We start from the raw sequence: 47,818 nt of genomic DNA, 5'->3' as shown, positions 1-47,818 counted from the left end.
CGGCAACCGCGGGTACCGAGCACTCCACGACCCGAACGGCAGACTTCGGCTCGTCGCCTAGGATGTTCTCAGTATTTCCAGCTTAGCGTTGTCTGGCGAACAAATCTTGAGGTGAGGCCTACATGGTTGTGAAAAGCGTCATAATGTCCGGTGGCGAAGCCATCTACTCTACCTCTATTGACTGGTAATTCGGCCGGGTCTCACTTTCTCTTCGACATATTTCCAAAGAAGTCGGAATCCTTCTTACCCGCCTCCATCTGGGTAACTGTCATACTGGCATCCTGCGTAGTAGAGCACAGGTTCGCCTTTTTGGCGGCCGCCAACTGACTGTACTCACCCGTGTTGCATTTGGATTGCCACTCGGCGAGAAGCTGCGGATTACCGACAAGCTCCTGCGAGGTCGGAACCTTGACGGCCGGTTGACATCCACACACGAACAAGAACGCTGCCGGCACAAGCAACCTGCGCATACTTATTTCCTTATTGTGTTAGCCTGGAAGAACGCTGAGTCATTTCGCCCGGCTGCGAGCAGAGCCGAGCTAATAGCGAGATCACCTTCGCCAGCTTGGGCCATCTGAATCGCCTGCATCTTGAGAAGGTCGTTCTGAAGCTGCGCCTGCTCGACCGCGATGCGGGCCTGCAGGTCCATCACGTCTTTTGGATCCTTGGCGCTGGCGAGCTGCTGCCGCAGCTGATCCAATGCCTGCGTTCGGGTCTGCGCGATGTTCAGGGTATTCTCACCGAGCGCGGCCGTCGTCGCAGCCGATCCGGTAGAATCCTTCAGCGCCTGGGCATAGGCCGCATCCGCATCCGAGGATCCCGTGGACGAGGGGCGGTAGCGCGACTGGATGTTCGATGCGAGCGTCCCCAACGAGCCGAGCTTCGTGAGATCGCCCCCGAACAGCGTCGACACGTCGGTCGTCGTCGCCGGCAGGAGGTTGCGGACCGAGGGCAGGTTCAGGGTCGACGCGATCTCGCTCATATTGGTGAGCTTCTGGAGTGACTGGAGCTGGTTCGCGGCAGTCTCGATCTGCTGCTTGCCCTGCTCCACCATCGTCAGCGTCTGCCTCGCGGTTTGCAGCGCCTGAAGGTAGGTCGTGGTATCGAACACGGGGATGCCCTGCGCCGCAGCCGGCGGGGCAAAGACAGCGACCGCGGCGGGTGCCGCAATTCCCATCAAGGTACGCTTGATCCACATCTCAGCTTCTCCTTTGGTTGGCATAGAAAGCCGGCAGCCAGGCCGCCGGATCGTCCCCCGCAGCGGCGATGGCCTCTTCCATGGCGACGAGGGTCTCCTCGCGCCCCGAAAGCACCTTGAGCTCGTTGGGCATCCCGGCCAGGTCGAGCTTGGCGACGATCGACGTGTGGCCCTGCTTGACAAGGAAGCAGCGGCTTTCCGGGGTCAGGTCCTCCCGGATCAGCCGGTACTCGGCATCCGTCAGGCCCAGCCCGTCGCAATAATCGGATCGCTTCGCATCGGAATTGGGCAGGAGGATCTTGGTCGCGGTCTGCTCGATGATCGAGTGCGCGATCGGCGAGCGCAGCGCGTCCGCCGGCGACTGCGTGCCGAAAACCATGAAGGCGTTGCGCTTGCGGAAGGTCTTCAGGCCATCCTGTGCAAAGGCGCGGAACGCATCGTCCTGGAGCGCCTTCCAGAACTCGTCGATATCGACCACCACCCGCTGTCCGTCGAGCAGCTCGTCCACGCGGTGGAAGAGGTAGAGCATGGTCGGTGTGCGGATTTCCGGGTTCTCGAGAAAGTCGGTCATGTCGAACCCGACGAGGCGGGCTGCCATCGAAACTTCGTCAACCGGTCCGTCGAATGCCCAGCCGAGCGAACCACCCTGGCACCAGCGTTCGAGCCGCGCCCCGATCCCCTCAGCGTCAGCGTAGCCCAGCATCTCGCGTAGCGCGCCGAGGGAGCGGGCATGCGACGGCAGTCGCATCACGGCATCGAGGCCCTCGTCGATCAGCCGATCCTCGCCGACCGTCAACGGCCGATTCTCGCGCCTGACAAGCACCCGCACGAACTGGCGCAAGAAGGCAATGTTATCGTGGGTGGGTTCCAGTCCCTTGAGGGGCGCGAAACCAGTCGGCTCGCCATTGCGAAGCGCGAGATAGGTGCCCCCGCAGGCGCGCACGAAAATCTCGGCGCCGCGGTCCTTGTCGAAGAACACTTGCCGGGCGCCGGTCTTTTCGAGCTGGGCCTGGAGGAAGTTCTGGAGAACCGTCTTGCCGCCTCCCGTCGGGCCGATGATGAGCGTGTGGCCGATATCGGCGCGGTGAAAGTTGAACCAGAAGGACGAGCCCGCGCGCGTCTTGAGCAGCGTCACCGCTTCGCCCCAGTGGTTTCCGGACTTCCGCCCGGCCGGGAAGGTGTAGAACGGGCTCAGTGCCGCGAAATTGCGGCTGTTGATGACCGCAGGGCGCGCGCGCATCCGGAAATTGCCGGGGAGCTGCGCCCAGAAGGCGGCTTCAAGCGCCACGTCCTCGCGCGCCATCACCATGCCGGTGTCCGCCGCGGCCGAGCGCGCGATCGAGAGGCGGTCGAGGAGGCGACGCGGATCGTCGTCGATGACCGAGATCGAAAGGTGATGCTCACCCATGACGAAGCGGTTCGCCATGAGGTCGTCGACCCCGTCGAGGAGTTCAACGGCCTGACTGACGCCGGCATCGTCCGAGGACGTCATCTGCTTATATTTCTTGGTGAAGCGCTCGCTCGCGTCCTGCTTCACCAGAGGCGCGAAACTCTGGGTCAGCACATAAGGGAAGTCGAGCTTCAGCAGGCTGTTGAACTGGCCCGTCCGGGTGCTGGCGACATATTCGCGCACACCGAACATGCCGAGGTAATGTGACTTGTGGGCGAGGCGGATCTCGGCCGCCTCGCGCCCGAAGACCACGCGAGATTGGTAGAGCGCTTGCCCCAACCGGCCGTCGAGCAGCGGAATGCGGATGCGGTCGCCCGTTAGGATGAAGTGCAGGACCTCCATGGGCTTCGAGAACAGGATGCCGTCACGCTCGTAAATCGACAGGCGCTCCGGTGTCGCGTCGGCAAGCAGGGACTCGAAATCGCGGCTCTTGTCCGCCATGATCGTGAGCGCGCGGTCATCGAACTCACCCGGCGTCTTTTGCTTGCCGAAAAAGCGCGAGACCTGGTCGCTGGCCATGCTGGAAGGCCGCACGACGAGCGTCACGTAGAACTCGTTATGGTAGAGGACCTTCTCCTTGAGTGTCTCGGAGTAACGGTCCTGGAGCTGGCGCGCGAAGTCGGAGTGGAAGTCGCCACTCAGGACCGGGTCCGTCGCGGTGCGCACGAGATGGGTCCACAGCGCGATGCGGTCGTCGCCGATCGCGCGCCAGGTAATGTTGAGCTTGTTGTGCCAGCTATTCAGATCGGCAATGTCGCTGGTTTCGAACGGCCGCCCATCGACGCGGTACATGCGCATGAGCGAGCCGTCGTCGAGGGCGACAACCGTGTCGTCGACGTGCCGCGTATAGGGGATGAACTTGACGTCATCCGTCTCGCGGACCGCCACCTTCTTATGCTTCAACCTGGTTTCAGTCATTGCCGAACTGCTTCCGCTTGACGCTCTTGCCAAGGCGAACGGGCGAGTAACTCCCACCGCCCCAAAACTTGCGGTTCTTCGAAAGGAACACCGTCTGAAACCACAGGCCCCAGAGCCGGAAGGCATTGTAGTCGTAGTGAACGACCATCCGCGCCGGGAAGTAGAGTGCCCCGAAAGCGGCTAGCGGGTACAAGGGATTGTGCATGATCGACCAGATGATCATGCTGACCATGATGATCGGCAGGATCGCTTCGAGCGGCAATCCCATGAACACGGCCGGTCTGGTCATGGCGAGGAAGACCTTGTCCTCGGCGAGCTTCTCGACCTCAGCCACTTGCGGTACTCATCCAGCCGACGATCGTCGTCGCCGAGAAGATGATGCCGATGCCGATCAGCACGGTGACAGCGCGGCCCCACTCCATCCGGCCGGTCAGCTTCGCGTATCCCACACCCATCACGGCGATGGCGCCGACCACCGAAGAAATGCCGATCAGCCAGGTCCTTACTGTCGTCAGACCGCTCTCGATGGATGTGCCGTCGGCCCATGCTGGCTGCGCGATCGACATAAGAGCCAATGCGCCGGCAAAGCCGACGAGCTGGCGGGCACGGCGATCGGACATCAGCCGACCCAGCCTGGGTGTGAACTTCATACGATCCTCCATGTCGAACTACCTCTCCAATTCGGGGTGGGTGTGCATCGCCTCGATCTGTCGAACCGGCGTGGGCTCGCGGACCGAGACATCCAGGCCGCGCCGCAGCACGTCCGAGATCATTTTCCGACTCTCGAGGTTCGCCGAGACCATGTGGTGCGCGTCACCGTCGAAGACCTCGCCGATATGCTGTTCCATCGCCGCCTGCGCCTGCAGCGCGTTGGCTAGTCGGGGCTCCGCCGATACTCTCTCCATCCCGCCGTGAAGGAAGAGTTCGGCGAGCTCGTCGCTCTCCTGCCGGCGCCCGGCGGCCGCGTCCCGCTCCTGCTCATCCCGCGTCCGGGGCTGTTCAGAGTCTGATCTTCGGCTTTGCGGGGCGGTCGGCTCCGCGACGGACCGGTCTTCCCGATCGGCATCAAGCTCGTCGGCCAGTGTGGCAGCAGCGCCAGCCTCCTTCGTCATCGTATCCCGATGGAGGCCCGATCGGACAAGATAGATCGCGTCAGCGACCTCCGTGTCCCAAGCGCCACCCTTGCCCATCTGACGCAGAGCGCCGGACTCGTAGCCGGAGCTGTCGAACGCCCTCACCAGCGTCGGGCTCTCCAGCGCCCGCTCAAGCGCACTTTCGAGCGCTTCCCGATTCACATCGATCCGCTCGAGATGGACTTCCCGTTGGAAAGCGTCCCTGTTGTCGCCGAGCTCCCCATAAAGCACCTTGCGGTCTTCGGTGTGCCGGCTGAGCGTCAGCAAGAGCCGCCGGTCGGCCTCCGACAGCGAACCATCGTTTCGAGCCGCAGACTGACCCGGAGCCGAATGCGTGAGGGTTGTAGCGGCGCCGGCATCGGTCTGCGGAACCGGGCGCGCTTGCTCGACCACCGTAGCGTCGCGATTGGCGGGTACGCCCCGTCTCAAATCCGCCATGCGCTCCTGTTCGGCGAAGGTAGGCTCGTAGCCGTTGACCGTCAGCCCCTCCCGCGTCGCAGCGGACCACACAGCTTTTCGAAACTCGGGGGAGCCATCGACTTCGATCCGATCCCAGCTGTTGTGCTGAGCGATCTTCACCAGGCTCGCGATCGTCTCTGCGTCCTCGCGCCGCGCCACAATGCGGCTGTCGGTGATCTCGATCGCCGGGATCACGCGGTCCCCGGGGCGGAACAGGCCGAGCCGCTGCTCACCGCCGCCCGCCCCCTCGACGACGCGCACCTCGTACCGGGTCGCCAGCTCGGGCGGAATTTCGAAGGCGATCCGTTCGGTCTGGGGATCGGCCTCGCGCCCGCTACGCGCGACGCTGTTCTCCGCGCTCACTTGAAAACCTCGATCACGTTGGACGCGACTTGCCCGACGATCCAAGGGTCGCGCTCACTCGCAGGCTTCACTACCGCGGCTGCCGCCCCGTTCGATGCGGCACCAGTGGCCGGCAGCGGGGGAACGGCCTGTACCGAGCCCATCGTGCTGGCAGCCATCCAGACCCGCCCGACATAGCCGTTGCGGAAGCCGCGGGTCAGCGTGCCGGTGTTGTAGAGCGAATAGGTCGCCGAGATGGCGTCGAGGCCGCTATAATACCGGTTTGCGAGCCCGTAGCCCTGCTGCAGAAGCAGGGAGGCGAGCCGCAGGTTGGTGCAAGGGTCGAACGCCTGCTCGACCGTGACACCGAGCCGCGCGAAGTTGGCGGAGTTGATCTGCGCCAATCCGACGTCGGCGGTATACCCCGCCGCCACGTAGCGGCGGACGATCGCCGCGGCTTCGACCACGGATCCGGCGCGTACGCGCGGCCCCTTGTTGACGTTGATCTGCAGGCTATCTCCGCCGCTCTCCGTCACGACGAGCGGCACGACCGCTTCCGTCGCGATCTCGGGGGCGCATTGGTGCGCCAGCACGGTGATGGCGGGGACGTCGTAGATCACTGCTGGGTCACCGTCTGCGTGCGGGTGTCGAGTGCGTAGCTCGACGAGGAGCCATCCGACTGCGTGACTGTCAGATCATAGCCGTGCTTGACCTTCTTCGTGCGGATGCCGACCCCCGTGCAGCTCGGGAAGGAGCCGCCCAAGGCGAGTACGTTCCAGAGTTTCGTGATCGGCGGAACGCACGCCGCATAGGTCGTGGGCGAGCCTGGGGTGGCGAGGCAAAGTATGACCTGACAGCCCCAATCGGAGGCGAAGGCAGGCTGCGGCGCCGTGAGCGCGACCAAGCCTGCGATGGGGTATGCCAGCCCGCCGGCCACGCCGGCGAGCCTGTTGAGCAAACGTGCGATCATGAGCCACCTCCACGCGCTGCACGCCATTCGGCCGCTGCAAACACGTCCCATTGCGGCGGGGCCTTCTCAGCGGCCTGAGCACTCGATGCGGGCGCGCTTCTCGAATCGGTCTCGTTGATGGGGCGGAAATCATCCGTGCTGGCGACGTTGACGATCCAATCCTCGTCCCCCTCGACCGGCCGGGGCTGTTCGATCACCTGTCCCGGTCGGGCGAAGGCGAGATGCCAATGGGTCGAGTGTCCGCGGTCGCCCGGACCGAGGAGCTCGATAATCCGAATGTTGCTCGCGGCCATGAGGGCGCGGATCTGCTCCCGGGTGATCGTATCCACGCCACCTGCGGGGACGAAGTCGATCGCCTGGCCGAACTTGTGCCAGCTGTAGCGTGCGCCATAGCTGGCGTTCATTGGCCGGATCGTATCGGTTATCCGCGCGCCGAACGCCGTGCGCAGCAGCGCGGTGACGCTCGATACCGTGGCAGGTCCGGACGTCGAGACTGGCTTGGCGCCGTCCTCGACATGCGCGAGCGCACAGACATCGAACACCGAGGCGGGCGTCACCCCAAAAGTTGCAAAATCCCGACCATTGATGGCGAGCGGCCCGGCCTCGAAGTCAGCGCCGAGCGCGATCAGGTCTTGGACTGTCGCTTCCGCATCGCCCCGGGTTTCAGGCTGGCGGGTGAGGATCGCACCGGCGCGGACGGTGAGCGCGTACGGAGCCGGGGCCGGAGATCCGCCCGCCCCTAGCCCTGCTGCGCAGAGCTGAATAGCCTTCGCCGTAAGCCCTGCCGGAAGCATGTTGCTCCTCCGCCGTTACAGTCCACCTAAACCAGTGGACGATATTGACGGAGCAGGCAAGTCTCATTTGCCAACCACTTTCGAGCTAAAACAGTTCGTTGCGCAGCCGAGATGCCGGCCGCCGCTGGCGTTCACCAGGTTGCCGCTGCGTGGCGATTCGCATAGGAAACCCTGCCTTTGGGATATCCTAGCGTCCGCGCACGCATGGTCTCCGACCTTGAGGCGATCATGGAGCGAAGGGCAGCAGATTGAGCACCACCGTCGCTTTTCTTGCGGAATGTCAGGGGTCCGCGACCATCGACGACCAGAAGGCGTGCCTCGAAGCTGACGATTATGTGGTCGTGGCGGGCAGGCAGAGCTTCAACAAACTCGGCGATCTTCTCGCACGCCATGGGATCAGGCTCGGTCCAGGCGATCGGATCAAGCTCTACGATCTATCCTGCATTACCCTCTCGACCACCACGTTGGTCAGCGTGATGAGCAAGTTCCTGCGCAGTGGCGTCGGTTTCGAAATCATCTCAGCAGGGATCGTCATCGAGCCGCGCGCCGACGACAAATTGCACGCGCTGCTAGAGGCCCTCGATAATCACTATCGCTACCTGCACGGCATCAAGACGCATCCGGTAGACACCGCTTCCCGGGGTAGGAGGCGCCTGCTCGATCCCAGCCAGCTGCCGGAGATCCGGGCGAAGCTGGACAAACCGGGTGCGACGGCAACCGATGTTGCCCAGGAGCTAGGCGTGGCGCGGTCCACGCTCTTCAACTTCCTCGAGCGCTTTGATCGCGGCCAGGGCAAGGATGCCGCCGAACCCCATCCCAAGAGTTCCCGCGATGGCAGCCATGTCGCTCGGCCTGATACCGACGGGACATCCGCGTAGCGCCGACCTACCCGCGCCACGGGCGTCTCGTTTAGCGCCGCATTGTCGTCGCTCGCAGCCCCGCATTGTCAGCTCTACTAGCTGGCGGAACTGTTCGCTTCGTCGTCCGGCCTGATCATGTTCCAGGCCTCCAGCCCGACCGCATCAGCGAGCTTGACCATCATGTCGAGCGTCGGATTAGCGCGCCCCCGCTCGATAAAGGAGATGTAGGCCGCGGTGATGCCGGTCTGCTCGAACAATTGCGCCTGAGTCAGCCCCATCTTCTGTCGACGGCTCTTCAATCGCTCGCCGAACAGTCGTGCGGCAGGCTGTACTATTTCCTCCGCATCGAGATACTTCGGCATCCGGTGATTCAACCATGCGTGATCGCGGACGGCTCCTCCCCCCACGAGTTCGCTGACCTTATATCCGCCGGGCGTCGCCATGCAGCATAAACCAATTTACAGCATCTGGTGCGCGGCGAATTGACACGGCAGATGACGTGGCGTTAATCGAACGGCATGGCGAGACTCAGCCCCGCGACTCCGCGCATGTCGATGAAGCAGCTGGTCCAGCAGCAACGGGATGAGCTTTACGCATCCGGTCACCGCAATCTCAACATGGCGCTCTCGGAAGGCACGATCCAGCAGATCGACCTGATGAAGAAGCGCTACCGGCTTCGCTCGCGAGATCAGGTGGTCGCCCGGGTTATCAGGAAATGCTCGGCAACGGTCGATCCCGACTCCTTCGTTCAGCACGCGACCAGTCCAGCAACCCAATATCGACGGATCTCGCCGATCATCGCCGGCGAGCTCGCGGACTATGTGAAGCAGGTGCAGCGTCGTTTTCGCAACATTGGCTACGGCCCGGTGTTCGAAATGATCTTCGCCGAGGTCGGCACCGATCTGTCCAACACGGCCGTGCAGCTCGAATTGATCCGGAGTGCTGATCCGTGACCGTAGGATCACCAAGGTCAAGCGCTAACCTTCTGTTGTGCCAACAGAAGTCTATGGCAGCTCAAGGCGCTATCCACAATCGGTCCCAAACTTTGCGCGGGCAGCAGTAAGCCAAATTGACATAGCCTGGGACATGATCTTCGCCCGGCGAACTCCTGATTCTGGTCCGCGCAACCCAATTAGCGCGCTATGACCGGCATCGTTGGCGCAAAGGAGCCCTCATGGACCTGCATGGCTCGATCACCGAGAACCTACGCGCTGCGATCGCAAGCGCGACCCGGCTACAAGGTCATCCCGTCTATGGGGAGACGCTGACCTACTGGCGGGAGCTGATCCACGAGGTTCGACGCCGGCGCGGCGCCCTGCCGGACAGTGACCGGCCGGCTCTCGATGCGCTGTTCGCCCGGCTCGAGGCGGAGCTCGCCGGCCGTGCCTCCTGAGTCGGCTTAAAGCCGATGCGCGGACTTTTAGATCGGGTCGGACCACAACCATTCCGTGGCCGCCTTGCCACCCTCCGCGCTTTGATCGGGTGCGCCGGATGAAGGCGAGCGAGCTTCAAGACCTTCTGATCAGTACGCTTGCTCGAAAGAGTGGCGGGAGCCAGCGCCGCTGGCGGATAGCACTTGGTCCGATCCAGCTTCGCGACATCTCCACCCACCCCCACTGCAACTGGTCGGTGACGCCGCCGGGCGGCTCGCGCGAGATCGCCGACATCGAGCGTCTGCTCGACGACGTCCGCATCGCCCATCCGATCGTCGTGAAAGGGTAGGGCCGAGACAGAGTCTACAAGCGGGTGCAGTGCCGGCTACGGAGCGCTACTCCATCGACGCACATAGAAACTTCTTACCGAGGGCGATCGCATTTCCCGTAATCACCAGCCTGGCAGGCGTCCACCTGCCGTCTCCAAGCCGCCATGGCTTCGGCGTACTGCGCTCGCGCACCTTCGTACTGCTCGCGCGCAAAGGCGTTGGCGCTCTCGGGCCGAGCGAGGGTCGCAGCAACGTCGCTGTTCAGCCGCTAGGTGCGCAGACGGTCGGCGCCGAGCGAGGCCGCCTCCGACATCGCGTCGAGAACGTTATCGGCGAGCGTATCGACGAGGCTGACGAGGAAGTGCCCCGAGCCCATCGCCGGGTCGCATACTCGCAACGAGAGTATGGCGTTCGCCGGGGTCCGCGTCGCGCAACTCGCGCCGCCAATAGTCTTCGGCGTCCTTCGGGTTGAGCTTTTCGAGCGCGGCACGGAAGGCGTCTAGGCGCTCCGTTATGAGCGGCTCCAGCGTCTCGTCGAGGATCAGCCCGACCAGATCGTCAGGAGTGTAATAGCTTCCCAAGCTGCCAGCTGCCTCGGAAATTTCCCGTTTTTCGTAAATTGGCCCAGACGATTTTCTATGGTGTAAAACGGGCTTCCGTTGCACCGAGCATTTGAGCTTCCCGATTACCGCTTTCCGGCGGTAAATTGATTATACAGACAGATACGTTATTTCCGTTTGTATGAGCGATCTAAAAACTGCAGCCCCTTATCCGGACGATGTTCGCCGACCTCGTGCAGCAGGTCGATACCGCTCCGCTGCCCGGCTCCGTCTATACGCGTGCGCGTGACAGTATCGAATAAATCTATGCGAAGTTGCCCGTCGGCCGTGACCGCGTCGACCGCTTCGTCGGCCAGGTTGGCGATCCGGCGGCAGAGGAACAGGCCGCAACTTTGCGCAAAGGCGGAGAGCTGGCGAAGAGCCGCCGCCAGATCGTGTCGATGCCTCGGCGGCATGGGCTGGCCGGTCCGGATCGGACCCACGGCGCCGCGCTCGATGCCCTCGCCTTCGCCGGCCTGTTCAAGCGAGGTGCGGTTCTCGTCGGCACCGGTGCCTACATGAAGTTCGAACCGCTCATCGGCAGCCGCCTTCCCGCCCCCACGCTGATGACCGGTGACCTCGATCTCGCGACGGCACGGATCGCTATCGCCGCCGACCCGCCGAAGCGGATGGAGGACATCCTGCGCCGAGCCGATCCGACCTTCGCGGGAATCCCTCAACTCGATCCGCGCGAGCCTTCGTCGCGCTATCGCAACGCGGAAGGCTATCTCGTCGACCTGCTAACGCCCACCCGCAGCAGGACCGACACCAATCCCGTAGCCCTCAAGGCCCTAAGTGCCAGTGCCGTGCCGTTGCAATACCTCGACTGGCTGATCCGCGATCCCGTGCCCACGGTCGTCCTCTGGGGCGCCGGGATAGTTGTCTCAGTTCCCCAGCCCGCAAAGTTCGCCGTCCATAAGCTCATCCTCGCCCAGCGCCGCGATCCCGCCAATCGCTCCAAGCGCGCGAAGGATCTTGACGAGGCTAGAGCGCTTATCGACGCGCTGCTGATCCACGACCGCTTTGCAATTGTGGGCGTGCTTACCGATTCGCGCAGACGCGGACGGACAGGTTGGGCGGAGCCCATAGCGCGATCACTAAAAGAGATTGGTTCTGAAGACCCGGGTGATCATTACGCTGCGCGGGTGCGGCCATGAATTCCCGCGTCACGGGCATCATACCTTGCGGTGCGCCAATCCGCTGGGCCGGACTGCCAGCACGGCGGCACGCCACTCGTGGCATAGTTTCACCCTGACGCTAACCAAGGCGCTGCCCACTGACACGATCGAGCGCGCCGGAGGTAGAGGAGACCGATGTTGGCGGCGCCGAGCACATGGCGGCGCGCGTGCGCGAATGTCATGCTCAAGAGCGGCGACACCGCGTTGGTCAAGGTTATCCAGCTTCAACCCGAGGAAAGCTGCTCGCGGCTGTGCACGATTTTGGAGACCGCGGAGTAGCGCGGGTTCGGCTTCGATTCTCATCGGAGTCATTCCCGCAAAATCAGGCATCTCGCGTGCGTCGTCACTGCAGTCTGGTTATCACCTTGTCGAGGGGCAGGAATTAAGGGGCCAATGGAGTCGCATGTTAACCCGGTATACAGGCTTGTCGTTCTTATCTTCGGCAACCCGCTGACCGCCCTCTGGATCTCGTTGGCTCTACTGCTGTGGTGCGCGCTCATTATTGCGCGCAATTACATCCGATATCATCGCCCGTTATCGAGGACACTCTGGCAGCGTGTGCGCGCCTTCGGGCCGGTGCTCGATGCCGCTGGCACCGATGACTCCCAGCGGGTGTTTTCCGATCAATTCTATGATCTTGATGCGGCTATCACTTTGCCAGGCATCCTCCATCGATAACTATTGTTGCCCCAGTCATGAAATCGGAAGCGGCAGATGCGAGATAAATGGCCGTACCCTTTATCTCGCTCACGTCGGCGATGCGGCCCATTGGAGTAAAATCGGTGATCCTCTTGAGGAAACCGGGATCCTCATAAGGCCCAAGAGCCGTGCGGAAGAAGCCAGGACAGATCGCGTTTACGCAGATTCCCATTGCCGCATACTGCAACGCCAATTCCCTAGTAAGATTAACTATGGCCCCCTTGGTCGCCGCATAGGCCGGTAACGGCGCGACGCTGGACGGTCCCGCGAGCCCCCACATCGAGGCGACGTTGATGATTTTGCCTCGCCCTGCCGCCACCATCGGCTTCAGTGCCTCACGGGCGCAGAAGAACTGCCCGGTGAGGTTGATGGAAACCACCTTGTTCCAGTGCGCCGTGGGAAATTCGTGGACGGGCATGGGCTCGGGATCGCTTATCCCAGCGTTGTTTATCAGAATATCGATCTGACCGAAGCGCTCTAGTACGTTCGCAATTGAATCGATAACGTCGCTTTCGCAGGCGATGTCGCATCGTTCCGCTATCGCTGGTTTGCCCAGCTTCTCCACGTCGGCCACCGTGGCGGCGAGACCTTCGGTGTCGAGATCAAGCAGTGCGACGCTGGCACCGGCCTGCGCCATTGCTGCGGCGAAGGCGGCTCCCAGTCCGCCGGCCGCGCCGGTGACGACCGCAACCTTTCCGCTGAGGTCGAACGGCTCAGGATAGGCCATCACGCGACGTCCGGCACGACATTCGCGACGGGTTGCCGCAGGCCGATTATGTCGCGCGCCTCGGCGGGCGTGGCGATCTCGAGGCCGAGCTCGACGGCGATCCGCCGGGTGCGCGCGACAAGCTGCTCGTTGGTGGCGAGCTCTCCGCGGCTGTAGTAATTATTGTCTTCCAGGCCGACGCGCACGTGGCCGCCGAGCAGCATGGCCTGGGTCGTAGCCGGAAGCTGCGCCGGGCCTATCGCCGAAACGCAGAAGATCGATTGGGGAGGCAGCGCCGCGATCATCGCAGTCAGGACGTCATGGCTGTAGGGCATCGCGCCCTGGAAGCCCTTGTCGGCGCCCAGCACCATGTTGATATAGTAGGGCGGCTTGTCATAGCCCTTCTGGATCAGGCGGGTCACGTCCTGCAGGATGTGGTTGGGGGCGAACACTTCCCACTCAGGCTTGATGCCGCGATCAATGATGCGCTTGACCAACGTCTCGCAGCGGCTGGGAGGCGTGATGACGACGATCTCCTTGCCGCCATGCACGTCGACGAAGGTCATGCCGTCGAACGTGGCCATCTCGGCGCCCGCCTCGCATCCCTTCAGCCGCTCCTCGAAATTGGACTCGTACAGGCCGTCAGGGCGGGATTTGAGCATGTCGCCGCTCGATCCGCCGCCGGTGGAATTGTTGATGACGATGTCGCAGCGCGCCCGGATGCTTTCGTTGATGTCCCGGTAGATGTCGGCGTTGCAGGTCGCTTCGTCGTCCGGCCGGCGGGCGTGGAGCGCCGCGATGCAGGCGCCCTCCCGGAAGGCGCGGTGAACCGACTCGGCGATCTCCGCCGGCTGGGTGGGCAAATTGGGATTCTGAGCCTTGGAGGCCATGCCCCCTGTGGGGGCAACGGTGATCATCACCTTTGACATTTCAGCTCTCCTGCAACGGGGGTGCGAAGGTCGACAGCGCGTCGATCACTTCGTGCGGAATAGGTCGGCCTTTGAGCCGCGCGGGATCGCCGGCGTCGTGGCCGGCCCAGACGCGCTTCTCGTGCGCCTCGATGGCGATCGCGGCACCGCGCAGGAGGCGATGCGCCACCTCGAAGCTGCTGCGGCCGAAACGGGTGACATTGCTCTCGATCGTCACCAGATCGCCGAACCGGCTGGGCGCAAGAAAGCACGCGCCCGTATCGATCATCGGGAAGCCGACGATCCCGAACCTGCCGATCATCTCGAGCTTGCCATAACCGAGCGCGGCGGCGAACAGCGCCGCGGTAGCGGCGTCAAACATCGCGAAGTAACGCGGATAATGGACGATTCCGGCGGGGTCGCAATCGCCCCACTCGATCTGCACTGCTCTGCGGTTCACGAACATCGAGACAATAGCTCCAGCAAGGGCGGTAACCCGGGCAGCACGACGTGCGCGGCATCGGCCGGCGTCAAAGCAGTGAAAGTGCCCGCATCGTTGAGGCCGCTGGTGACACCGATGGATAGCGCGCCGGCGGCGTTCGCCATCCGCATCTCCAGCGCGGGATCGTCGCCGATCACGACAAGCGCCTTCTCCGCCGCCATCGGCAGCCCCATCAGCGTCAGGGCGCAGCGCAACGCGGCTCGCGAAGGCTTGCCGAGGACCTTCGCCCGTTTGCCCGTCAGCGATCGAATCATCGCGTTGATTGCAAAGCTCGCGCCGATTGCGCGGCCACCCTGGGCCGCGAAGAAGGGAACGTTCGACGCGGTCGTCGCCAGCGCTCCGGCCCATATATCACGGCATGCCGCCTCGAGATCTGGAAAGGTAAACTCGCGATACCAGCCGGTGAATACCGCTTCGACGCCTTCGGCCTTCGCGCCGGGCTGCACGACGTCGAGTCCGGCTTCGCGCAGCGGCTGCTGGACGCCTTCGCGCCCGAGGACGCGCACGCGCCTGATGCCGCGCGCGAGGAACCAGGCGGCGGCCGAGGACGCGGGGGTCATCAGCTCGGCGTCGGTCACGTCGAGCCCGGCCGCTCGCAGGCTCGCCGCATAAGCCGCCGGTGGCTTGGCGGTTCCGTTGGTGAAGACGCGGAATGGAATGCCGCGCCGCTTGAGCGCGACCAGCAGCGCCGCGGCGCCCGGCAGGGCCATGTGGCCGCCGCTCGCCGCGTCGCCCAGCACCAGCGTACCGTCCATGTCGATTACCATCCCGCGCACCTCGCGGATGCGCTGCGCGATCGCCGCATCGATGTTAGCCAACGGCGCCTCCCGCGTGGAGCGCCAGCCGGAGACCGGGCCTTTCGACCACGAGGTCGCGCGCCGCCGGCCGCGCCGCGAGCTGGCGTAGCAACGCCACGATGGGCGCCGCATCCGGCGAGTAGCGCGCCTTTGCCGGACCGGCGGCGAGCATCGCGTCGACCTGGTCGCTGGGCATAACTGCGCGGAGTAGGAATTCCTCCTCGGGCATTGCGCCCGGGAAGCGGGCTCGCATTTCCGCGAGCGCCAACACCGCCGGCTCGCGTTCGATCTCTCTCGCGCGCGGACGATCGAGAATCGCGGCTTCGACCGCGGCGTCCACCGGTCGAGTTGGGCGGCCGAATCTACCCATCACATAGCGGATGACCTGATCGGAAACCTGGGCATAGCGCCGGCCTGCGACGACGTTGAACAGCGCCTGGCTGCACACCATCTGCGGGAAGGGCGTGACCATGATCGGCTGGCCGAACTCGGCGCGCACCTGCTCGGTCTCGGCGATCACGTCGGCCAGCCTGTGCTCGAGCTTCACTTCCGTCAGCTGGCGCAGCATCGTCGTCATCACCCCGCCGGCGATCTGGTGCCGCAGGAAGCTTGCGTCGAACTCCTGAGGTCTGCCCGAGGGCAGCCCCTCGGCGGTGGCGAGCCGCCGCCAGTAATGCGCCACCGATGCCAGCGCAGCGGCGTCAACCTTGGGCAAATGCCCGGCCTCGCGCAGGTTGGCGATCATGCGCTCCGCCTCCGGCAGAGAGGTGCCGTTGCCGAGCGGGCCGATGCCGACGTGGACGGCCTCCGCGCCTGCCTCCACCGCGGCGAGGCTCGCGCGTGGACCCAGTCCGATGGTGCAGTGCAGGTGCACCTCGAGCCGCTTGCGCCCGATCGCCGCACGGATCGCGGGGATCAGGGTGCCCGCGCGCTCCGGCGAGAGCAGCCCCGACGGGTCCTTGACGTAAAACAGGTCGATGTCCGGGTTGCCCGCGAGCTTCGCGGCAAAGCCGGCATAGAAGGCGTCGTCGTGCACGTCGGAGAGGGTAAAGGTGAGCGCGGCCATCGTCTCGGCCCCACCCTCCTGCTTCACGATCCGCGCCGCTTCGATCACCGCCGCGGCGTCGTGCGTCGGCTCGAGTAGAATGAAGCGGCGGATGCCGCAGGCTTGCAGCCGCCGGTAGACAATCCGCATGAAATCGGGATCGGCCTGCTCCCAGGCGATGAAGCGGAGGCCGGTGGTGATGAACTGGAGCGGCGTACGCGGCATTGCGGCGCGCATGCGGCGAATTCGCTCCCACGGATTGTCGCGGAAATAGCGCACCGCGACGGCCATATGGCTCGAGGAGGTGAAATCGATCGCGCGGAAGCCCACCCGATCGAGCTTGCCCGCGATCTCGAGCATCTGGCGCGTGGCGAGACCGGTCGCGCCCCACAGGCTCTGGTTTCCGTCGCGGATCGACACGTCGACGAGATCGATCTCAGCCACGCGCGAGCTCCTCGAAGAAGCGGGTGTCGACCGCGCCGGCGGCAAAGCGCGGGTCGGCCATGATCGCGCGGTGCATCGGTGCTGTGGACGCCACGCCGTCGATCTCAAGCGTGTCGAGCGCTGCGGCCATACGCGCGATCGCTTCGCGCCGCCCGGCCCCCTGGACGATCAGCTTGCCCATTAGCGAATCGTAATAGGGCGGCACCGCGCCGCCGCTCTCGATATGCGTATCGACGCGGATGCCGGGGCCGGCGGGCCAGGCGGCGCGCGCCACCTTGCCAGGCGACGGCCGGAAATCCGCAGTCCAGTCCTCGGCATTGATGCGTACCTCGATCGCATGGCCGGTGACCTTTACGTCGTCCTGGGCTATCCCCAGTGGCTGGCGGTCGGCGATCAGGAGCTGCTGCTCGACCAGATCGATTCCGGTCACCGCCTCCGTCACCGGGTGCTCGACCTGGATGCGCGCGTTCATCTCGAGAAAGTAGAAGTCGAAGCTTTCGGCATCGACGAGATATTCGACCGTGCCCGCGCCGCTATAGCCAAGATACTCCGCCAGGCGGACGGCGGCGGCGCGCAGCGCCTCGTGCCGCTCCTCGGGGATGTCCGGTGCCGGCGCTTCCTCGACCAGTTTCTGGAAGCGGCGCTGGATCGAGCAGTCGCGCGTGCCGAGGTGGATAGCGCGTCTGCCGTCGCCGAGAACCTGCACCTCCACGTGGCGCCCGCGTGCGATGTAGCGCTCGATATATATCCGGGGATCGCCGAATGCAGCCTGCGCTTCGGCCATTGCCAGCGCGATCTGGCTGTCCAGCTCGTCATCGCGGTTGACGCGCTTCATGCCGCGGCCGCCGCCGCCGGAGACCGCCTTGATCAGCAGAGGATAGCCGGTTTCGTTCGCCCGCCGACGCGCGGCTTCCCTGTCTTCGGCCTCGCCGCCCGGCACCACCGCCATGCCTGCGGCGAGGCCGACAGCGCGAGCCTTCAGCTTGTCGCCCATCGCATCGAGGCTTTCAGGAGACGGGCCGATAAAAATCATCCCCGCCGCGGCGACGGCCCGGGCGAAGCGGGAGTTTTCCGAGAGGAAGCCGTAGCCGGGATGAACGGCGTCCGCCTTTGCCCCGGCGGCGGCGGCGACGACCCGGTCCACGTCGAGATAGCTCTGCGACGACGGCGCCGGGCCTAGGAGGACGACGTGGTCCGCCATCCGCGCGGGGAGCGACGTGCGATCAGCCTCCGACACGCCCAATATCGTCTCGATGCCCATGCGGCGCGCGGTGTGGGTAATGCGCAGCGCGATCTCGCCGCGGTTAGCGATGAACAGGCGCCGGATCATGGCAGTGTCATCCGCCCGCCCTGATCCGGATCAGCACGTCTTCCGCATCCACCATCGCGCCGTCCGCCGCGACGATCTCGACGACCTCGCCCGCCACGCCCGCGGCGACGCTGTTCATCACCTTCATCGTCTCGATGATACCGACCACCATGTCCGGGTTCACCGCGTCGCCAATCGCGATGAAGGGCGGCGCACCCGGTTTCGGCGCATGGTAGAAGGTGCCGGGAAGCGGCGGGCGGACCGCGACAATGCCCTCGGCCTCGGCCGCTCGGTCGCTGCCGTCCGGCGCCGTCACGGGCGGTACGCCGCCGCCCTCCAGCGGCTCATCGGCCGCCAGGTGCTCCCACACCTGGGACCAGCTCGTGCCGGCGCGTGCGAGGCGGAGCGAGAAGCGCGCGGTGCGTACGTCGAGCCGTTCATAGCCGCTGCCGTCGAGCAGTGCGACGATCTCGGCGATGTCTTCCGGAAGAAGGAGGAAATCCTCGCTCATGCGATCGATTTGCCCCGCGTGAGATCGCGCACTGCGGCGACCACCGCAGCGCCGAATGCGGGATCGTTGATGTGCGTATCGAGCGTCCGCAGCTCGACGTTGGCCGGCATCACTTTCCGGCAATAGCCCGCGAACTTCGGCGGCAGCTCGGGCGCATGGATATGTCCGGCGGGGCTATCGTGGCTCGAGAAGCCGTCCAGCGGGATCAAGAAGCGCACCGGCCCGCGGGCCTCACGCAGTATTCCCGCGAGATGGTCCGCCAGGCGTTTTAGATCGTCCTCGGTCGTCCTGACCGCGGTGAGCGCGGCGTTATGGATATGGAAGCGGCGGCCCTCGAAAGGACGTTCGCCGACGGCCATCGGCGAGGGCATGATGTAGAAATCGACGTTGCCCGGCGCCATGACCGTCGGAATGCCGCGCTTCAACCCCGCCGTAGCGCGCTCCGGTCCCGCGCTACAGATCCCGCCGTTGAGAAAGTCGTTGACCTCGACGAGCGAGATGTCAACCACCGCCGCCACGTCGCGCTCCGCCGCGAGCGCATCCATCGTCATCCCGCCATTGCCGGTGGTGTGGAACACCATAACTTCGTAGCCAATGGCCTCGAGACCCTCGCGTACCCCCCGCGCGGCGCCTTCGGTAGTGCCGAGCGCGCTGACGAGAACGAGCGGCCGGGTGTCGGCCGCGGCGGGAGCATAGGCTCGCGCCATCCCGGCCAGGCCGAAGGCTCCGTTGCGGTATACTTCACGAGTGATGCTGTTGATACCGGAAACATCGCACACCGCATTCAGCATCGCGATGTCCTTGAGCCCGACGAAGGGCGCAGTAAATCCGGAGGCGAGCGTGGAGATCATCAGCTTGGGCACGCCATAGGGAAAGGCGCGCATGATCGCTGTGCCGAACGTGGTCCCCATCGAGCCGCCGATCGACAGAACGCCCGACAAGCCGACGCGGGCGTGTAGATCGAGCGCGAGCTTCGTCGCGCCGGCGATCATCACTTCCTGGATCTTGCCTTCATGGCCGATCGCACGGACATCCGCCATCGTCGTTCCGGCCGCGCCGGCGATCTCATCGGGTCCGATCTCGGCGCCGCCGAGGTTCGCGCGTACACTGGGATCGAGATGGATGACCTCGCATCCGCCGTTCTCGAGGCATTCGCGCAGGAACCGGCTTTCCAACTGTTTGGTGTCCTGCGTGACGACCAGCAATACCTTCGGCGCCTCGGTCATCTCGATCTCTCCGCTACCAGGCTCAACGGCAGGCTTTCGATGCTGCGGATGACGTTGTTCAAGTGGCGATGCGGCGTTCCGACGTCGAACCGCGCGACCTTGCCCGCCAGCGCGGCGATCAGCGCGTGGGCCTCCAGCCGGGCCAAGCCCTGGCCGGCGCAGTTGTGGATACCGAAGCCCAGCGCGAGATGATCGCCGGCGCGGCGGCGCACGTCGAAGCGATCGGGCTCGTCCCAATGGCGCTCGTCGCGGTTCGCGGAGCCATAAAGGAGCAGGACCGCGTCGCCCTCGCGCATCAGGACATCGCCGAGACGAACATCTCTGGCGAGGGTCCGCCGAAAGGCCTGGACAGGCGATTCGATCCGCAGAATCTCGTTGTAGGCATGGGGTATGCGAGCGGGATCGGCTCGCACCACATCCCACTGATCGGGAAATGTCCCGAAGAGATGGACGGCATTGGTGATCGAGGAGATCGTCGTGTCGAGACCGGCCATGAGGTACGCCGCCATCAGCCGTCCGCACTGATCGAAACGTATCTCACCGCGCTCCGCGGCCTCATAGATCTCGCGGCCCATGCTGCCCGGCCGCAGCTTTCCGGGATCGGCATCCAGGGTTGCGATATATTCGAACATCTCCCCGAACTTGACCATCGATCTGACGGTGCGCTCGTTGCCGGGGCCGAAGGTGTTGAAACCGCAATCGGCCCATTCGAGCAGCTGCCCCTGGTCACCGTCCGGCAGGCCGATGAGCTTGGCCACGACGGTCAGCGGAAACTTCTGCGCCAGCGCCGGCACGGCATCGAAGGTTCTCTCCTCGATCAGGCTGTCGACGAGTGACGCGGCAGACGCCTCGACATCGTCCTGCAACGCCCTCAGCCCGCGCGGGGACATCCGCTCCGCCAGCACCCGCCGAAGACGCGTATGATACGGCGGATCGCTCGCCAGCACAGTCCCCTCGAGGGCGCTGTTCGCCGCGGGATAGAGACCGACGCCTTTGCCCGAACGATAAGTCTCGTGATCGAGCAGCGCCTCCTTCACCTCGTCGAACCGCGCGAGGATCCATAGCTGGTGGCGGGTCGACCAGACGGCGGGGCCGGCGTCACGCCAGCTGCGATAGACGTCGTATGGCTCGAGTAGAACGGAATCTTCGAACGGATCGATGTCCGTGGCCGCGACGCCGGCGGACGGTAAGGGCGACATGCCGGACCTCTCAGAAGCGCGCAGGGCTCGGGTGGAGCTTCGCTGGATCATCAATACTTCCAGCCGAGGGTCATGCCGTAGGTGCGGGGCGGCGCGTAGACGCCCGCGGCATAGCTGAGCGATGAGACGTCGAGCCCGTAGATGCGGTAGCGGGCATTGTTCGCATTGCGGACGAAGCCGGCAGCCGACCAGTGAGCATCGGGACTAGTATATTCCAGCCGGAGGTCGACAGTCACATACCCGTTCTCGTGGTTGGTGGGCTCATTGAGGACGGTCATGTAATGCGCGCCAAAATATTGTGCATTGGCCTGTGCGGCGAGCTTGCCGCCGAGCGCGTCGAAAGAATAGCGCAGCAAACCATTGAGCGAGATTTTCGGCGCGTTTGGTAGCTTACGATCCGCGAACGTGCCGTCTGGCAATGGCGTATCGTAGACCGTGTTGTGGATGAACGCGGTCGACAGCCCCAGATCCAAGCCTAGGAGCGGATTTGCACGGAGCTCTACCTCGCCGCCGTAGGCGCGCGCATTGACGTTAAAGATCGTCTGTACAAGATTCTGCATCGCAAAAGCTTGGTAATTCTTGTAATAGTAATAATAGACCGAGCTATTCAGAGTTAAGGCACCATTGAGCATTCGAAGCTTTTCACCACCTTCGATGGAGGTGAGGACCTCCTGCTTGTGAGGGAGTGCCGAGGTAACGACCGGAGGAAAAATCGGAGCACTCCAGTTGCCACCTTTATTGGCACGGGAATAACCCAGATAAACTAGGAGATTGCTGCTCGGCGTCCAGTTTACCTGAGCTTTAGCAGAAATGTTCTTGAAGCTTCGGTCAGCGCTTGGATCGGTAGCAGGATTATAGTCGACGGTCGGGGAGCCACCCGTCAGGACCGCCTGAAATCCCAACGAATCATGGAAGCGGTAATCGAATGTCTTCTGGTCGTCGGTGTAGCGAAGTCCGCCCGTGACATAGAAATCGGGCGTCAGATAATAGTCTCCCTGAGCGAAGCCGGACCAACTCTTCACGTTCAGTTCGTAGCTGGCGCGCAACGAGTCGGTTACGGGCGAGCCGCCATAACAGGCGGGTGCGGTGCAGGTCAGGCCGATATATGGGCCGAGATCGAACAGACCATCGACGCCGTAACGGCCCTTCATATTGAGATAGAAGAATCCGGCGACCCACTTCAGCTTGTCGGAAGTGCCCGATACGCGAGCTTCCTCCGAGAACTGCCGATACTTCATCTGCGTACCATAATCGAACAGGACCGAAGGGCCGCCGTCGGTGTCGATGGAAAAACTCTTCGATATATGCTGGTAGTTGGAAACGGACACGAAGTTTATTCGCCCGAAGTCGTGCGTTAGCTTGGCCGTTCCTGAATAGATGGTACGCCGGAAGCTTCCGGGATCGTCCTCTTGCAGCTTGAATGGATTGGATCCCTGGCGATACCCGGTCAGGTCGCATCCCTCGCAGGGCGATTGAATGGGCGCGAAGGTAGGCGAGGCGAAATTGACGTATGTACCGTATTCGTCAGGAGCGAGCGCGGTACCGAGCCCGTGGGCGTCGGGCTGCACCGCGCGCGTAGTATAGGCAGCGCCGCGCATGTTGCGGTTGAGCGAGATCGAACCGTTCAAATCCAGCCTTGTGGCGGGATCGATTTCCCACCGCAGCTGTAGGCGGGCGTCGTATTCATTGTTGTTGCCAGGGGCTGGCCCGACGGAATTGTGCCAAGGCCCCTGGTCGTTGGTCGTCGCGAAGGAGAGCCGGGCCGTGACGTTATCCGAGAGCGGGCCGCCTACGGCCCCTTCGGTCTCGATGAAGCCGTGGCCATATTCGTAACCGCCGGCCGTGACTTCCTCATAAGCATCGAACTTGTCCGTTGGACCCTTGGAGACGAAATGGATCAGGCCGCCAGTTGCGTTGCGTCCGAACAGTGTGCCTTGCGGGCCGCGAAGCACCTCGACGCGGTCGACGTCGTAGGTCCGCACGCCGACCGAACTGGTCGAGCCGAGATAGGCATCGTCCTGATAGACCGCGATCGGCGCCTCCAGATGGTCGGCGAAGTAGTTCTGCGAGACGCCCCGGATGTTGATGCTCGTAACCGACGGGTGAATTTGATAAATGCTGACGGCCGGAGTGACCTTGGCGATGTCGATCGCGTTACGGAGGCCCAGCTGGCGCATCTGGCTGCCGCTGAAGGCGGTAATAGAGATGCCTACCTTCTGGATATTTTCGCTGCGCTTCTGCGCGGTCACGATTATGTCCCGGAAAACCGACCCTTCGTCGGTAACGGATCCTTTTTTCTTCACGGGCGCCGCTGGCGCGGCGCTCTGGTCTGCCGGGGGCGCACTCTCGGGCTGCGCGGTGGTCTGTGCGGCGGCTTCGGAGGTGGTGAGCGCGCCGCCCGCGACGGCGAGCAGCAATGTCAGATGCCGGGCCTTCGCCATGCCCGACACGAACGTCCCTATCGCTGCCGAGTAATCCATACCCCTATCCTCCCCGTTATTCGGCGATCGTCGTCGCCGCTTTGTGTCCGCAGTGAGCGATCAGTCATCGTCTGATCCATTCTCCTTATCCTGTTGCCCGCTCCATAATCTGACGTCACCTAACGAAGGTTGGTGGCATTCATGCGGCCGCTGGTGGGCTTGGCGATCACACGGCGCGTGCGGTATATCTTCAGTGGGCGGTCTGACCGCCGTCGATTACGAAGAGCGCTCCGTTGATGAAGTTCGCCGCGTCCGAGCAGAGGTGAAGCACGGTTCCGGCTACCTCTTCCGCCGTTCCGGCGCGGCCGATGACGTTCTGGGCGAAGAAGGCGTTCCGGAATACTTGCGAATCCGCCCATGGCTGGGTCATCGGGGTGACGATGAAGCCGGGAGCGATCGCATTAACGCGAATCCCTCGCTGGGCATATTCGACCGCGGCTGCCTTGGTCAGGCCCGCAACGCCATGCTTGGCCGCAACGTAGGAAGCCATGTTCGGATCGGCGACGATGCCGGCGACCGACGACGTGTTTACGATCGCGCCGCCGCCATGCTCGAGCATGTGCCTGATCTCTGCCTGCATGCAGAGGAAGACCCCCTTCAGGTCGGTCGCGATAATTCGATCGAAGTCTGTTTCGACGATCTCGTGGAAGGGCACCGCCGGCGGGAGAACCCCGGCATTGTTGAAGGCGATATGCAATCGGCCGAAGCGCGTGATGCACGCTTCGACCAGCGCTGTCGTCTGCATCGCGTCGCCGACGTCGCAGTGTTCGAACGCCGCCGTTCCACCGGCCCGGCTGATGAGCGCCACGGTTTCCGCGGCACGATCATCGATGTCGCCGATCATCACGCACGCCCCTTGCGCCGCGAAGGCCAGCGCGGTCGCGCGCCCGATCCCGGTCGCCGCACCAGTTACCAGCACGGTCTTTGCTGCGAACCCGGACATGACAAGCTCTCCTCGGATGCACGGTTGACGAGATTGGTGCGAGAACTCAGCCGGCGGACGCGGAGGGCCGGAAATGCGCTAGCAGTGCCGCGACGGCGCTTGCCATCGCCGCCTCCGCATCGCGGATCATCGCTCCCATGTTGATGATGCCGTGAAAATGCTGCGAATAATGCAGGTGCGTCACCGCAACTCCCGCTTTCATCAAGCGGCTAACATAAGCGGCGCTCTCCTCCGCCAGAGGATCATGCTGCACCGTCATGACGAACGCCGGAGCAACGCCCGCCAAGTCGTCCGCGCGCAACGGCGATGCGCGCCAATCCTCCCCGTCCTGCCGTGAGCCGAGATAGGCATCGCGAAACCAACGCATGGTCGGCGCGGCAACGGGCACGCCGCTCGTAACGCGCGCATAGCCTTCGCTCTCCCGCCCCAGATCGGTCACCGGATAGAACAGGATCTGGTAGGCTAAGGCGGGTAGCATACCCCGCGCTGCCGCGATCGCCGCCACGGCCGCCAAGTTGCCACCGGCGCTGTCCCCGCCGATCGCGACTTTCTCACGGTCGATGTCGAAGCGTTCCACATTGTCGGACAACCAGCGCACGGCGGTGAAGACGTCTTCGACGGCCGCAGGAAAGCGGTGCTCGGGCGCCAACCGATAATCGACGGCGAGGACGGGCATGGCCAGCGACACGCAGAACTTGCGGCAGATGTCGTCGTGACTCTCGAGGTCCCCGAGCATCCAGCCGCCGCCGTGAAGGAAAATGAGCGCGGGCGTGAGGCCGCTGGGCTTTGCCGGCGGCGTGTACAGGCGCAGCTTAAGGATGCCGTCCGCGCCGGAAATAGAGAGGTCCTCGACGCTGCCGACCGCCATCCTGGGGAATGCGATCGCCGCGAACTGCGCCATAGCCGAGCGAGCCTGCTTGGGGGTCATTGATTCGTATGGCGGAATTCCGTTGGCCGCCATTAAGGAGAGGATAACCTTGTCGTCGTCCGCCAATGTAACGTCATGGGCCATTCTACGCTCTCCTGACCGAGTCCGTCCCCAGCGGACCGCTGTACCGTTCCAGGCTCAGCTAAGCGCAAAGCCCTCGTATTCGTTCTCGTCGACCTCTCGGCATTTTTGCAGATAGAGGGGAAGGCCCCCCGGATAGGCGAGGAGCTGGCGCTTCTTGCCGGGGATGTTGGCCCCCATGTACCAAGAGTCGGCGCGCGGGAATAAGGTGGTTTCGGCGATCTCGTTCAGATGATCGTTCCAGACCTGCTCGGCCTGCGGGGTAGCCTCAATCTGAGAAAGCTGCCCGTTACGCATATATTCGAGGCATTTGACGATCCAGGCGCCTTGGACCTCGGCGCTGACCGGCCCGACCGACAACGCGTTTGGGCTCAATGGCCCGTATACGAAGAACAGGTTTGGAAAATCGGATGTCGCCAGGCCGAGGTAGGCGCTTGCCCCATCGGCCCACTTCTCCCTGAGCGTCTCGCCTTTCGTCCCGTGAATGTCGATGCTGGTCAGACCGCCAGTCACCGAATCGAAGCCCGTGGCGAGGACGAAGACGTCAAGGTCGTGTTGCACACCGTCGGCGGTGACGACGCCCTGCGCATTGACATGGTCGATAGGATTTTCGCGGAGGTCGACCAGCGTCACATTGTCCTGGTTGAAGGCCTCGTAATAGTCCTGTTCCAGGCTCGGCCGTTTGACGCCGAAAGGATGCAGCGGGACCATCGGCGCCAGTTTCTCGGCCACCGCCGGGTCGTTGATCCTTTGGCGAGTCTTGTCGCGCCAGAAAGCATAGACCGACTCATTCGCCTCCATGTCGGATAGTACGTCGTGATAGGTTGCGACCCACGGCTTGAATCCACCTTGATTCCAGAGATCCTCATAGACCGCGAGCCGTTCTTCGGGCGAAACCTCAAGGGCGGATTGAGGAAGGAAGTCGAAGTCGTTGCCCCCGAACGTCTTCGGCCGGTTTTCGAACATGGCGGGGAAACCCAGCTTCATCTTCTGCGAAATGTGCTGATCGTATTTTGCCTGGCGCATCGGCAAGGCATGGTTGGGTGTGCGCTGAAAGACGGTCAGCGCCCTTGCGACCTTACTGAACTCTTGAATGACCTGGACACCGCTCGCGCCGGTTCCCATGACGCCTATCCGCCTTCCGGCGGCCCGAAGGCCGTTCTGTGGCCACAGCCCGGTATGGTGGCATTCCCCCGCAAACGTCTCGAGGCCCCTGATCGTCGGGATAAAGGGCTTGGCCGCAAAGCCGGTGCAGAGGACGAGATAGTGCGCGCGCACGATGGAGCCATCGTCGTGCTCGACGATCCACTGATGGCGCTGCTCGTCGAAACGGGCCTTTTCGACGCGACGATTGAACCGGATGTCACGGCTCAGATCGAGGACATTGTCGACATGCTCAAAATAGCGGCGGATTTCCGGACCCCCGGGGAATCGCTCGCTGAAGCTCCAGTCCTTCCATAGGCCCGGATCGGAGAACTGATAGAGGTAGCTGTCCGAATCCACTCGCGCGCCCGGATAGCAATTCCAGTACCATACGCCACCCAGCCCCGGACCGGCCTCGTGGACCTTAACGGTGAATCCCTTCTTTCGCAGCATGTGAAGCTGATACAGGCCCGCGAAACCGGCTCCGACGACGAGTACGTCGAGTTCCTCAACGGTGGCGGGCGCCGTCGTAGCGTTGGCAGCTTTCATGTAAAACTCCTGATGGCCTTCAGCGAATTGCCTCGTCTACTTGCCGATACCGAGTGCATCGCCCGATCCTCTCCAGCCCGGACGATCGTTGCCGTCCACTTTACGTACACGCGAACGGAGTGGTCCGATCGCAGTTCAGTGATCGACATCTTCTTGTGTGCAGGCAGATTAGCTGTCACCTAACGAAGGTTGGCATGCCGAAAGTCGTGAGAAAACAGGGTCGGTGGAGAGGCGAATGATTCGGGCGAAGCTGATTCCGCCGGTCGGTTCCGGCACGCTGGTGCGCCGAGAACGGCTGCTGCGCGCGATCGAGAACGTCCGGACCGCCCGGCTGACACTGGTCCAGGCGGCGGCGGGCTACGGAAAGACCAGCCTGCTCGCCGAATGGTCGCGATTGCTGTCTGCGGAAGGTGGAGTGACGGCCTGGCTTGGGCTGGACGCGGGTGATCAGGGTCCGCTCGATCTCTTTTCCAGCATCCTGCGATCGCTGGAACTTTCGGGGGTGAGGATCGAGTCCGTCGCCGAGCTTCTGACGGCGGAGGGCTTTGCGACAACGAGGGCGCTAGCGGCCGCGACGAGCGATCTTCTGACCTCGGTCGATGCGCCAATCTATCTCTTTCTCGACGACGCTCATTTTCTGACGACAAGCGTGAGCCACGCAGCCTTGAACGAGCTACTGCACGTCCTTCCGGCACACGCGCACCTTATCGTCGGCTCGAGACGCGCCCTCCCCATTCAACTCGGCAGGATGCGGGTGCGCGAGGAATTGTTCGAGGTCTATGCAGATGACCTAAAGTTTTCCCGGCCCGAAATCGAAGAATTCTTCACCGTCACCGGTCAAACGGAACTCAGCGCCGAGCAGATCGAAGATATCGGCTCCCGGACCGAGGGCTGGGCAGCCGGGCTGCGGCTGGTAAGCCTCGCGCTTCGCGACGGTACGCATCAGTATCGGCTCGGCGCCGATATCGGCGAGCGCCGACGCTCGATCGGCTCCTATTTCGCCGAAGAAGTCCTCGTCCAGCAGACCCCGGAGTTACAGGACTTCCTGATGCGAACCGCGCCGCTAGAACGCATCACACCGGCGCTCGTCGATGCCGTTACCGGGACGGAAAACGGTAAGCGCATGATCCGCAAGGTGGAGAGCTTGGGACTGTTCATATACTCGCTGGACAACAACGACGAATGGTACCGCTATCACCACCTTTTTAGCGATTTCTTGCTGCAGCGCCTAATCGATCGCGACCCTGCGGCGCCCGCAGAAATAGCTATTCGCGCGAGTGATTGGTTCGCCGAACGAGGACATCCGATAGAAGCTTTTGCTTATGCGGTACGCGCTTGCGACCACGAACGCGCGGCTGCAATCCTGGATCGTCGTTGTCAGTCGATGTTTTACAATGGTGAGCTCGGCTCGATCGAAACCCTTGCAACGCAAGTGCCAATGAAAGCCCTGGGGCGCTTTCCCCGCGTCCTGCTGACCAAGGCCTGGCTTTCAATCATAGGATGGCACTTCACCGACGCCGACGAACTGCTGCATTCCGCGAGGCAGAGGTTGTTACAGCTCGGAGCCTCGCCCGAAGCAGAGATTGCGCCCGATCTCGATGAGCTGAATTTCCTGCTGGTCCACCGCGAAATGATGTTAGGGCTATTCACGGATCGCTTGAGCGAAACAGAAGCGCTTTGGCGCAAACTTTCTGAAATGCCCAAGCCGAGCGATCACTATATATTGGGTACGTTGTTTACCTCCCGTATTTATATCGATACTCACCGGCTTCTGAAGTCCGACGTCGCGTCCGGCGCGGCTCGTGGACGCGAGCATTACGCGCGCACGGGTAGCATCTTCGTTCTCATCTGGCATGCGTCGGTGATCGGGATTTCATTGTTTCGGCAGGGGAGTACCGATCACGCCGAAGCGGCTTTTGACGAAGCCCTGAAATGCGCGATCCGATTGAACGGCGCCGATTCGGCACAAGCCGCCATCCCGTCGCTGCTGTTGAGCGAACTGCTGTACGAGACGGGTGAGGTTCAGCGCGCCGCCTCGATCGTCGCCCAATACCGGGAGGTCGGGCGTGAGATGGGCTACGTCGATCAGCTGGTGGCGGAGTTCTCTGTGTCGACCCGCCTTCGGCTCCTGCGCGGCGAGACGGCTATGGCCGAGCGAGCCTTCGCTGACGCGATCGCCTTTGCAGCGTCTTCGGGTTTCGAGCGGCTTCGACTGGCGGTCGCTGCGGAAACCGCGCGTCTGCATCTCCATAGCGGTCGGCCCGATATTGTCGGCCGGTATACGAGGGAAGGGGATATTTCCCTCTGTCTCGACCACCACATGCCGTCCGTCGGCATGACGACTATCGATGAACTCAAGGCGATCATCGCCGTCCGCAAGGCTCAGGCGACGGGCAAGATCGCCGAGGCAGGTAGGGTTGCGCGGCGCTGGCGCGATCACAACCATGCCTCGGGCTGGATCTTGAGCGCGGTGCGATGGGGCATAATGGCCGGCGGCTGCGATGCCTTGCGAGGCGACCGGAACCAAGCCTATCGGACCCTCCTGAAAGCCGTCGATCTCGCCCGAGAGCCGCGTTTCCTTCGCTCCTTTCTCGATGAGGGAGAGATTGTGATGAGCGTCCTGCGCGAGTTCAACAGCGAGAACTCCCACAACGGCGCGTTCATCGCCACGCTAACGCGACTTCATGATGAGGAAACCGGAAATCTGTCCTCGAGGGCTCCGATCAGCGACGCGAGCCTCAGCGAGCAGGATTATACGCACATGGTCGAGGTGCTCAATACAAGGGAAATCGATATTCTGCGAAGCGTCGGAAATGGGAGAATGAACCGCGAGATTGCGGGAACGCTGGGGCTCACCGAAGGCTCGGTGAAGTGGTACCTGAATCGTATCTACGGTAAGATCGGGGTGAGCCGCCGCGCCCAGGCGGTCAAGAGGGCAAGGCAGCTTGGGCTGATAAATTGAGGCCGCTGATCGAACGGCGTCTGCGGCAAGCATAACCGCGCGGCATTTCAGACGGCAATGGAGGCCGAGTCCTTCTCGCTGGACTGATCCATCCGCCACCCTCCCGGCGAAACCCCGGTGCAGCGGCGGAAGAAGCGCGAAAAATATGCCGGATCTCCGAAGCCGAGGTCATAGCCGACCTCCGCCACCGTGCGATCGGTATAGGCGAGCTGGCGCCGCGCCTCCGCGATCAGCCGGTTCTGCATCAGCTGGATGGGCGGCGCGCCCGTCACCTCCACGCATGCCGCCCGCAGCCTCGCGATCGACGTTCCCAGCGCACTGGCATGATGCGCGATGCTCCAGCCGTCGCGCAGGTGCCGGTCGATCTGCAGACGATAGCGACTGACCAACAGCGCCGGGCGGCGGGGCGCTGAACACTGACCCTCTGCCTCCGGCACCAGCCGGCAGGCGGAGACGAGGAGAAGTTGGAGCAGCGCTTCGCCAGCCATCGCATTCAGCGGCCTCGTGCTCGCCGTCTCCGCCATCAGCGCGTCGAGCATCGGCCGCAGTTCGACTTCCTCCGGCAGCGGCAGCACGCGCGCTGCCGTGATCAGCCGCCGAACCAGGGAATAGCTTGTGGCGATCCGGCGCAGCAGCGGACCGGCCACGGTAACGATATGGCCTTCCGTGGCGCAATCGAAGCGGAAGCCGTGCGCGACACCGGCAGGCACCGCGAGAATCGACCGCGCAAAGGGCACACGATCGCCATCCACAAGCATCTCGCCACCGCCCCGCTCCACGATCAGCAAATGCTCGAGCTCCCCGTGCGAGTGCGGACGAATCGTCCAATCGGCGGCGGCGCTGCGTCGGGCGATCGTCTCCACATGGATGAAGCGATCGTCAACGCCATGCTCCGGCTCTCCATAAAGCGAATAACGAGGAACACCGGGGGCGAGCATGCGCAACCATGATACCACACGAGCGATAAGTGCAAGCATGTCAGCGTCCTCTCCATTCACGGCCCAGGCGCCCCGGCTAGGCTCGTCCGACCTGAGCGAGAGGAGTGGGCGTGCGGACATCGGTGGCGATTATCGGCTGCGGACCGGCTGGGTTGCTCCTCGCGCACCTTCTTCACTGCGAAGGCATCGACTGCGTCGTGCTGGAGGCGCGCAGCCGCGATTATGTTGAGGCGCGTATCCGCGCGGGGGTGCTGGAACAGACTACGGTCGACCTCCTGCGCCGCGTGGACGTGGACAGGCGCCTCGATGCCGAGGGGCTCGTTCATCATGGCTTCTCGATCCTGGTCGACGGCGAGCCGCTGCGCATCGATCTCGCTGACCTCGTGGGCCGGACGATCACGATCTACGGCCAGACCGAGCTGACACGTGATCTTATCGAGGCGGCACTCGCGCGCGGCATCCCGATCCTGTTCGAGGCTAACGCCGTCGCACTTCACGACATCGCATCCAGGGCACCTGCGGTGACCTGCCGAGCAGGAGACGAGGATGTCCGCATCGACTGCGACTTTATCGCCGGATGTGACGGCTTCCATGGTGCGAGTCGTTCGGCCTTTCCGGCCGATCAGTTGCGGACGTTCGAGAAGGTCTATCCCTTCGGCTGGCTTGGCATTCTCGCGGACGTGCCCCCTTGCAAAGAAGAGGTGATTTACGCCAGCCATGAACGCGGCTTCGCGCTCGCCTCGATGCGATCGAAGACACGCAGCCGCTATTATATCCAGGTGCCGGCAGATGAGCCGCTCGCAAACTGGCCGGACGAGCGGCTTTGGGACGAGCTCGAGATCCGCCTTGGTCCGAGGGCCGGAAGCCGGATCTCGCGCGGTCCGGCGCTGGAGAAGTCGGTCGCGCCGTTGCGCTCGTTCGTCGCTGAGCCAATGCGCCACGGCCGCCTGTTCCTTGCAGGAGATGCGGCGCATGTCGTGCCGCCGACCGGTGCCAAGGGGCTCAACCTCGCCGCGTCCGATGTCGCCTTCCTGGCCGATGCATTCGCCCGCCATTATCGCCGTGACGACGATGCCGCGTTGGAAAGCTATGCGGCGCGCGCGCTGGCGCGGGTATGGAAGGCAGTGCGCTTCTCTTGGTGGCTTACCGGCCTGACGCACCGTTTTCCGGGTACAGCGTCAATCGATCGCCGTATTCAGCTCGCCGAGCTCGATTATATTCGCAGCTCCCGCGCGGCGCAGATGTCCCTCGCCGAGAACTACGCGGGATTGCCACTTTGATGACGCCAGGTCGGCCCGGCCACTGGCTTGCGAATCGCACACAAACGCCCTCTGTTCTCAATCGCCGGTCGACGGAGTTTCAGACCAGAGGCATCAGGCGAATACCGCCCCGTCCATCAGCTTGCGCGCGGTCCGCAGCAGCGCGGCGGTCTGCATTAAGCCATCGGCGCCCAGCGTCAGCAGGCAGATCATCTCGCCCGTCGGATGCTCGACGGACAGCGTCTTGCGCGCGCCTTCCGGCACCGACGCGACCTCGGCCGCCGGTGAGCCTGGCACGAGGCATGCGGTCGCGACACTCACCGCCCCCAGCACGCCAATCGCGGCGTGCGCGCGATGCGGGATGAAGCTCCGCACGGTGACGGCACCGCCCTGCTGCGGCGGCGCCACGAGCATCATCTTCGGCACGGATTTCTCGGTCACGTCGCCGAGGTTCATCAGCGGTCCGGCCTGCAGCCGGATCGCCTCGATCCGGGTCTTGAGCCCGATCGCCGCGTCCAGCGCTTCGCGCGTCTCGTAGCCGGTCGCACCCACGTCGGCTGCGCGCAGCACCACGCAGGGCATGCCGTTGTCGATCAGCGTGCATGCGATGCCGTCGATCATGTCGACCGCGTTCCCGGTCGGCAGCAGCGCCCCGCACGACGAACCTGCAGTATCGCGAAACTCAAGCGGCACCGGCGCCGCAGTCCCCGGCACCCCGTCGATCCGCGCATCGCCGGCATAGCTCACCACCCTGTTCGGCGTGGCGACCGTCGCCACCGCCACCTGGCCGGTGTTCTCCATGAAGATGGCCACGGGCGTCTCGCCGTCGCGCGCCGCGACCAGGCCACGCTCGACGGCGAACGGCCCGACCGCCGCCAGCAAATTCCCGCAATTCTGGCTGTCGCTGACGATTGCCTGATCGACGAACACCTGCAGGAAGAGATAATCGACGTCGACGCCCTCGCGCGCGGACCTGCGCACAACCGCGACCTTGGAGGTCAGCGGATCGGCGCCGCCTATCCCGTCGATCTGGCGCGGATCGGGCGACCCCATTACCCGCAGCAGCAAGGCGTCGCGCGCCGCCGGGTCGGCGGGAAGATCGCCCGCGAGGAAGACGCCACCCTTCGACGTGCCGCCCCGCATCCAGGCACAAGGCACGCCCCCCTCACTCATATTTCAGACCAACCGCCTCCAGCTTGCCGCGCATGCCGTAGATGTCGAGGCCGAGTTCGCCCGCGCCGAGGCGGCGGCGCTTCGCCTCCTCGGCCGCCTCGCGTGCGCGGGCCATCTCCAGGACCGCCGCGGCATCGCCGCGCCTGACCACGCAGACGCCGTCGTCGTCGGCGACGATCACGTCGCCCGGCACGATCGCCGCTCCCGCGCAGACGATCGGCACGTTGACCGAGCCGAGCGTTGCCTTGACCGTTCCCTGAGCGAAGACCGCCCGCGACCATACCGGAAAGCCCATCTGCGTCAGATCACGTACGTCGCGCACGCCTGCGTCGATCACGAGGCCACGGCATCCGCGCGCCATCGCCGAGGTCGCGAGCAGATCGCCGAAATAGCCGTCCTCGCAGGGACTGGTCGGCGCCAGGACGAGGACATCGCCGGGACCGAGCTGCTCGATTGCCACATGGACCATCCAATTGTCGCCCGGCGGTGCGGAGATCGTGACGGCGGATCCGCCAATGCGAGCGCCGGCGTAGATCGGCCGCACCCGGCTCGCGAGCAGACCGATGCGGCCCTGCGCCTCGTGCACTGTCGCGACGCCGGCCGCCCCAAGCCCGTCGATTACCGCCATATCGGTGCGCTGGATGTTGCGCACCACCCGCCCGGCCATGTCAGTCTCCTACCGTCGTGGGTGGGTGTCGCCGCGCGCTTCCCGAGGCAAATCGCAATTGCGGACGCGCGATAAGTTTTCATGATATCTGGGCAGCGATGCCGGCCCCCTTCGATCTCAACCTGCACCATCTCCGTGCGCTCGGCGCGATCGTCCGTCGCGGCGGGATGAGTGCGGCGGCAGATGCGATCGGCATGTCGCAACCTGCGCTGACCCAAGGTCTCGCCAAACTCGAGGCGCAGCTCGGGGTTAGCTTGTTCGAGCGGCGGCCCGACGGGATGAAGGCGACATCCGCAGGATTGCTCCTCGTCGACCGTGTCGAAGCCGCGTTCGAGTATCTCTCCGCCGCGAAGCGGAGCGGCACGCGCGGGTTCGGCCGGCCCGAGTGGCTAATGACGGCGACCCAGTTGCGCGCGTTCCTGGCGCTCGCCGACGCCGGCAGCTTCGTCACCGCGGCTCAGGCGACCGCGCTGTCGCAACCCGCGCTGCACCGCTCGGTACGTGATCTTGAGCAGGTAATCGGCGTCTCGCTGGTCGAGCGGCGCGGGCGCGGCGTCACGCTGAGCGGCGCGGGGCGGCGGTTGGCGCGGGGCATCCGCCTCGCGGCGTCCGAGATCGCGGCCGCCATCGCGGAGACCCGGCCGCCGGGCGAGGGCAGCGGCAACATCGTGATCGGGGCGATGCCGCTGTCGCGCGCGTCGCTGGTGCCGCGCGCGGTGGCCGGGCTGATTGCCGAGCGCCCCGACGTCACTCTCTCGATCGTCGAGGGCAGCTGGCGCGAGCTGATCGAGCCGTTGCGCGAGGGCGTGATCGATCTGATGATCGGCGCGCTCCGTCCGGTCGTGCCGCCGGACCTCCGCCAGCGCCCATTGATAGAGGATCGCCCGGTGGTGGTCGCTGGAGCGCAGCACCCGCTCGCGGGCGCTGCCGAGGTCTCACGCGCAACGCTTGCCGCCTTCCCCTGGGCGGTTGCCCCTCCCGGCTCGCCGCTGCGCGCGCATTGGGAAGAGCTGTTCGCCGGGCGCACGCCTCCGCCGCGACCGATCGAGTGCGGCTCGGTGATGGTGCTGCGCGGGCTGCTGACCCGCGGCGATTTCCTGACCCTGCTCTCCCCCGAGCAGGTCGCGCTGGAGGTGGCCAACGGCATTCTCGCTTTTGTCGGCGCACCGCTCGCGCAGTGCGTACGCACGATCGGCGTTACCAACCGAGCCGACTGGCGGCCGACGGCTGCCCAGCGCCGCTTCCTCGAGCATCTCGACGAGACAGAAATCTAGTGACGGTTCAGGAAATCGAATAGGCGCCGTGACCTTCCGATTGGGCGCCTGATAGTCGGGCGACTATCGCGCGGACCATGCGGGAGAGGATCGCGATCATCGGCTTCGGAGAGGCGGGCGCCGCATTCGCTCCCGGGCTCGCGTCGCGCACCACGCTCAGCGTCTACGATTGCAAGACCGACGATCCGGTTACCGCCCCGGGGAAGCGAGCCGATCTTGCCGCGGCCGGCGTCAGCGGCGCAGACAGCGCCGCGACGGCGCTGGCGGACGCAGTCGGCGTGCTCAGCCTGGTCACCGCCGACCAGGCGCTCGCCGCTGCGACGGTCGATGCGCCGTTGCTGCCGCGCGGCGCCATCTGGTTCGACATGAACAGCGTCGCGCCCCAGACCAAGCGGGACGCCGCGGCTGCCGTCGAGGCGGCGGGCGGGCGCTACGTCGACGTCGCGGTGATGGCGCCGGTCCATCCGTCGCGCACCGGCGTGCCGCTGCTTGTCTCGGGGCCGCACGCCGAAGAGGGCGCCGCGCTACTCGGCCATATCGGCTTCGCCGATGCCCGCGTCGTGCCCGGCGATGTCGGCCGCGCCTCGTCGATCAAGATGCTCCGCTCGGTGATGGTCAAGGGGATCGAGGCGCTGACCGCGGAATGCCTGCTCGCCGCCGATCGTGCCGGCGTGCTCGACGAGGTGCTCGCCTCGCTCGACGCCAGCCCGCCGCCGCCCGCCTGGACCGCCCGTGCCGATTACAACATCGAGCGAATGATGGTCCACGGCCTGCGCCGCGCCGCCGAGATGGACGAGGTGGTGAAGACGCTCGACGCGCTCGGCACCGGCACCGCGCTCAGCCGCGCCACCGCCGCCCGCCATGGCGCGATCGGTGCGCTCGGCCTGCTCGCGCCTCGCGAAGGCCTCGCAGCCAAGCTCGCCCAGCTCAGCTTGGAGGATGCCGCATGATCATCGACTGCCACGGCCATTACACCGTGCTGCCCAAGGGGCACGACGCCTGGCGCGAGGCGCAGACGGCGGCGTTCAAGGCGGGGGAGGCCAACCCGCCCTACCCCGCCATCTCGGACGACGAGATCCGCGAGACGATCGAGGCGAACCAGCTGCGCCTGATCCGCGAGCGCGGCGCCGACATGACGATCTTCTCGCCGCGCGCCTCCGCAATGGCGCCGCACGTGGGCGACGCCGCAGTGGCGAAGGAGTGGGCGATCCGTTGCAACGACCTGATCGCGCGCGTCGTGGGCCTCTATCCTGAGAGTTTCGCCGGCGTCTGCATGCTGCCCCAGTCGCCGGCCAGCGACATGACCAGCTCGATCGCGGAACTCGAGCGGTGCGTGGCGGCGGGCTTCGTCGGCTGCAACCTCAATCCCGATCCAGGCGGCGGCCATTTCGCCTCGCCCCCGCTGACCGACCGCTACTGGTATCCGTTCTACGAAGCGATGGTCGCGCTCGACGTGCCGGGGATGATCCATGTCTCCGGCAGCTGCAACCCGGCGATGCACGCCACCGGTGCATACTACATCGCTGCGGACACGATCGCGTTCATGCAGCTGCTGCAGGCTGACCTGTTCGCCGATTTCCCGCGCTTGCGCTTCATTATTCCCCATGGCGGAGGCGCGGTGCCCTATCATTGGGGGCGCTACCGAGGGCTTGCCGACATGCTCAAGAAGCGGGAGCTTGGCAGGCACCTGATGAACAACGTCTTCTTCGATACCTGCGTCTACCATCAGCCTGGGATCGACCTGCTTGCCGAGGTGATCGAGCACAAGAATATCCTGTTCGGTTCCGAGATGGTCGGCGCGGTGCGCGGCATCGATCCGCAGACCGGCCATTATTTCGACGACACCAAGCGCTATGTCGACGCGCTGGACATTTCGGACGAAGCGCGGACGGCGATCTTCTCGGGCAACGCGCGCACGGTCTTCCCGCGGCTCGATGCGCAGCTGGAGGCGCGCGGCCTGTGACGCTGACGCCCCCTGCCTTCGCGATGGACCTCGATTGGCGCTGCTTCCATCCGCAGCCGGCCAAGCCGACGTTCCGCCTGCCGGCCGGAGCGGTGGATACGCATTGCCACATCTTTGGCCCGGGCGCCGCCTTTCCCTACGCCCCCGAACGCAAGTACACGCCCTGCGACGCGGGGCGCGACAAGCTCTACGCGCTGCGCGACTATCTCGGCTTCGAACGCAACGTCGTCGTCCAGGCGACCTGCCATGGCGCCGACAATCGCGCGATGCTCGACGCGCTCGTCCATTCGGACGGCAAGGCGCGCGGCGTCGCGACCGTGAAGCCCGACGTCTCCGCGGACGAATTGGCGGAGATGCACGCCGCCGGCGTGCGTGGGGTGCGGTTCAACTACGTCAGGCGGCTGGTGGATCCCCAGCCCGATGCCTATTATCTCGGCATCATCGAAAAGATCGCCGCGCTGGGCTGGCACGTCGTCATCTATTTCGAGGCGGCGGACCTAATCGAGAAGTGGGACTTCTTCACTGCCATCCCGACCACCGTGGTGGTCGACCACATGGGCCGGCCCGACGTGTCCAAGGACGCGCACGGCCCCGAGCTCGCCCGGTTCATCACGTTCATGGAGCGAGACAATATCTGGTCGAAGGTCACCTGCCCCGAACGGCTGTCGGCCTCCGGCCCCCCGGGCTACGACGACGTCGTGCCGTTCGCCCGGACGATCGTCGAGCGCTTTCCCGACCGCGTGCTCTGGGGCACCGACTGGCCGCATCCCAACATGAAGAGCCACATCCCCGACGACGGCAAGCTCGTCGACTATATTCCGCGCATCGCACCGACGGCGGAGCTCCAGCGCAAGCTGCTCGTCGCCAATCCGATGCGCCTATACTGGCCGGAGGAGATGGTATGACGAGCCCGACCGATATCCACGCCTATCTGGCCGAGTTCGACGACATACCGGGCACGCGTGTCTACACCGCCAAGCGTGCGCGGACGGGCTACCACCTCAACCAGTTCGCGATGAGCCTGATGAAGCCCGAAAACCGCGCCGCGTTCAAGGTGGACGAGCATGCCTATCTCGACGGCTGGAAGCTCACGCCGGCCCAGCGCGACGGCGTCCTGCGGCGCGACTACAACCAGCTGCTCGACGAGGGCGGCAACATCTACTTCCTGGCGAAGCTGTTCTCCACCGATGGGCTGAGCTTCCTCCAGGCGGTCGGCACGATGACCGGAATGGGGCCGGAAAGGTATCAGGCGATGATGGTCGCCGGCGGCCGCGACCCCGCAGGCGTGCGTTCGCTGCGGGAGCAGGCGGGGCTGGACGCGGTCGCCGACGCCGCGGCGGAGATCGCCAATTCTTCCATTGCTCCCGAAGAGAACCGCTGATGGCGCGCATCACCGCAGGCGTGGCCTCGAGCCACATCCCCGCGATCGGCGCGGCACTCGACAACGACAAGACCGGCGAGCCCTATTGGCAGCCGGTGTTCGCCGGCTTCGAATGGGTCAAGCGATGGGAGGTCGAGGAGAAGCCCGACGTCGTCATCCTGGTCTACAACGACCATGCCTCGGCGTTCGACGCGAACCTGATCCCGACCTTCGCCATCGCCTGCGGCGAGAGGTTCAGACCCGCCGACGAAGGGTGGGGTCCGCGCCCGGTGCCGGAGGTCGAAGGGCATCCCGACCTCGCGTGGCACATCGCGCAAAGCTGCATCCTCGACGAATTCGACATGACGATCATCAACGAACTCGACGTTGATCACGGCCTCACCGTCCCGCTGTCGGTGATGTTCGGCCAGCCCGCCGCATGGCCGGCCAAGGTGATCCCCCTCGCCGTCAACGTCGTCACCTATCCGCCACCATCCGGCAACCGCTGCTGGCGGCTCGGGGAGGCGATCGTAAAGGCGGTGGCGAGCTTCCGCGAGGATCTCAACGTCCAGATCTGGGGCACGGGCGGAATGAGTCACCAGCTGCAAGGCATGCGCGCGGGCCTGATCAACAAGGCCTGGGATCAGCGGTTTCTGGACGATCTGACCGCCGATCCCGAGCGGCTCCGCACGATGCCGCACATCGAGTATCTGCGGGAGGCAGGCTCGGAGGGGATCGAGCTCGTGATGTGGCTCATCATGCGCGGCGCATTGGGCGCCGAACCGGAGGAGCTTCACCGCTTCTACCACGTTCCTGCCTCCAACACCGCGGTCGGACACATCGTGCTTCGCCCCGCCGAGGCGACTCCCGCCGCCGCCTAATAAGCAAAGGAAAGATCATGACCCGCATCGCCCTCGCCGGCGCCGGCGCGTTCGGAATCAAGCATCTCGATGGCCTCAAGAACATCCCCGATGTCGAAATCGTATCGATCATCAGCCGCACTGCGGGGCAGGCAGCAGACGTCGCGGCCAAGTACGGCGCGAAGCATCACTCGACCGAGCTCGCGGATGCCTTGGCCCGCGACGACGTCGACGCGGTGATCCTTTGCACGCCGACGCAGATGCATGCCGGCCAGACCATCGCCTGCCTCGAGGCGGGCAAGCACGTCCAAGTCGAGATTCCGCTGTGTGACAGCCTCGCCGAGGGCGAGGCGGTGCTGGCCAAGCAGCGGGAGACCGGCCTTGTCGCAATGGTCGGCCACACCCGCCGCTTCAATCCCTCGCACCAATATATCCACGATAGGATCGACGCAGGCGAGATCGCCCTCCAACAGATGGACGTCCAGACCTATTTCTTTCGCCGCAAGAACTTGAACGCGCTTGGCCAGCCGCGCAGCTGGACCGATCACCTGCTGTGGCACCACGCCGCGCACACCGTCGATCTCTTCGCCTATCAGGCGGGACCGATCGTGCAGGCCAACGCGCTGCAAGGCGCGCGTCATCCCGAGCTCGGCATCGCGATGGACATGGCGATCCAGCTCAAAAGCGAGAGCGATGCGATCTGCACACTGTCTTTGTCCTTCAACAACGACGGCCCGTTCGGCACTTTCTTCCGCTACATTTGCGATAACGGCACCTGGATCGCGCGCTACGACGATCTGGTGACGGGCAAGGAGGAGGCGATCGATCTTTCGGGCGTCGCGGTATCTAACAATGGCATCGAGCTGCAGGACCGTGAGTTCATCGCCGCGATCCGCGAGGGGCGCGAGCCGAGCAGTTCGGTCGGGCAGGTTCTCCCCTGTTACCGCGTCCTCGACGCGCTCGAAAAGGAACTTGAGGGATAAGATGCCGCGAACACCGGTAGAGCGAGCATGCCGGTGCCGATGATCCCTACCGCGAAGACGAGGAACGCAAACCGCCCTGCTATCGGCCTGAGCGCGTCGGCCGCCTGCGACGACGTTTGAATATCGGTGGTGCCATGCGCTTGCAGCGTCGCGGCGGTGGCCAGGATGATGAACAAAGCGACCGCATTCGACAAAGCAATGCCGACATAGGTGTTAATACGGATGCGTTTGAATTCGACGGATGCCTGATCCCTCGCCCGCCCGAGCAAATTGGCCTCAGGTCGCTACTTAACATCCTCAACCTCTCCTCCGCTTGCCAGAAAACGTATGGCCCGCCCCGTCTGCAAGGGTGATGTTGGACGGCGTGCTGGTCTGCATCAACGTATCGGGTCTCAGGGCATGAGCCCTGGCTAAGATGGGTTCCGCGCACTCCGGGCCTCATAAAGATCGCGTTGTCGAGCACCACATTTTTCGCCAGGCTGCCGCGGCGCCGGTTCGACCGTTACGCCATCTGTCCTCACCTCCACAGACATCGTGAGCGGCGAGGCCGAAGGCCGGCCGCTAACCTCTTCAGGCCAGGCGGCCCCATCCTCGTAATTCTGGCCGTTTCGCAGCACCGCCCACGCTGTACCCGCCAGCTGGGCGGCGAGTGCCACGACCACGACGTTGGGGTGAGCGCGGGTGAGCATCTGACGCACCCACGCGCCGACCGGCGTGAGCTTCTTCGAGAAGTGGACCAAGGCGGCTCGCGCGCCGTGGATCAGCTGCGTGCGAAGATACTTGTTGCCCCGCTTGCTGATTCCCAGCAGCTTGGTCCTCCCGCCGGTTGAGTGCTGCCGTGGCGTCAGCCCGAGCCACGCCGCAAGATCGCGACCCTTGGCGAACGCGGACGCGTCGCCGACCGCGGCGAGGAGCGCGGTAGCGTTGATCACGCCGATCCCCGGGATCGTCGCCAGCCGCCTCGCCTGCTCGTCGTCTCGGGTCAACGCCGCCAACTCATCGTCGTAGCTGCCGATCCGCCGGTCGAGGCTCGCCCACTCGTTCCGAAGATCCCGCAACAACCTGATCGCCAGCGCGCCATCCTCCATCAACTCGTCAAGCCTCTTCGCCAAGCATGAGCGCCGCTTCGTCAGGATGATGGCGCGCTCGAGCAGAACCGCACGAAGCTGGTTGATCAGCCGGGTGCGGCCGGCCACGAGCCGCTCACTCGAGATGCTCGACGCGACGCTGCGCCGGATCGAGCAGGGCCAGATCGATGGCATCGAAGCGCTCGACGAGCTGCTGCTCGAGGAGCTGTCGCTACGCGAGAACCGAAGGATCAAGGCGGCGCTGCGCATGGCGCGGCTGCCAGTGGTCAAGACGCTCGCCGGCTTCGACTTCTCGTTCCAGCCGTCGCTCGACCGCAACCGAATCATGGCGCTCGCCGGGCTCGACTTCATCCCCCGCGCCGAGGTCGTCCATCTCCTCGGGCCGCCGGGAACCGGCAAGAGCCACCTCGCCACCGCACTCGCCGTCGAGGCGGTGCGTGCCGGCAAGCTTGTCTACTTCATCCCGCTCGCCGACCTCGTCGCGCAGCTCGCCAAGGCCGAACGCGAAGGCCCCCTGCGCGAACGCATCCGCTTCCTCTGCCGCGCCTCGCTGCTCGTCGTCGACGAGATCGGCTACCTGCCGGTGACGCCCGGTGGCGGGACCTGTTCTTCCAGCTGGTCAACGCTCGATACGAAAAGGGCGCCATGATCCTCACTTCGAACCGCGGCTTTGCCGAATGGGGCGACATCTTCGGCAGCCCGGTCGTCGCCACCGCGCTACTCGATCGACTCCTCCACCACGCCGTCGTCATCCAGATCGAAGGCTCGAGTTACCGCACGCGCGAGCATGCCGCGCTCATCCCCGAAAACCTGCGCGCCAGCCATCTCGTAAATCTGCCCGGGTAGTGCCCCCGGACGTGGTGTAGGAAGCGGCCCCGGATGAGGTGGCCATCGCCGGTCTTCGGCTAGGGTTCGGATGCGAACTCGAACCTGGAGAAGACGACGATGACCGATGCCAAGATGGCCCTGCTCGAGCTGGTCGAGCAAGAGGCGGATGCTGACCTGGTGCGCGAGATGCTAGCGTTCGCCGCCGAGCGCATGATGGACCTGGAGATCGAGGCAAAGACGGGAGCGCCGGCAGGCACCCGCTCGCCCGACCGCCTGAACCATCGCAACGGCTACCGTGAACGCAACTGGGACACGCGTGCGGGCCGGATCGAGCTGTCGGTCCCCAAGCTGAGGAAGGGCAGCTACTTCCCGAGCTTCCTGGAGCCGCGCCGCACGGCGGAGAAGGCGTTGGTGGCGGTGATCCAGGAGGCCTACATCCAGGGCATCTCGACGCGCTCGGTCGACGACCTGGTGAAGGCGATGGGCGGCACCGGCGTCTCGAAGAGCCAGGTGAGCCGGCTGATCACCGAGATCGACGAGCGGGTGAACGCCTTCCTCAACCGCCCGATCGAAGGCGAGTGGCCATACCTGTGGATCGACGCCACCTACCTGAAGGAGCGCGAGGGCGGCCGGATCGTCTCGACCGCGGTGATAGTGGCAGTGGGCGTCAACACGCTCGCCAAGCGCGAAGTGCTCGGCGTCGCGAGCGGCCCGTCCGAGGCCGAACCCTTCTGGAAGAGCTTCCTGCGCGCGCTCGCCGATCGCGGGCTGCGCGGCGTCAAGCTCGTCATCTCCGACGATCACAAAGGGCTGCGCAGCGCCGCAGGCAAGGTGTTCAACGCGACGCAACAACGCTGCCGGGTGCACTGGATGCGCAACGCGCTGGCCCATGTCGGTGCCAAGCAGCGCCCCGCCGTCGTCGCCATGCTGAAGACGATCTTCGCCCAGGAGAACGCTGACGACGCCCACGAGCAGTGGCGCCACGTCGCCGATGCGTTGCGCGAGCGATACGAGAAGCTCGCCGTGATGATGGACGGCTCGCGCGAAGAGGTGCTCGCCTACATGGCGTTCCCCAAGGAGCATTGGGCACAGATCTCGTCGACCAACCCGCTCGAACGCGTCAACAAGGAGATCAAGCGCCGGGCCGACGTCATCGGCATCTTCCCCAACACCGCCGCGGTCATCCGCCTCGTCGGCGCACTCATGCTCGAGCAGAACGACGAGTGGTCGGTGTCGCGTCGCTACATGACGCTGGAAACAATCGGCACCTTGAGCGATAACCCACGCATCAGCCTGCCAGCACTGGCAGCCTGATCATCCTTGGACCCTGCCGAGGATCGGTGTTCCTACACCACGCCATGGGGCACTACCTCTGCCCGCCGAGCCTAAGCGGCGCGGACGCCGCCGAAAAAGGAAAACGACGATCACCAGACCGGCTGATCACCGATCCCTGACCCGCCGCCAAACCAGGGAATTTAAACGCCCACAATCGGGGAAACTTCGGTGCCCGTTGACATATGCGGCACGTACCGCACCGACGAACGATCGACGCCGAGCGCCACGCACCCGCGCCGTTCGCTGACACCATGAGACGCCTGGACGTGCGCGACGATCTCGCGCCGCCGCCCAGGCGCCAGAACTTTTTGGCAGAACGTCCTGCAGGATGTGCTTGTCGAGACTCAGGTCTGCGACCAGCTGCTTGAGCTTGCGGTTCTCGTCCTCGAGCTGCTTCACCCGCCGCAGCCCGCCGACGCCGAGCCCGCCGTACACCTTCTTCCACCGGTAGAAGGTCTGCTCCGACACACCCATCCGGCGGAGCTTGAGGTCGCGGAGCAATGCCACGGTCGGCGGCGCGAGCGGCACGACGTGCGGCTCCTTCATCTTCATGCGCGCGCCGGGATCGACCATGTACCGGCCCCCAAGTCGAACTCGCCCCACGTCGCGTACCTTGTCTCGTTTGAGCGGACGGCTGTCAGCACGGTCAGCTTGAGCGCGTCGCGACCGACGGCGGGTGGCAGCGCCGCCAGCACCCGCATGAACGCCGGGATGTCGCCATAAGTCATGGCGGCGCGATGGGTGACCTGTCGACTCTGGCGCGGCAGGCCGCGGGTCACCGAACGCAGCGATACCTCTTCCGGTACGAGGCCCTTGATGTGCGCGAAGTCCAGCACCGCCCCGATCCGCTGCAGGATGCGTCGCGCAGTATCCGGGATGGACAGCCATACCGGCTCGAGCACGTTCAGCACCGCCGCGCTGTCGACGCGATCGCTCGGCGTCTTGCCGATGCGCGGAAACACATGGCGCTCGAAGCTCGACAACCAGGAGGCGTGGCGCTGGTCCTTCCAGCCGCCGCGCAGGGCTTTAGCAGTCGCGTGCCACGCTCTCGAAGGTCGGAGCGGACCGCCGGCGTCCCGGTCGCTCGCGCTGTGGCTCAAGCCCGGTGCGCACCTGCTTGCGCAGCTCCGCGGCGAGTGCGCGGGTTTCGGCGAGCGACACCTCGTGAACCGGGCCAAGGCCGAAGTCGCGGCGGCTGCCCCGATGCTGGATGCGCAGCACCCAGGATCGCGCGCCGCTCTCCCGAACATGCAGGTAGAGCCCGTGCGCATCGGCGTGCCGACCGGGCTTGGCATGGCGGACTTTGAGCGTGGTCAGTGACACGATCGGTCCCCCAAAATGTGCCGGATTTAGCGGAACAGAGTGAGATCAACTGACCCCATCCTGGCCTCACGATCTCGGCAACATCAATAGGTTGAGACGCTATGGGCTCTGCTGCAATCTCGGCAACATGCCCGTAAGATCGCAACACAAGTTCCGGGAATCGTGCTCTTTCGACCCATAAGCCCGAACCCGGACCAGGAACATCGCCTCCGCCATATCCCCACGAGGCGCCGGAATCGAGACGTTCTGCCCGAAAGCACGAGCCGCGAGCGGCTGCGCTCACCGTCCAACGGGACGCTCTGCTCGAAAGCACGAACATTTTTCCGGCGATCTGCCCGATAGCACGAGCATCCGGCGGCGTCGGCCCCCTCCCCTGTCGGTAACAATCAGCTTGCGTGACATTCGTCGATTCGGACCGGGAGGTCCTGAGACACGGAAAGGGGTCGCGCCGCCGGCCGAGGACGCACGTCTCGACGGCGCCACGATCGTGCAGGGAGATGCTGTGCTGACATGAAAAACCCGGCGCGAGGCCGGGCTTTTCGGGGTGCCCACTAGGAGCGAGGTGACAATCACTCCCTAGCGGAACGCCCCTCAAATCACAAGCGAAAGTGCGCATCAGGCGCCACGGCTTTGTGTGTCCGCACGGGCTCCGACAAGGGGAGTTACCGAACGATGACCTACGCCTATCATCCGGGCGCCGGCTTCCGCCGCTTCGATGGCGCCGCGGCCGAGGCCGAACGCGCCGCACAGGCATTTCGCGGCCTGCCTGAGGGCAATGGACCCGGGCAGGCGCTCGCCGCCTTCAAGCGAGCGGCAGCCTATCTCAACGTCCCTCCAAGCGTCGTGCAGCTGGTCGACGTGCTGTTCGCCTGGACGAAGCCCGAGGACTGGCGGGCGGCCTCGACCCCGATCGTCTGGCCGCGCAACGACAAGCTGGCGCGCAAGCTGGGATTGAAGGTCAGGCAGGTCCAGAACCTCCTCGATCGAGCGATCGCGCTCCGACTGATCAGTCACAAGGACAGCCCCAACGGCAACCGTGGCGGCGCGCGAGGCCCCGACGGCACCATCAAATGGGCCTACGGCATCGTCCTGAGCCCGATCGGCACGAGAATCGACGAGTTCAGGGCCATCGCCGAGCGAGGGGCTCGCGAGGACGAGGAAATCGATGCTCTCCGGCGCCGGCTGGCCTCCGCTCGCCGGCGTACCGCCAGCCTTGCCCAGGCTGCTGTGGACGCCTCGCTCCAGAATACCGGAGCCGACGAAGAGCTCGCCCTGGCGCAGAGCGCCGCTCGGCAGATGCGTTATGTTCGAGACGTTCAGCTGCTCACCGGCTGTGTCGAACAGATCGAGCAGCGCGGCCGGGACCTGGAAGGCCGCGTCGCGGCCGTACTTCTCGAGCGCGACGCGCTCAATCATCCCGTCGAAACCAATAATAATGCATCCGCGGATGTAACACATTGCATCGACTCTACAACTACAACTCAACCCCAAACTGCTAAAGCAGTTACCCGTAGCGGCTTAGCGGAAAAGAGTAGTGGCGATTATGACGTGAGGTCGATGCTGCCGCAGTCGGAGGTGGAAGAGGACCTGGAGAAACATGGCGTCGATCTGGACTTCATCGAGTCGATCGTGCCGGAACTGTGCGGTTCGCTCGATCTTGGCCGCCGAGGTTGGGGCGAGCTGGTCCAGCTTGCCGAGCGCCTCGCCGATCAACACCACATTCACCGCCACGCCTGGCACGAGGCCTGCCGGATCATGGGTCAGCGCGGCGCGGCGGCCTCGGTTATCGCCACGGTCCGAAAGTATCAGGCGGGAGAGGTCGAGCGGCCGGGGGCGTACCTGCGCGGCATGAGCGGCCGTGCGGCCAAGGGCGAGCTCAACCTCGGGCGGACGTTCCACGGTCTCAAGGATCTCAGCCGCGCCGGCAACATGAAGGCGATGCAGGCGGGCGGCGACCCCCGGTCTATCGGTCAGATTGCGCGTGCGGTTTCCCGGCAGTTCGTGCTTTCGGGCAGATCGTCGTGAGGGGCGGTGCACGCCCAAACATCGCGGGCCGTGGGGGACGAGATGCCCGAAAGCACGAGTCGCCCCAGCGCGCCCCTTTGGCGCGACGCACGGAAGCCGGGCTAAGGGCGGGAGTCGCGGTCAAAGACTCGTGCTTTCGGGCAGATCGTTGCGTGCAAAGCTGCCCCGTCGGCAAAATCGCGCTATGCTTCGATGTCGCACATTAACAGCGCCGAGGGGAAAGGCATGGCGGGCAAGCAATCCATCATCGTTCGGCAGGGAAACCTGTTCGAACCCGACAGTCCGCTCCACGGCAAGGTCCGCGGCGAGCGCAGCGTGATGGATTTCCCGTTCTTTGCCCTGTCGAAGGTTGCGATCGATAAGGAGCTTGAGTTCAAGATCGGCAAGCTGAGCATCCAGATCAGGCCGAGCGCGACCGGTATCGCCACGATGTACGACAAAGAGATCATCCTCTACGTCGCGTCGCTGATGGCCCAGGCGGTTAGTCGCGGGGAGGAGGTCGATCAGAACTTCACCTTCACCGCACATGATTTCTTCAGGATCACCGGTGTCGCCCGGCCCTCAAAGCGCGATTAGGGGGCACCTCAAGGTTCGTTCGCCAGACAACGCTAAGCCGGAGATGTCTCTGAAACTCTGCAATAACCTTTTTGCATGCCTGCCCCATTGCGCGGGCAATAACCTTTTTGCATGCCTGCCCCATTGCGCGG

At 64.5% G+C, this 47,818-nt stretch carries 51 protein-coding genes and 1 pseudogene; 20 read left to right on the top strand and 32 right to left on the bottom strand.

Annotated features, from left to right (window positions below; all coding sequences use genetic code 11):
* Window positions 1–200: 200 nt before the first annotated feature.
* From ASE00_RS22710 to ASE00_RS22670, 9 genes are read right to left on the bottom strand one after another with little or no spacing between them, the layout of a single operon-like run.
* On the bottom strand, window positions 201–470 hold the full coding sequence (locus tag ASE00_RS22710) for a hypothetical protein (RefSeq protein ID WP_056356586.1): 270 nt from the start codon (window positions 468–470) through the stop codon (window positions 201–203).
* A 2-nt stretch (window positions 471–472) separates the two neighbouring features.
* A complete protein-coding gene (locus ASE00_RS22705) occupies window positions 473–1,198 on the bottom strand; it encodes a type IV secretion system protein (RefSeq protein ID WP_056356584.1) in 726 nt (241 codons plus the stop codon).
* A gap of 1 nt (window position 1,199) precedes the next feature.
* Entirely contained in the window at window positions 1,200–3,566 is a 2,367-nt protein-coding gene (locus tag ASE00_RS22700; protein ID WP_056356581.1) for a VirB4 family type IV secretion/conjugal transfer ATPase, read from the bottom strand.
* Window positions 3,559–3,900 (bottom strand): type IV secretion system protein VirB3, encoded by a 342-nt coding sequence (locus ASE00_RS22695; protein ID WP_082591515.1) that lies wholly within the window; start codon window positions 3,898–3,900, stop codon window positions 3,559–3,561. The genes ASE00_RS22700 and ASE00_RS22695 overlap by 8 nt, the downstream gene beginning before the upstream one ends.
* A complete protein-coding gene (locus ASE00_RS22690) occupies window positions 3,893–4,186 on the bottom strand; it encodes a TrbC/VirB2 family protein (RefSeq protein WP_235538129.1) in 294 nt (97 codons plus the stop codon). Before ASE00_RS22690 ends, ASE00_RS22695 begins: the two co-directional genes overlap by 8 nt.
* Before the next feature lie 48 nt (window positions 4,187–4,234).
* Window positions 4,235–5,521 carry an LPD7 domain-containing protein gene (locus tag ASE00_RS22685; RefSeq protein ID WP_056356577.1) on the bottom strand — a complete coding sequence of 429 codons (1,287 nt, stop codon included), beginning with the start codon at window positions 5,519–5,521 and terminating at the stop codon, window positions 4,235–4,237.
* Window positions 5,518–6,120 carry a lytic transglycosylase domain-containing protein gene (locus tag ASE00_RS22680; protein ID WP_056356575.1) on the bottom strand — a complete coding sequence of 201 codons (603 nt, stop codon included), beginning with the start codon at window positions 6,118–6,120 and terminating at the stop codon, window positions 5,518–5,520. The genes ASE00_RS22685 and ASE00_RS22680 overlap by 4 nt, the downstream gene beginning before the upstream one ends.
* Window positions 6,117–6,470, bottom strand: coding sequence for a hypothetical protein (locus ASE00_RS22675; RefSeq protein WP_056356608.1), 354 nt, complete (start codon window positions 6,468–6,470; stop codon window positions 6,117–6,119). The genes ASE00_RS22680 and ASE00_RS22675 overlap by 4 nt, the downstream gene beginning before the upstream one ends.
* The gene (locus tag ASE00_RS22670) at window positions 6,467–7,264 is read right to left on the bottom strand and encodes a hypothetical protein (RefSeq protein WP_056356573.1); all 798 of its coding nucleotides are present in this window, start codon (window positions 7,262–7,264) and stop codon (window positions 6,467–6,469) included. Before ASE00_RS22670 ends, ASE00_RS22675 begins: the two co-directional genes overlap by 4 nt.
* 248 nt (window positions 7,265–7,512) lie before the next feature.
* On the opposite strand from ASE00_RS22670, the gene ASE00_RS22665 reads away from it, so the two are divergent.
* Complete coding sequence (locus tag ASE00_RS22665) at window positions 7,513–8,142, top strand: helix-turn-helix domain-containing protein (RefSeq protein ID WP_156405551.1); 630 nt, start codon at window positions 7,513–7,515, stop codon at window positions 8,140–8,142.
* Between the two features lie 77 nt (window positions 8,143–8,219).
* On the opposite strand, the gene ASE00_RS22660 is transcribed toward ASE00_RS22665, so the two are convergent.
* Window positions 8,220–8,567: a helix-turn-helix domain-containing protein gene (locus ASE00_RS22660; protein ID WP_235538128.1), complete on the bottom strand. Its 348-nt coding sequence runs from the start codon at window positions 8,565–8,567 to the stop codon at window positions 8,220–8,222.
* A 111-nt stretch (window positions 8,568–8,678) separates the two neighbouring features.
* On the opposite strand from ASE00_RS22660, the gene ASE00_RS22655 reads away from it, so the two are divergent.
* The 3 genes from ASE00_RS22655 (at window position 8,679) to ASE00_RS23220 (ending at window position 9,846) form a co-directional block, all read left to right on the top strand.
* The gene (locus ASE00_RS22655) at window positions 8,679–9,077 is read left to right on the top strand and encodes a hypothetical protein (RefSeq protein ID WP_235538800.1); all 399 of its coding nucleotides are present in this window, start codon (window positions 8,679–8,681) and stop codon (window positions 9,075–9,077) included.
* 221 nt (window positions 9,078–9,298) lie between these two features.
* On the top strand, window positions 9,299–9,517 hold the full coding sequence (locus ASE00_RS22650; RefSeq protein WP_056356567.1) for a hypothetical protein: 219 nt from the start codon (window positions 9,299–9,301) through the stop codon (window positions 9,515–9,517).
* 98 nt (window positions 9,518–9,615) lie between these two features.
* Window positions 9,616–9,846 carry a hypothetical protein gene (locus tag ASE00_RS23220; RefSeq protein ID WP_082591514.1) on the top strand — a complete coding sequence of 77 codons (231 nt, stop codon included), beginning with the start codon at window positions 9,616–9,618 and terminating at the stop codon, window positions 9,844–9,846.
* A gap of 248 nt (window positions 9,847–10,094) precedes the next feature.
* Here ASE00_RS23220 and ASE00_RS24200 read toward each other — a convergent pair whose 3' ends face one another.
* The gene (locus ASE00_RS24200) at window positions 10,095–10,223 is read right to left on the bottom strand and encodes a BREX-1 system adenine-specific DNA-methyltransferase PglX (protein WP_235538799.1); all 129 of its coding nucleotides are present in this window, start codon (window positions 10,221–10,223) and stop codon (window positions 10,095–10,097) included.
* Between the two features lie 477 nt (window positions 10,224–10,700).
* Here ASE00_RS24200 and ASE00_RS22645 point away from each other — a divergent pair, with 477 nt between their 5' ends.
* A complete protein-coding gene (locus ASE00_RS22645) occupies window positions 10,701–11,582 on the top strand; it encodes a nucleotidyltransferase domain-containing protein (protein ID WP_056356565.1) in 882 nt (293 codons plus the stop codon).
* 414 nt (window positions 11,583–11,996) lie between these two features.
* A complete protein-coding gene (locus tag ASE00_RS23675; RefSeq protein WP_156405550.1) occupies window positions 11,997–12,281 on the top strand; it encodes a hypothetical protein in 285 nt (94 codons plus the stop codon).
* Here ASE00_RS23675 and ASE00_RS22640 read toward each other — a convergent pair.
* The 13 genes from ASE00_RS22640 to ASE00_RS22580 all read right to left on the bottom strand — a co-directional run bounded on the left by ASE00_RS22640 (window position 12,253) and on the right by ASE00_RS22580 (window position 27,073).
* The gene (locus tag ASE00_RS22640) at window positions 12,253–13,029 is read right to left on the bottom strand and encodes an SDR family NAD(P)-dependent oxidoreductase (protein ID WP_056356563.1); all 777 of its coding nucleotides are present in this window, start codon (window positions 13,027–13,029) and stop codon (window positions 12,253–12,255) included. The two genes, ASE00_RS23675 and ASE00_RS22640, sit on opposite strands and share 29 nt — an antisense overlap.
* A complete protein-coding gene (locus ASE00_RS22635; RefSeq protein WP_056356562.1) occupies window positions 13,029–13,937 on the bottom strand; it encodes a 3-keto-5-aminohexanoate cleavage protein in 909 nt (302 codons plus the stop codon). Before ASE00_RS22635 ends, ASE00_RS22640 begins: the two co-directional genes overlap by 1 nt.
* Before the next feature lies 1 nt (window position 13,938).
* Window positions 13,939–14,376, bottom strand: a complete 438-nt coding sequence (locus ASE00_RS22630) for an acyl-CoA thioesterase (RefSeq protein ID WP_200956570.1) — start codon at window positions 14,374–14,376, stop codon at window positions 13,939–13,941.
* Window positions 14,373–15,236, bottom strand: a complete 864-nt coding sequence (locus ASE00_RS22625; RefSeq protein WP_235538798.1) for an HAD-IIA family hydrolase — start codon at window positions 15,234–15,236, stop codon at window positions 14,373–14,375. Before ASE00_RS22625 ends, ASE00_RS22630 begins: the two co-directional genes overlap by 4 nt.
* Entirely contained in the window at window positions 15,229–16,704 is a 1,476-nt protein-coding gene (locus tag ASE00_RS22620) for a biotin carboxyl carrier protein (protein WP_056356558.1), read from the bottom strand. The genes ASE00_RS22625 and ASE00_RS22620 overlap by 8 nt, the downstream gene beginning before the upstream one ends.
* Window positions 16,697–18,034, bottom strand: coding sequence for an acetyl/propionyl/methylcrotonyl-CoA carboxylase subunit alpha (locus tag ASE00_RS22615; protein WP_056356556.1), 1,338 nt, complete (start codon window positions 18,032–18,034; stop codon window positions 16,697–16,699). Before ASE00_RS22615 ends, ASE00_RS22620 begins: the two co-directional genes overlap by 8 nt.
* A 7-nt stretch (window positions 18,035–18,041) precedes the next feature.
* On the bottom strand, window positions 18,042–18,524 hold the full coding sequence (locus ASE00_RS22610; RefSeq protein ID WP_056356554.1) for an acetyl-CoA carboxylase biotin carboxyl carrier protein: 483 nt from the start codon (window positions 18,522–18,524) through the stop codon (window positions 18,042–18,044).
* Window positions 18,521–19,750 carry a Tm-1-like ATP-binding domain-containing protein gene (locus tag ASE00_RS22605; RefSeq protein WP_056356552.1) on the bottom strand — a complete coding sequence of 410 codons (1,230 nt, stop codon included), beginning with the start codon at window positions 19,748–19,750 and terminating at the stop codon, window positions 18,521–18,523. The genes ASE00_RS22610 and ASE00_RS22605 overlap by 4 nt, the downstream gene beginning before the upstream one ends.
* Entirely contained in the window at window positions 19,747–20,949 is a 1,203-nt protein-coding gene (locus tag ASE00_RS22600; protein ID WP_056356550.1) for a cytochrome P450, read from the bottom strand. Before ASE00_RS22600 ends, ASE00_RS22605 begins: the two co-directional genes overlap by 4 nt.
* Window positions 20,950–20,999: 50 nt before the next feature.
* Window positions 21,000–23,429: a TonB-dependent receptor gene (locus ASE00_RS22595; protein ID WP_056356548.1), complete on the bottom strand. Its 2,430-nt coding sequence runs from the start codon at window positions 23,427–23,429 to the stop codon at window positions 21,000–21,002.
* 190 nt (window positions 23,430–23,619) lie between these two features.
* Window positions 23,620–24,372, bottom strand: coding sequence for an SDR family NAD(P)-dependent oxidoreductase (locus ASE00_RS22590; RefSeq protein ID WP_056356546.1), 753 nt, complete (start codon window positions 24,370–24,372; stop codon window positions 23,620–23,622).
* Between the two features lie 46 nt (window positions 24,373–24,418).
* Window positions 24,419–25,384, bottom strand: coding sequence for an alpha/beta hydrolase (locus ASE00_RS22585; RefSeq protein ID WP_082591512.1), 966 nt, complete (start codon window positions 25,382–25,384; stop codon window positions 24,419–24,421).
* A 54-nt stretch (window positions 25,385–25,438) separates the two neighbouring features.
* The gene (locus tag ASE00_RS22580) at window positions 25,439–27,073 is read right to left on the bottom strand and encodes a flavin-containing monooxygenase (RefSeq protein WP_056356542.1); all 1,635 of its coding nucleotides are present in this window, start codon (window positions 27,071–27,073) and stop codon (window positions 25,439–25,441) included.
* Between the two features lie 235 nt (window positions 27,074–27,308).
* Here ASE00_RS22580 and ASE00_RS22575 point away from each other — a divergent pair, with 235 nt between their 5' ends.
* Complete coding sequence (locus ASE00_RS22575) at window positions 27,309–30,035, top strand: helix-turn-helix transcriptional regulator (protein ID WP_156405549.1); 2,727 nt, start codon at window positions 27,309–27,311, stop codon at window positions 30,033–30,035.
* A 47-nt stretch (window positions 30,036–30,082) separates the two neighbouring features.
* Here the strand turns inward: ASE00_RS22575 and ASE00_RS22570 are convergent, their stop codons facing one another.
* Window positions 30,083–30,973 carry a helix-turn-helix domain-containing protein gene (locus ASE00_RS22570; protein ID WP_056356539.1) on the bottom strand — a complete coding sequence of 297 codons (891 nt, stop codon included), beginning with the start codon at window positions 30,971–30,973 and terminating at the stop codon, window positions 30,083–30,085.
* A 110-nt stretch (window positions 30,974–31,083) separates the two neighbouring features.
* On the opposite strand from ASE00_RS22570, the gene pobA reads away from it, so the two are divergent.
* A complete protein-coding gene (gene pobA, locus ASE00_RS22565) occupies window positions 31,084–32,253 on the top strand; it encodes a 4-hydroxybenzoate 3-monooxygenase (RefSeq protein WP_056356603.1) in 1,170 nt (389 codons plus the stop codon).
* 93 nt (window positions 32,254–32,346) lie between these two features.
* On the opposite strand, the gene ASE00_RS22560 is transcribed toward pobA, so the two are convergent.
* Together ASE00_RS22560 and ligK are read right to left on the bottom strand one after the other, a co-directional pair.
* Window positions 32,347–33,405: a 4-oxalomesaconate tautomerase gene (locus tag ASE00_RS22560; RefSeq protein WP_056356537.1), complete on the bottom strand. Its 1,059-nt coding sequence runs from the start codon at window positions 33,403–33,405 to the stop codon at window positions 32,347–32,349.
* Window positions 33,398–34,072 (bottom strand): 4-carboxy-4-hydroxy-2-oxoadipate aldolase/oxaloacetate decarboxylase, encoded by a 675-nt coding sequence (ligK, locus tag ASE00_RS22555; protein ID WP_056356535.1) that lies wholly within the window; start codon window positions 34,070–34,072, stop codon window positions 33,398–33,400. Before ligK ends, ASE00_RS22560 begins: the two co-directional genes overlap by 8 nt.
* 98 nt (window positions 34,073–34,170) lie before the next feature.
* Here ligK and ASE00_RS22550 point away from each other — a divergent pair, with 98 nt between their 5' ends.
* From ASE00_RS22550 to ASE00_RS22520, 7 genes are all read left to right on the top strand, one after another.
* The gene (locus tag ASE00_RS22550; RefSeq protein WP_056356533.1) at window positions 34,171–35,346 is read left to right on the top strand and encodes a LysR family transcriptional regulator; all 1,176 of its coding nucleotides are present in this window, start codon (window positions 34,171–34,173) and stop codon (window positions 35,344–35,346) included.
* Window positions 35,347–35,423: 77 nt separating this feature from the next.
* Complete coding sequence (locus tag ASE00_RS22545) at window positions 35,424–36,296, top strand: NAD(P)-dependent oxidoreductase (RefSeq protein WP_056356530.1); 873 nt, start codon at window positions 35,424–35,426, stop codon at window positions 36,294–36,296.
* Complete coding sequence (locus tag ASE00_RS22540; RefSeq protein WP_056356528.1) at window positions 36,293–37,309, top strand: amidohydrolase family protein; 1,017 nt, start codon at window positions 36,293–36,295, stop codon at window positions 37,307–37,309. The genes ASE00_RS22545 and ASE00_RS22540 overlap by 4 nt, the downstream gene beginning before the upstream one ends.
* A gap of 23 nt (window positions 37,310–37,332) precedes the next feature.
* A complete protein-coding gene (locus tag ASE00_RS22535; RefSeq protein ID WP_056356526.1) occupies window positions 37,333–38,214 on the top strand; it encodes an amidohydrolase family protein in 882 nt (293 codons plus the stop codon).
* Window positions 38,211–38,690 carry a protocatechuate 4,5-dioxygenase subunit alpha gene (ligA, locus tag ASE00_RS22530; protein ID WP_056356525.1) on the top strand — a complete coding sequence of 160 codons (480 nt, stop codon included), beginning with the start codon at window positions 38,211–38,213 and terminating at the stop codon, window positions 38,688–38,690. Before ASE00_RS22535 ends, ligA begins: the two co-directional genes overlap by 4 nt.
* Window positions 38,690–39,550, top strand: coding sequence for a class III extradiol dioxygenase subunit beta (locus ASE00_RS22525; RefSeq protein WP_056356523.1), 861 nt, complete (start codon window positions 38,690–38,692; stop codon window positions 39,548–39,550). The genes ligA and ASE00_RS22525 overlap by 1 nt, the downstream gene beginning before the upstream one ends.
* Window positions 39,551–39,567: 17 nt before the next feature.
* On the top strand, window positions 39,568–40,512 hold the full coding sequence (locus tag ASE00_RS22520; protein ID WP_056356521.1) for a Gfo/Idh/MocA family oxidoreductase: 945 nt from the start codon (window positions 39,568–39,570) through the stop codon (window positions 40,510–40,512).
* Here the strand turns inward: ASE00_RS22520 and ASE00_RS23950 are convergent.
* Both ASE00_RS23950 and ASE00_RS22510 read right to left on the bottom strand, forming a co-directional pair.
* A complete protein-coding gene (locus tag ASE00_RS23950; protein ID WP_056356519.1) occupies window positions 40,470–40,781 on the bottom strand; it encodes a divalent metal cation transporter in 312 nt (103 codons plus the stop codon). The genes ASE00_RS22520 and ASE00_RS23950 overlap by 43 nt on opposite strands.
* A 141-nt stretch (window positions 40,782–40,922) precedes the next feature.
* Window positions 40,923–41,708, bottom strand: a complete 786-nt coding sequence (locus ASE00_RS22510; protein WP_056356518.1) for an IS110 family transposase — start codon at window positions 41,706–41,708, stop codon at window positions 40,923–40,925.
* Between ASE00_RS22510 and ASE00_RS22505 the strand changes: the two genes are divergently transcribed.
* From ASE00_RS22505 to ASE00_RS22500, 3 genes are all read left to right on the top strand, one after another.
* Window positions 41,695–42,249, top strand: a complete 555-nt coding sequence (locus tag ASE00_RS22505; protein ID WP_321164045.1) for an ATP-binding protein — start codon at window positions 41,695–41,697, stop codon at window positions 42,247–42,249. The genes ASE00_RS22510 and ASE00_RS22505 overlap by 14 nt on opposite strands.
* Window positions 42,246–42,446, top strand: coding sequence for an ATP-binding protein (locus ASE00_RS24360; protein ID WP_321164044.1), 201 nt, complete (start codon window positions 42,246–42,248; stop codon window positions 42,444–42,446). Before ASE00_RS22505 ends, ASE00_RS24360 begins: the two co-directional genes overlap by 4 nt.
* Before the next feature lie 99 nt (window positions 42,447–42,545).
* Entirely contained in the window at window positions 42,546–43,742 is a 1,197-nt protein-coding gene (locus ASE00_RS22500) for an IS256 family transposase (RefSeq protein WP_056356516.1), read from the top strand.
* A gap of 313 nt (window positions 43,743–44,055) precedes the next feature.
* Here ASE00_RS22500 and ASE00_RS24540 read toward each other — a convergent pair.
* From ASE00_RS24540 to ASE00_RS24190, 3 genes and pseudogenes are all read right to left on the bottom strand, one after another.
* Window positions 44,056–44,243 (bottom strand): annotated as a pseudogene (locus ASE00_RS24540) (transposase); the annotation flags it as partial.
* Window positions 44,244–44,311: 68 nt separating this feature from the next.
* Entirely contained in the window at window positions 44,312–44,863 is a 552-nt protein-coding gene (locus ASE00_RS24195; protein WP_414819873.1) for a tyrosine-type recombinase/integrase, read from the bottom strand.
* A complete protein-coding gene (locus ASE00_RS24190; protein WP_056384077.1) occupies window positions 44,790–45,086 on the bottom strand; it encodes an Arm DNA-binding domain-containing protein in 297 nt (98 codons plus the stop codon). The genes ASE00_RS24195 and ASE00_RS24190 overlap by 74 nt, the downstream gene beginning before the upstream one ends.
* A 672-nt stretch (window positions 45,087–45,758) precedes the next feature.
* Between ASE00_RS24190 and repC the strand changes: the two genes are divergently transcribed.
* On the top strand, window positions 45,759–47,111 hold the full coding sequence (gene repC / locus ASE00_RS22480) for a plasmid replication protein RepC (protein ID WP_056356511.1): 1,353 nt from the start codon (window positions 45,759–45,761) through the stop codon (window positions 47,109–47,111).
* 192 nt (window positions 47,112–47,303) lie between these two features.
* Window positions 47,304–47,687 (top strand): replication initiator protein A, encoded by a 384-nt coding sequence (locus ASE00_RS22475; RefSeq protein WP_235538797.1) that lies wholly within the window; start codon window positions 47,304–47,306, stop codon window positions 47,685–47,687.
* The last annotated feature ends 131 nt before the right edge of the window (window positions 47,688–47,818 follow it).

Source organism: Sphingomonas sp. Root710, from assembly GCF_001429065.1.
Classification (GTDB): domain Bacteria; phylum Pseudomonadota; class Alphaproteobacteria; order Sphingomonadales; family Sphingomonadaceae; genus Rhizorhabdus.
The sequence above is the reverse complement of the archived record's forward strand: the minus strand, read 5'-3'. Positions and strand labels throughout refer to the sequence as shown.

What these genes read in the sequence shown, in the direction of transcription:
- ASE00_RS22710 (WP_056356586.1), bottom strand. Translation starts at nt 470, where the DNA reads ATGCGCAGGTTGCTTGTGCCGGCAGCGTTCTTGTTCGTGTGTGGATGT.
- ASE00_RS22705 (WP_056356584.1), bottom strand. Translation starts at nt 1,198, where the DNA reads ATGTGGATCAAGCGTACCTTGATGGGAATTGCGGCACCCGCCGCGGTC.
- ASE00_RS22700 (WP_056356581.1), bottom strand. Translation starts at nt 3,566, where the DNA reads ATGACTGAAACCAGGTTGAAGCATAAGAAGGTGGCGGTCCGCGAGACG.
- ASE00_RS22690 (WP_235538129.1), bottom strand. Translation starts at nt 4,186, where the DNA reads ATGTCCGATCGCCGTGCCCGCCAGCTCGTCGGCTTTGCCGGCGCATTG.
- ASE00_RS22675 (WP_056356608.1), bottom strand. Translation starts at nt 6,470, where the DNA reads ATGATCGCACGTTTGCTCAACAGGCTCGCCGGCGTGGCCGGCGGGCTG.
- ASE00_RS22670 (WP_056356573.1), bottom strand. Translation starts at nt 7,264, where the DNA reads ATGCTTCCGGCAGGGCTTACGGCGAAGGCTATTCAGCTCTGCGCAGCA.
- ASE00_RS22660 (WP_235538128.1), bottom strand. Translation starts at nt 8,567, where the DNA reads ATGGCGACGCCCGGCGGATATAAGGTCAGCGAACTCGTGGGGGGAGGA.
- ASE00_RS22655 (WP_235538800.1), top strand. Translation starts at nt 8,679, where the DNA reads ATGAAGCAGCTGGTCCAGCAGCAACGGGATGAGCTTTACGCATCCGGT.
- ASE00_RS22650 (WP_056356567.1), top strand. Translation starts at nt 9,299, where the DNA reads ATGGACCTGCATGGCTCGATCACCGAGAACCTACGCGCTGCGATCGCA.
- ASE00_RS23220 (WP_082591514.1), top strand. Translation starts at nt 9,616, where the DNA reads ATGAAGGCGAGCGAGCTTCAAGACCTTCTGATCAGTACGCTTGCTCGA.
- ASE00_RS23675 (WP_156405550.1), top strand. Translation starts at nt 11,997, where the DNA reads ATGGAGTCGCATGTTAACCCGGTATACAGGCTTGTCGTTCTTATCTTC.
- ASE00_RS22640 (WP_056356563.1), bottom strand. Translation starts at nt 13,029, where the DNA reads ATGGCCTATCCTGAGCCGTTCGACCTCAGCGGAAAGGTTGCGGTCGTC.
- ASE00_RS22635 (WP_056356562.1), bottom strand. Translation starts at nt 13,937, where the DNA reads ATGTCAAAGGTGATGATCACCGTTGCCCCCACAGGGGGCATGGCCTCC.
- ASE00_RS22615 (WP_056356556.1), bottom strand. Translation starts at nt 18,034, where the DNA reads ATGATCCGGCGCCTGTTCATCGCTAACCGCGGCGAGATCGCGCTGCGC.
- ASE00_RS22610 (WP_056356554.1), bottom strand. Translation starts at nt 18,524, where the DNA reads ATGAGCGAGGATTTCCTCCTTCTTCCGGAAGACATCGCCGAGATCGTC.
- ASE00_RS22605 (WP_056356552.1), bottom strand. Translation starts at nt 19,750, where the DNA reads ATGACCGAGGCGCCGAAGGTATTGCTGGTCGTCACGCAGGACACCAAA.
- ASE00_RS22600 (WP_056356550.1), bottom strand. Translation starts at nt 20,949, where the DNA reads ATGTCGCCCTTACCGTCCGCCGGCGTCGCGGCCACGGACATCGATCCG.
- ASE00_RS22595 (WP_056356548.1), bottom strand. Translation starts at nt 23,429, where the DNA reads ATGGATTACTCGGCAGCGATAGGGACGTTCGTGTCGGGCATGGCGAAG.
- ASE00_RS22590 (WP_056356546.1), bottom strand. Translation starts at nt 24,372, where the DNA reads ATGTCCGGGTTCGCAGCAAAGACCGTGCTGGTAACTGGTGCGGCGACC.
- ASE00_RS22585 (WP_082591512.1), bottom strand. Translation starts at nt 25,384, where the DNA reads ATGGCCCATGACGTTACATTGGCGGACGACGACAAGGTTATCCTCTCC.
- ASE00_RS22580 (WP_056356542.1), bottom strand. Translation starts at nt 27,073, where the DNA reads ATGAAAGCTGCCAACGCTACGACGGCGCCCGCCACCGTTGAGGAACTC.
- ASE00_RS22575 (WP_156405549.1), top strand. Translation starts at nt 27,309, where the DNA reads ATGATTCGGGCGAAGCTGATTCCGCCGGTCGGTTCCGGCACGCTGGTG.
- ASE00_RS22570 (WP_056356539.1), bottom strand. Translation starts at nt 30,973, where the DNA reads ATGCTCGCCCCCGGTGTTCCTCGTTATTCGCTTTATGGAGAGCCGGAG.
- ASE00_RS22560 (WP_056356537.1), bottom strand. Translation starts at nt 33,405, where the DNA reads ATGAGTGAGGGGGGCGTGCCTTGTGCCTGGATGCGGGGCGGCACGTCG.
- ligK (WP_056356535.1), bottom strand. Translation starts at nt 34,072, where the DNA reads ATGGCCGGGCGGGTGGTGCGCAACATCCAGCGCACCGATATGGCGGTA.
- ASE00_RS22550 (WP_056356533.1), top strand. Translation starts at nt 34,171, where the DNA reads ATGCCGGCCCCCTTCGATCTCAACCTGCACCATCTCCGTGCGCTCGGC.
- ASE00_RS22545 (WP_056356530.1), top strand. Translation starts at nt 35,424, where the DNA reads ATGCGGGAGAGGATCGCGATCATCGGCTTCGGAGAGGCGGGCGCCGCA.
- ASE00_RS22540 (WP_056356528.1), top strand. Translation starts at nt 36,293, where the DNA reads ATGATCATCGACTGCCACGGCCATTACACCGTGCTGCCCAAGGGGCAC.
- ASE00_RS22535 (WP_056356526.1), top strand. Translation starts at nt 37,333, where the DNA reads ATGGACCTCGATTGGCGCTGCTTCCATCCGCAGCCGGCCAAGCCGACG.
- ligA (WP_056356525.1), top strand. Translation starts at nt 38,211, where the DNA reads ATGACGAGCCCGACCGATATCCACGCCTATCTGGCCGAGTTCGACGAC.
- ASE00_RS22525 (WP_056356523.1), top strand. Translation starts at nt 38,690, where the DNA reads ATGGCGCGCATCACCGCAGGCGTGGCCTCGAGCCACATCCCCGCGATC.
- ASE00_RS22520 (WP_056356521.1), top strand. Translation starts at nt 39,568, where the DNA reads ATGACCCGCATCGCCCTCGCCGGCGCCGGCGCGTTCGGAATCAAGCAT.
- ASE00_RS24360 (WP_321164044.1), top strand. Translation starts at nt 42,246, where the DNA reads ATGATCCTCACTTCGAACCGCGGCTTTGCCGAATGGGGCGACATCTTC.
- ASE00_RS22500 (WP_056356516.1), top strand. Translation starts at nt 42,546, where the DNA reads ATGACCGATGCCAAGATGGCCCTGCTCGAGCTGGTCGAGCAAGAGGCG.
- repC (WP_056356511.1), top strand. Translation starts at nt 45,759, where the DNA reads ATGACCTACGCCTATCATCCGGGCGCCGGCTTCCGCCGCTTCGATGGC.
- ASE00_RS22475 (WP_235538797.1), top strand. Translation starts at nt 47,304, where the DNA reads ATGTCGCACATTAACAGCGCCGAGGGGAAAGGCATGGCGGGCAAGCAA.